This is a genomic window from Brevundimonas diminuta, from assembly GCF_022654015.1.
Classification (GTDB): Bacteria; Pseudomonadota; Alphaproteobacteria; order Caulobacterales; family Caulobacteraceae; genus Brevundimonas; species Brevundimonas diminuta_C.
This window is the reverse complement of sequence record NZ_CP073063.1, coordinates 2,291,668-2,344,875: the sequence shown is the minus strand read 5'-3', so window position 1 is coordinate 2,344,875 and position 53,208 is coordinate 2,291,668. Positions and strand designations below refer to the sequence as shown.

64 protein-coding genes and 2 tRNA genes (2 of these 66 cut by a window edge) are annotated in these 53,208 nt (G+C 66.1%); 50 read left to right on the top strand and 16 right to left on the bottom strand.

The annotated features are described in order from the left end of the window. A protein-coding gene (gene metG / locus KAK88_RS11735) for a methionine--tRNA ligase (RefSeq protein ID WP_242076760.1) crosses the window boundary here: on the top strand, positions 1-360 show its 3' portion. 1,344 nt of this gene lie to the left of the window's left edge; 360 of the gene's 1,704 nt are visible here — the last part of the coding sequence; its start codon lies off the left edge, out of view; the stop codon is at positions 358-360. 17 nt (positions 361-377) lie between these two features. Continuing rightward, positions 378-1,091 (top strand): 2OG-Fe(II) oxygenase, encoded by a 714-nt coding sequence (locus KAK88_RS11730; RefSeq protein ID WP_242076759.1) that lies wholly within the window; start codon positions 378-380, stop codon positions 1,089-1,091. Here KAK88_RS11730 and KAK88_RS11725 read toward each other — a convergent pair whose 3' ends face one another. From KAK88_RS11725 to rlmB, 3 genes are read right to left on the bottom strand one after another with little or no spacing between them, the layout of a single operon-like run. Next, a complete protein-coding gene (locus tag KAK88_RS11725; protein WP_242076758.1) occupies positions 1,092-1,430 on the bottom strand; it encodes a rhodanese-like domain-containing protein in 339 nt (112 codons plus the stop codon). It lies immediately after the preceding gene. Then, positions 1,427-2,233, bottom strand: coding sequence for a TerC family protein (locus KAK88_RS11720; RefSeq protein WP_066551197.1), 807 nt, complete (start codon positions 2,231-2,233; stop codon positions 1,427-1,429). The genes KAK88_RS11725 and KAK88_RS11720 overlap by 4 nt, the downstream gene beginning before the upstream one ends. A gap of 31 nt (positions 2,234-2,264) precedes the next feature. Then, on the bottom strand, positions 2,265-3,149 hold the full coding sequence (gene rlmB / locus KAK88_RS11715; protein WP_242076757.1) for a 23S rRNA (guanosine(2251)-2'-O)-methyltransferase RlmB: 885 nt from the start codon (positions 3,147-3,149) through the stop codon (positions 2,265-2,267). A 149-nt stretch (positions 3,150-3,298) separates the two neighbouring features. On the opposite strand from rlmB, the gene KAK88_RS11710 reads away from it, so the two are divergent. The 4 genes from KAK88_RS11710 to KAK88_RS11695 all read left to right on the top strand — a co-directional run bounded on the left by KAK88_RS11710 (position 3,299) and on the right by KAK88_RS11695 (position 6,568). Continuing rightward, positions 3,299-3,382, top strand: a tRNA-Tyr gene (locus KAK88_RS11710). A gap of 81 nt (positions 3,383-3,463) precedes the next feature. Further along, positions 3,464-3,537: transfer RNA gene (locus tag KAK88_RS11705), tRNA-Gly, on the top strand. A gap of 64 nt (positions 3,538-3,601) precedes the next feature. Then, entirely contained in the window at positions 3,602-4,792 is a 1,191-nt protein-coding gene (gene tuf, locus KAK88_RS11700; RefSeq protein ID WP_017506879.1) for an elongation factor Tu, read from the top strand. A 180-nt stretch (positions 4,793-4,972) separates the two neighbouring features. Next, positions 4,973-6,568, top strand: coding sequence for a carboxylesterase/lipase family protein (locus KAK88_RS11695; RefSeq protein ID WP_242076756.1), 1,596 nt, complete (start codon positions 4,973-4,975; stop codon positions 6,566-6,568). Here the strand turns inward: KAK88_RS11695 and KAK88_RS11690 are convergent. After that, entirely contained in the window at positions 6,565-7,632 is a 1,068-nt protein-coding gene (locus tag KAK88_RS11690) for a L,D-transpeptidase family protein (RefSeq protein WP_242076755.1), read from the bottom strand. The two genes, KAK88_RS11695 and KAK88_RS11690, sit on opposite strands and share 4 nt — an antisense overlap. A gap of 38 nt (positions 7,633-7,670) precedes the next feature. Then, positions 7,671-7,832 carry a hypothetical protein gene (locus tag KAK88_RS11685; RefSeq protein ID WP_165117191.1) on the bottom strand — a complete coding sequence of 54 codons (162 nt, stop codon included), beginning with the start codon at positions 7,830-7,832 and terminating at the stop codon, positions 7,671-7,673. A gap of 149 nt (positions 7,833-7,981) precedes the next feature. Here KAK88_RS11685 and KAK88_RS11680 point away from each other — a divergent pair, with 149 nt between their 5' ends. The 3 genes from KAK88_RS11680 (at position 7,982) to KAK88_RS11670 (ending at position 11,052) form a co-directional block, all read left to right on the top strand. Continuing rightward, on the top strand, positions 7,982-9,142 hold the full coding sequence (locus KAK88_RS11680; protein WP_242076754.1) for a GNAT family N-acetyltransferase: 1,161 nt from the start codon (positions 7,982-7,984) through the stop codon (positions 9,140-9,142). 10 nt (positions 9,143-9,152) lie between these two features. Continuing rightward, positions 9,153-10,067 (top strand): transcriptional regulator, encoded by a 915-nt coding sequence (locus tag KAK88_RS11675; protein ID WP_066626704.1) that lies wholly within the window; start codon positions 9,153-9,155, stop codon positions 10,065-10,067. A gap of 97 nt (positions 10,068-10,164) precedes the next feature. Beyond that, positions 10,165-11,052 carry a GIN domain-containing protein gene (locus tag KAK88_RS11670; RefSeq protein WP_045811676.1) on the top strand — a complete coding sequence of 296 codons (888 nt, stop codon included), beginning with the start codon at positions 10,165-10,167 and terminating at the stop codon, positions 11,050-11,052. Between the two features lie 117 nt (positions 11,053-11,169). Here KAK88_RS11670 and KAK88_RS11665 read toward each other — a convergent pair whose 3' ends face one another. Beyond that, positions 11,170-11,922 (bottom strand): porin, encoded by a 753-nt coding sequence (locus KAK88_RS11665; RefSeq protein ID WP_242076753.1) that lies wholly within the window; start codon positions 11,920-11,922, stop codon positions 11,170-11,172. 589 nt (positions 11,923-12,511) lie between these two features. Between KAK88_RS11665 and rpsJ the strand changes: the two genes are divergently transcribed. The 30 genes from rpsJ to KAK88_RS11515 all read left to right on the top strand — a co-directional run bounded on the left by rpsJ (position 12,512) and on the right by KAK88_RS11515 (position 28,823). Further along, positions 12,512-12,817 (top strand): 30S ribosomal protein S10, encoded by a 306-nt coding sequence (gene rpsJ, locus KAK88_RS11660; RefSeq protein ID WP_003164367.1) that lies wholly within the window; start codon positions 12,512-12,514, stop codon positions 12,815-12,817. Positions 12,818-12,838: 21 nt separating this feature from the next. After that, complete coding sequence (rplC, locus tag KAK88_RS11655) at positions 12,839-13,588, top strand: 50S ribosomal protein L3 (RefSeq protein ID WP_242076752.1); 750 nt, start codon at positions 12,839-12,841, stop codon at positions 13,586-13,588. Further along, complete coding sequence (gene rplD / locus KAK88_RS11650; RefSeq protein ID WP_017506058.1) at positions 13,588-14,226, top strand: 50S ribosomal protein L4; 639 nt, start codon at positions 13,588-13,590, stop codon at positions 14,224-14,226. Before rplC ends, rplD begins: the two co-directional genes overlap by 1 nt. Beyond that, positions 14,226-14,528, top strand: coding sequence for a 50S ribosomal protein L23 (locus KAK88_RS11645; protein ID WP_017506057.1), 303 nt, complete (start codon positions 14,226-14,228; stop codon positions 14,526-14,528). Before rplD ends, KAK88_RS11645 begins: the two co-directional genes overlap by 1 nt. A 4-nt stretch (positions 14,529-14,532) precedes the next feature. Continuing rightward, positions 14,533-15,369 (top strand): 50S ribosomal protein L2, encoded by an 837-nt coding sequence (gene rplB, locus KAK88_RS11640; protein ID WP_087119317.1) that lies wholly within the window; start codon positions 14,533-14,535, stop codon positions 15,367-15,369. Positions 15,370-15,371: 2 nt separating this feature from the next. Beyond that, positions 15,372-15,650, top strand: coding sequence for a 30S ribosomal protein S19 (rpsS, locus tag KAK88_RS11635; protein WP_017506055.1), 279 nt, complete (start codon positions 15,372-15,374; stop codon positions 15,648-15,650). Between the two features lie 3 nt (positions 15,651-15,653). Continuing rightward, the gene (gene rplV, locus KAK88_RS11630; RefSeq protein ID WP_017506054.1) at positions 15,654-16,034 is read left to right on the top strand and encodes a 50S ribosomal protein L22; all 381 of its coding nucleotides are present in this window, start codon (positions 15,654-15,656) and stop codon (positions 16,032-16,034) included. After that, the gene (gene rpsC, locus KAK88_RS11625) at positions 16,034-16,789 is read left to right on the top strand and encodes a 30S ribosomal protein S3 (protein WP_017506053.1); all 756 of its coding nucleotides are present in this window, start codon (positions 16,034-16,036) and stop codon (positions 16,787-16,789) included. The genes rplV and rpsC overlap by 1 nt, the downstream gene beginning before the upstream one ends. Before the next feature lie 3 nt (positions 16,790-16,792). Beyond that, positions 16,793-17,233: a 50S ribosomal protein L16 gene (gene rplP / locus KAK88_RS11620; RefSeq protein WP_017506052.1), complete on the top strand. Its 441-nt coding sequence runs from the start codon at positions 16,793-16,795 to the stop codon at positions 17,231-17,233. Next, positions 17,233-17,430, top strand: a complete 198-nt coding sequence (gene rpmC / locus KAK88_RS11615) for a 50S ribosomal protein L29 (RefSeq protein WP_008263673.1) — start codon at positions 17,233-17,235, stop codon at positions 17,428-17,430. Before rplP ends, rpmC begins: the two co-directional genes overlap by 1 nt. A 10-nt stretch (positions 17,431-17,440) precedes the next feature. Further along, positions 17,441-17,683: a 30S ribosomal protein S17 gene (gene rpsQ / locus KAK88_RS11610; RefSeq protein WP_017506051.1), complete on the top strand. Its 243-nt coding sequence runs from the start codon at positions 17,441-17,443 to the stop codon at positions 17,681-17,683. 18 nt (positions 17,684-17,701) lie between these two features. Further along, a complete protein-coding gene (rplN, locus tag KAK88_RS11605) occupies positions 17,702-18,070 on the top strand; it encodes a 50S ribosomal protein L14 (protein WP_003164378.1) in 369 nt (122 codons plus the stop codon). 1 nt (position 18,071) lies between these two features. Then, the gene (rplX, locus tag KAK88_RS11600) at positions 18,072-18,380 is read left to right on the top strand and encodes a 50S ribosomal protein L24 (protein ID WP_039248554.1); all 309 of its coding nucleotides are present in this window, start codon (positions 18,072-18,074) and stop codon (positions 18,378-18,380) included. Continuing rightward, a complete protein-coding gene (rplE, locus tag KAK88_RS11595) occupies positions 18,380-18,940 on the top strand; it encodes a 50S ribosomal protein L5 (RefSeq protein WP_017506049.1) in 561 nt (186 codons plus the stop codon). Before rplX ends, rplE begins: the two co-directional genes overlap by 1 nt. A gap of 19 nt (positions 18,941-18,959) precedes the next feature. Next, a complete protein-coding gene (gene rpsN / locus KAK88_RS11590) occupies positions 18,960-19,265 on the top strand; it encodes a 30S ribosomal protein S14 (protein ID WP_017506048.1) in 306 nt (101 codons plus the stop codon). 15 nt (positions 19,266-19,280) lie between these two features. Continuing rightward, the gene (gene rpsH, locus KAK88_RS11585) at positions 19,281-19,679 is read left to right on the top strand and encodes a 30S ribosomal protein S8 (RefSeq protein WP_008262310.1); all 399 of its coding nucleotides are present in this window, start codon (positions 19,281-19,283) and stop codon (positions 19,677-19,679) included. Position 19,680: 1 nt separating this feature from the next. Continuing rightward, a complete protein-coding gene (rplF, locus tag KAK88_RS11580; protein ID WP_055753394.1) occupies positions 19,681-20,214 on the top strand; it encodes a 50S ribosomal protein L6 in 534 nt (177 codons plus the stop codon). 3 nt (positions 20,215-20,217) lie between these two features. After that, positions 20,218-20,574 carry a 50S ribosomal protein L18 gene (gene rplR, locus KAK88_RS11575; RefSeq protein WP_008259637.1) on the top strand — a complete coding sequence of 119 codons (357 nt, stop codon included), beginning with the start codon at positions 20,218-20,220 and terminating at the stop codon, positions 20,572-20,574. A 12-nt stretch (positions 20,575-20,586) separates the two neighbouring features. Next, complete coding sequence (gene rpsE / locus KAK88_RS11570; RefSeq protein ID WP_055753395.1) at positions 20,587-21,195, top strand: 30S ribosomal protein S5; 609 nt, start codon at positions 20,587-20,589, stop codon at positions 21,193-21,195. A gap of 3 nt (positions 21,196-21,198) precedes the next feature. Then, on the top strand, positions 21,199-21,387 hold the full coding sequence (rpmD, locus tag KAK88_RS11565; RefSeq protein WP_184277823.1) for a 50S ribosomal protein L30: 189 nt from the start codon (positions 21,199-21,201) through the stop codon (positions 21,385-21,387). 142 nt (positions 21,388-21,529) lie between these two features. After that, on the top strand, positions 21,530-22,123 hold the full coding sequence (rplO, locus tag KAK88_RS11560; protein WP_017506044.1) for a 50S ribosomal protein L15: 594 nt from the start codon (positions 21,530-21,532) through the stop codon (positions 22,121-22,123). Between the two features lie 128 nt (positions 22,124-22,251). Further along, positions 22,252-23,631 (top strand): preprotein translocase subunit SecY, encoded by a 1,380-nt coding sequence (gene secY, locus KAK88_RS11555; RefSeq protein WP_017506043.1) that lies wholly within the window; start codon positions 22,252-22,254, stop codon positions 23,629-23,631. Positions 23,632-23,668: 37 nt separating this feature from the next. Beyond that, entirely contained in the window at positions 23,669-24,229 is a 561-nt protein-coding gene (locus KAK88_RS11550) for an adenylate kinase (RefSeq protein WP_017506042.1), read from the top strand. A 27-nt stretch (positions 24,230-24,256) separates the two neighbouring features. Further along, on the top strand, positions 24,257-24,994 hold the full coding sequence (locus KAK88_RS11545) for an energy transducer TonB (RefSeq protein WP_242076751.1): 738 nt from the start codon (positions 24,257-24,259) through the stop codon (positions 24,992-24,994). A 45-nt stretch (positions 24,995-25,039) separates the two neighbouring features. Continuing rightward, positions 25,040-25,762, top strand: coding sequence for a hypothetical protein (locus KAK88_RS11540; RefSeq protein ID WP_242076750.1), 723 nt, complete (start codon positions 25,040-25,042; stop codon positions 25,760-25,762). Between the two features lie 110 nt (positions 25,763-25,872). Further along, a complete protein-coding gene (gene rpsM / locus KAK88_RS11535) occupies positions 25,873-26,241 on the top strand; it encodes a 30S ribosomal protein S13 (RefSeq protein ID WP_026108555.1) in 369 nt (122 codons plus the stop codon). A gap of 9 nt (positions 26,242-26,250) precedes the next feature. Then, complete coding sequence (gene rpsK / locus KAK88_RS11530; RefSeq protein WP_013268944.1) at positions 26,251-26,640, top strand: 30S ribosomal protein S11; 390 nt, start codon at positions 26,251-26,253, stop codon at positions 26,638-26,640. Positions 26,641-26,731: 91 nt separating this feature from the next. Then, entirely contained in the window at positions 26,732-27,751 is a 1,020-nt protein-coding gene (locus KAK88_RS11525; protein WP_039248576.1) for a DNA-directed RNA polymerase subunit alpha, read from the top strand. A gap of 104 nt (positions 27,752-27,855) precedes the next feature. Beyond that, positions 27,856-28,275: a 50S ribosomal protein L17 gene (gene rplQ / locus KAK88_RS11520; RefSeq protein WP_017506039.1), complete on the top strand. Its 420-nt coding sequence runs from the start codon at positions 27,856-27,858 to the stop codon at positions 28,273-28,275. A gap of 89 nt (positions 28,276-28,364) precedes the next feature. After that, complete coding sequence (locus tag KAK88_RS11515; protein ID WP_242076749.1) at positions 28,365-28,823, top strand: GNAT family N-acetyltransferase; 459 nt, start codon at positions 28,365-28,367, stop codon at positions 28,821-28,823. A gap of 72 nt (positions 28,824-28,895) precedes the next feature. On the opposite strand, the gene KAK88_RS11510 is transcribed toward KAK88_RS11515, so the two are convergent. Beyond that, positions 28,896-29,753, bottom strand: coding sequence for an ABC transporter permease (locus KAK88_RS11510; protein WP_242076748.1), 858 nt, complete (start codon positions 29,751-29,753; stop codon positions 28,896-28,898). Then, complete coding sequence (locus tag KAK88_RS11505) at positions 29,743-30,654, bottom strand: ABC transporter ATP-binding protein (protein WP_242076747.1); 912 nt, start codon at positions 30,652-30,654, stop codon at positions 29,743-29,745. Before KAK88_RS11505 ends, KAK88_RS11510 begins: the two co-directional genes overlap by 11 nt. A gap of 99 nt (positions 30,655-30,753) precedes the next feature. On the opposite strand from KAK88_RS11505, the gene KAK88_RS11500 reads away from it, so the two are divergent. Together KAK88_RS11500 and KAK88_RS11495 are read left to right on the top strand one after the other, a co-directional pair. Then, complete coding sequence (locus KAK88_RS11500) at positions 30,754-31,998, top strand: ectonucleotide pyrophosphatase/phosphodiesterase (protein ID WP_242076746.1); 1,245 nt, start codon at positions 30,754-30,756, stop codon at positions 31,996-31,998. A 61-nt stretch (positions 31,999-32,059) separates the two neighbouring features. Further along, positions 32,060-33,781, top strand: a complete 1,722-nt coding sequence (locus tag KAK88_RS11495) for a hypothetical protein (protein WP_242076745.1) — start codon at positions 32,060-32,062, stop codon at positions 33,779-33,781. Between the two features lie 155 nt (positions 33,782-33,936). On the opposite strand, the gene KAK88_RS11490 is transcribed toward KAK88_RS11495, so the two are convergent. Genes KAK88_RS11490 through KAK88_RS11480 form a run of 3 tightly spaced genes read right to left on the bottom strand, consistent with a single transcriptional unit; the run spans position 33,937 to position 38,917 of the window. Next, the gene (locus KAK88_RS11490) at positions 33,937-34,716 is read right to left on the bottom strand and encodes a thioredoxin domain-containing protein (protein WP_242076744.1); all 780 of its coding nucleotides are present in this window, start codon (positions 34,714-34,716) and stop codon (positions 33,937-33,939) included. Positions 34,717-34,742: 26 nt separating this feature from the next. Then, positions 34,743-36,143 (bottom strand): M48 family metalloprotease, encoded by a 1,401-nt coding sequence (locus KAK88_RS11485; protein ID WP_242076743.1) that lies wholly within the window; start codon positions 36,141-36,143, stop codon positions 34,743-34,745. 59 nt (positions 36,144-36,202) lie between these two features. Then, complete coding sequence (locus tag KAK88_RS11480; RefSeq protein WP_242076742.1) at positions 36,203-38,917, bottom strand: Rne/Rng family ribonuclease; 2,715 nt, start codon at positions 38,915-38,917, stop codon at positions 36,203-36,205. Between the two features lie 481 nt (positions 38,918-39,398). Between KAK88_RS11480 and KAK88_RS11475 the strand changes: the two genes are divergently transcribed. Next, the gene (locus tag KAK88_RS11475; protein WP_242076741.1) at positions 39,399-40,601 is read left to right on the top strand and encodes an N-acetylmuramoyl-L-alanine amidase family protein; all 1,203 of its coding nucleotides are present in this window, start codon (positions 39,399-39,401) and stop codon (positions 40,599-40,601) included. A 39-nt stretch (positions 40,602-40,640) separates the two neighbouring features. Then, positions 40,641-41,318, top strand: coding sequence for an SDR family oxidoreductase (locus KAK88_RS11470; protein ID WP_242076740.1), 678 nt, complete (start codon positions 40,641-40,643; stop codon positions 41,316-41,318). A 4-nt stretch (positions 41,319-41,322) separates the two neighbouring features. On the opposite strand, the gene KAK88_RS11465 is transcribed toward KAK88_RS11470, so the two are convergent. Beyond that, on the bottom strand, positions 41,323-41,991 hold the full coding sequence (locus KAK88_RS11465; RefSeq protein ID WP_039247646.1) for a J domain-containing protein: 669 nt from the start codon (positions 41,989-41,991) through the stop codon (positions 41,323-41,325). A gap of 45 nt (positions 41,992-42,036) precedes the next feature. On the opposite strand from KAK88_RS11465, the gene KAK88_RS11460 reads away from it, so the two are divergent. The 7 genes from KAK88_RS11460 (at position 42,037) to KAK88_RS11430 (ending at position 50,619) form a co-directional block, all read left to right on the top strand. Then, complete coding sequence (locus KAK88_RS11460) at positions 42,037-42,333, top strand: BolA family protein (protein ID WP_039247647.1); 297 nt, start codon at positions 42,037-42,039, stop codon at positions 42,331-42,333. 80 nt (positions 42,334-42,413) lie between these two features. Continuing rightward, positions 42,414-44,231 (top strand): response regulator, encoded by a 1,818-nt coding sequence (locus KAK88_RS11455; RefSeq protein WP_242076739.1) that lies wholly within the window; start codon positions 42,414-42,416, stop codon positions 44,229-44,231. Between the two features lie 124 nt (positions 44,232-44,355). Further along, positions 44,356-44,850 carry an RcnB family protein gene (locus KAK88_RS11450; RefSeq protein WP_199061338.1) on the top strand — a complete coding sequence of 165 codons (495 nt, stop codon included), beginning with the start codon at positions 44,356-44,358 and terminating at the stop codon, positions 44,848-44,850. A 98-nt stretch (positions 44,851-44,948) separates the two neighbouring features. After that, the gene (locus KAK88_RS11445) at positions 44,949-46,637 is read left to right on the top strand and encodes a cisplatin damage response ATP-dependent DNA ligase (RefSeq protein WP_242076738.1); all 1,689 of its coding nucleotides are present in this window, start codon (positions 44,949-44,951) and stop codon (positions 46,635-46,637) included. A gap of 51 nt (positions 46,638-46,688) precedes the next feature. Next, on the top strand, positions 46,689-47,642 hold the full coding sequence (locus KAK88_RS11440) for a mechanosensitive ion channel family protein (protein ID WP_242076737.1): 954 nt from the start codon (positions 46,689-46,691) through the stop codon (positions 47,640-47,642). Then, positions 47,642-48,658, top strand: coding sequence for a threonine aldolase family protein (locus tag KAK88_RS11435; RefSeq protein ID WP_242076736.1), 1,017 nt, complete (start codon positions 47,642-47,644; stop codon positions 48,656-48,658). Before KAK88_RS11440 ends, KAK88_RS11435 begins: the two co-directional genes overlap by 1 nt. A gap of 74 nt (positions 48,659-48,732) precedes the next feature. Next, complete coding sequence (locus KAK88_RS11430) at positions 48,733-50,619, top strand: ABCB family ABC transporter ATP-binding protein/permease (protein ID WP_242078596.1); 1,887 nt, start codon at positions 48,733-48,735, stop codon at positions 50,617-50,619. On the opposite strand, the gene KAK88_RS11425 is transcribed toward KAK88_RS11430, so the two are convergent. From KAK88_RS11425 to KAK88_RS11410, 4 genes are all read right to left on the bottom strand, one after another. Next, entirely contained in the window at positions 50,604-51,083 is a 480-nt protein-coding gene (locus KAK88_RS11425; RefSeq protein WP_242076735.1) for a chemotaxis protein CheE, read from the bottom strand. The two genes, KAK88_RS11430 and KAK88_RS11425, sit on opposite strands and share 16 nt — an antisense overlap. Further along, positions 51,080-51,631, bottom strand: a complete 552-nt coding sequence (locus tag KAK88_RS11420) for a response regulator (RefSeq protein WP_039247653.1) — start codon at positions 51,629-51,631, stop codon at positions 51,080-51,082. The genes KAK88_RS11425 and KAK88_RS11420 overlap by 4 nt, the downstream gene beginning before the upstream one ends. A gap of 135 nt (positions 51,632-51,766) precedes the next feature. Further along, complete coding sequence (locus KAK88_RS11415) at positions 51,767-52,714, bottom strand: acetyl-CoA carboxylase carboxyltransferase subunit alpha (RefSeq protein ID WP_242076734.1); 948 nt, start codon at positions 52,712-52,714, stop codon at positions 51,767-51,769. Positions 52,715-52,804: 90 nt separating this feature from the next. Then, on the bottom strand, positions 52,805-53,208 hold the final stretch of the coding sequence (locus KAK88_RS11410) for a site-specific tyrosine recombinase XerD (RefSeq protein WP_242076733.1). It continues 499 nt past the right edge of the window; only the last 404 of its 903 coding nucleotides appear in the window; its start codon lies off the right edge, out of view — the gene reads right to left on this strand; its stop codon occupies positions 52,805-52,807.

Below are 53,208 nucleotides of genomic sequence, written 5' to 3'. Positions count from 1 at the left end.
TTCAGAAAGGCCGCCGTCGCCATCCGCGCCGCCTGGGTCCTGGGCAACGAATATCTTCAGGTCGCCGCGCCCTGGACGGCGCTGAAGACCGATCGCGACCGCGCGGCGGTGGGGGTGCGCACGGGGCTGAACCTGGTGGCCCTGTTTGCGCGTCTTGCTGCGCCGATCCTGCCCTTCACTGCGCCCAAGATCGCGGCGTCGGTTGGGGTGGAGGACCTGAGCTGGCCTGGCGCCGACGAGGATTTGCTGAACAGTCTGCCTGTGGGCGGCAAGGTGGAAGCTCAGGGCGTATTGTTCGCCAAGATCGAGGACGCCCAGGTCGCCGAATGGTCCGAACGCTTCGGCGGCGCGGACGCCTGATCCGAAGGGGATAAGCGATGACGCCGACCCTGACGCCCCTGACCGAGGCAGCGCGCGCCGCCATTCGCGAACGGTTGGCGCACACGGGGCGGGCGCAGATCGACGGCGTCCTGGCCCCGGCGGACGCGCAGGCGCTCTACGACGCGGCGACGCGCGCCGACTACAATGTCGTGACGCGACGCGGGACCGGTCATGTCGATCTGCCCGCCGCCTGGCTGGCTTCTCTGACGCCGGATCAGAAACAGGCGCTGGGTCAGGCGGTGCAGGTCTCGGCCCAGACCGACTTCCAGTATCTGTATGACAATCACCCGATCTACGATCTGGTCCAGGCGGGGCAGGCGGCGCCGATATGGTCCGATCTGTCGGCCTTCCTGAACGGCGAGGCGTTCCTGGGTCTGATGCGGGACGTGACCGGCGAGCCTCGGCTCGCCTTGGCCGATGCGCAACTGACCCGCTATCGCGCCGGCCATTTTCTGACTGAGCATGACGATCACGCCGAGGGCAAGAATCGCTTCTTCGCCTATGTGCTGAACCTGACGCCGGCCTGGCGAATCGAGTGGGGCGGCCTGCTGGCCTTCCATGGCGCCGACGGCAATGTGGCGGAGGCCTTCACGCCGCGCTTCAACACCCTGAATCTGCTGAAGGTGCCGACGCCCCATTCGGTGACGCAGGTCGCCCTGTCGGCGGCGGCGGACCGGATTTCGGTCACCGGTTGGCTGCGCGGTCGCTGATCAGTCCTGCTCGGCGAACACGACGGGAAGCCCCGCCGCATTCCAGGCCTGGATGCCGCCGGTCAGGTTGAACAGCGGCTGGCCCTGAGGACCCGTCGGGCCGACGAAGGCGCAGACCTGATGGCTGCGGCCGCCCTTCAGGCATTGGACGATGATCTTCTTGTCTGCCGGAAGGTCCAGCGCCTCCCAGGCGGCGGGCATCTGGCTGAGCGGCGCCAGGATCGCGCCGTCGATGCGGGCGGCGGCGAATTCGTCCGGCTCGCGCACATCGATCAGCACCGCTTCGCCGGCCTGCAGCCAGGCGGCGGCCTCTTCGACGGTGACCGTGGCGACGGTCATGGCGCGACCGTCGGTTCGGCGGGCGCCGGCGTCGGGCTGTCCTCGGTGCGCTTCTGGCCCAGGTGCTTTGCCGCTTCCTCGGGACCGATCTCAAGGAAGGCCGGGGCCGAGGCGTTGAACTCGTCCATATGGCCGGTGCGGACCACCACCTGACGGGCGCCGTCCCAGATCATATGCAGGGCGACATATAGAACGACGACCAGGCCGATATAGCCGATCCAGCTGAAGCGGTGCAGCAGCTTGGCGATATAGGTGGCGGCGACGCCCATCAGGGCGATCGACAGCACCAGGCCGAAGACCATGATCCAAGGGTGTTCGTGCGCGGCGCCGGCGACGGCCAGCACATTGTCCAGCGACATGGTGATGTCGGCGACCATGATCTGAATCAGGGCGGCGCCGAAGCTCTTGCGCTTGATGCCCAGTTCCTCGGGCGACGGACCAGAGCCGTGCTCGATGCTCATGGCCAGTTCGAGTTCCTTTTCGGCCTCGGCCTGGTCGTGCGTCGCCTGCTCGCGCAGTTCACGCCACATCTTCCAGCACACCCAAAGCAGCAGCAGGCCGCCGGCCAGCAGCAGGCCGACCAGGGCCAGCAGTTGCACGGTGATCAGCGCAAAGCCGATTCGCATGACGACGGCGGCGGCCAGGCCGATCAGAATGGCCTTCTTGCGCTGGTCCTGGGGCAGGGCGGCGGCGGCCAAGCCCACGGCGACGGCGTTGTCGCCGGCCAGGACCAGATCCATCAGCAGGACCTGGCCCAGAGCCGTGGCCTGGCTGGCGAGTTCGGGAGACGAGAGGAATTCCATTTCCGCTCCTTAGCCTCGGTGCGGCGTTCTGTCAGCCGCGTTGCGCGCGCGCCGCTTCATAAAGCGCGACCGCCGCCGCATTGGACACGTTCAGGCTCTCGAATCCGCCCGGCATGGGGATCTTGGCCAGGACGTCGCAATGTTCGGCGACCAGGCGACGGATGCCATCGCCTTCGGACCCCATGACCAGAACGGTCGGCTGATGATCAAGCGCCTCCTCCAGCGTCTGTTCGCCCGTTCCGTCCAGGCCGACCGCGCGCCAGCCCAGATCGGCCAGCCGCTCCAGCGCACGGGACAGATTCGTGACGCGCGCATGGGGCAGGCGTTCGGTGGCGCCGACGGCCGCCTTGGCCAGGGCGCCGGCGAGGGCCGGAGCGTGACGGTCCTGAACGATGATGCCCCGCGCGCCGAACGCCAGGGCCGATCGGAAGATGGCGCCGACGTTCTGCGGGTCGGTCAGCTGATCCAGCATGACGATGACGCCCTCAGCCGGCTCGGCCAGCTCTTCCAGCGACACGCCTTCCAGCGGCTGGACCTTGAAGGCCAGTCCCTGATGCACGGCGCCGGGGGGCAGCATACGGGTCAGGGCCTGGATTTCGACCACCTCGATCCTGTGGCCGTTTGCGAGAGCATTGTTCTCGATCTCGGCGGCGCGCTCGGCCGTGGCCAGCAGACGACCCATGCCGCGACGGGCGGGATTCGCCAGAGCGGCCAGAACCGGGTGGCGCCCCCACAGAAAATTATCGGCGTCCGACTTGCCCCGATCGGGCGAACGGGGCTGACGAGGGGTTTCCTCGCGCCGGCCAAACCCTTGCGCAGCGGGCCTTTGGCCCTTGTCGCGGGGGCCGTCGGGACGGTTTCCGAAGACCGGTTTTTTACCGCTTTTACGGTCGTTGCGTTCTGATTTCGACGACACTATAAGACGCCCTCCGATTTGGAGCCCCAAGGGCTTTCGGGTCTGGGCGCCTCCTCTATCCTAGAGGAGGCGACAAGCCGAAGGCTTTTGTTTCGTCCCGCTTCTTTATGGGCGGAAACGAGGGGTCCGACGGTTCGACAAGGCGCGCTGGGGGAATGTCCCGAGTGGCAAAGGGGGGGGACTGTAAATCCCCTGCGTAAGCTTCGAAGGTTCGAGTCCTTCTTCCCCCACCACGCGCCTTGACGGATACGACGGATCAGGACGACGGAGAGGAACCGGCTGCGGCGTTCCGAAAGAACTTCCGCAGTCTCCGCGCGGGTATAGCACAATGGTAGTGCAGCAGCCTTCCAAGCTGAGGATGTCGGTTCGATCCCGTCTACCCGCTCCAGGTTTTTAAAAAGATCAGCATCGCGCCCCTCCGCTGACGGACCCGGGCCATCAGGAGTTTGGCCATGGCCAAGGAAAAGTTCGAACGGACGAAGCCGCACTGCAACATCGGCACGATTGGTCACGTTGACCACGGCAAGACGACGTTGACGGCTGCGATCACGATGACGCTGGCGAAGGCCGGCGGCGCGAAGGCGATGAACTACGCCGACATCGACGCTGCGCCGGAAGAGAAGGCGCGCGGCATCACGATCAACACCGCGCACGTGGAATATGAGACGGCCAACCGTCACTACGCCCACGTCGACTGCCCCGGCCACGCCGACTATGTGAAGAACATGATCACCGGCGCCGCGCAGATGGACGGCGCGATCCTGGTGGTGTCGGCCGCTGACGGCCCGATGCCGCAGACCCGCGAGCACATCCTGCTGGCCCGTCAGGTCGGCGTGCCGGCCCTGGTGGTCTTCATGAACAAGGTCGACCTGGTCGACGACGAAGAACTGCTGGAACTGGTCGAGATGGAAGTGCGCGAGCTGCTGAGCAGCTACCAGTTCCCCGGCGACGACATTCCGATCACCAAGGGTTCGGCCAAGGCCGCGACCGACGGCGTGAACCCGGAAATCGGCGAACAGCGCGTTCTGGCCCTGATGGAAACCGTCGACGCCTACATCCCGCAGCCGGAGCGTCCGGTCGACCTGCCGTTCCTGATGCCGGTCGAAGACGTGTTCTCGATCTCGGGCCGCGGCACCGTGGTCACGGGCCGCGTCGAGAAGGGCATCATCAAGGTCGGTGAGGAAGTCGAGATCGTCGGCATCCGTCCGGTCCAGAAGACGACCTGCACGGGCGTGGAAATGTTCCGCAAGCTGCTGGACCAAGGTCAAGCGGGCGACAACGTCGGCGTGCTGCTGCGCGGCACCAAGCGTGAAGACGTCGAGCGCGGCCAGGTGCTGTGCAAGCCGGGCTCCATCACCCCGCACACCAAGTTCCTGGCCGAAGCCTACATCCTGACCAAGGAAGAAGGCGGTCGTCACACCCCGTTCTTCACGAACTATCGCCCGCAGTTCTACTTCCGCACGACGGACGTGACCGGCATCGTTCAGCTGAAGGAAGGCGTCGAGATGATCATGCCGGGCGACAACGCCGAGCTGAACGTCGAACTGATCACCCCGATCGCGATGGACCAGGGCCTGCGCTTCGCCATCCGTGAAGGCGGCCGCACCGTCGGCGCCGGCGTCGTGGCCAAGATCATCGCCTAAGCTAAACGGCCTCAAGCCGCGCGCCTCCGCGAGGCGCGCATAGGCCAAAGACAAAGTAGCGTAACAGAACGGCCCCCGGAGCAATCCGGGGGCCGTTTTGCTGTTTGGGAAACCATACACGCCCGCAACGGGCCGGACGCTCGGGCGTTGAGATCGTCTGCCCAACAGCCAAGGTTCACGATGCGTCTGATCTCGTTGCTTGCGTGCCTTGTCGCCCTGTCGGCCTGCGCCACCCATCCCGGCAAGGTCGATCAGGTCCGGTTCGCCAAGGACGCCGAACCCGTGTTGGCGGTGACCGAAGCCGGGACGGTGCGTGGCGTCGAGGGGGCGGGGACGCGAGCGTTTCTGGGCGTGCCGTTCGCGGCGCCGCCGGTCGGCGAGCGGCGCTGGCGCGCGCCGCAGCCGGTTCAGGCCTGGCAGGGCGTGCGGGATGCGACGCGGATCGGTGCGGACTGCACCCAGGCGATCGGGCGTCGTTCGATCCTGGGCGGCGGCGGCGGGATCGTCGTCGGGTCAGAGGACTGTCTGTATCTGAACATCTATGCGCCGGGCGGAGACGCGGCCGAGGCGCGGCCGGTGATGGTCTATATTCCGGGCGGCGCCTTCACCGTGGGGGCGGGCGCCAACTACGATCCGTCGAAACTGGCGCGCGAGCAGGGGCGGGTGGTCGTGACGATGAACTATCGGCTCGGCGCGCTGGGCTGGCTGGCGCATCCGGGGTTTCAGGCGACTGGCGAAGGCTTCGGCGGCAACTTCGGCCTGAGGGATCAGCAGGCGGCGCTAAAGTGGGTGCATCGAAACATTGCGGCCTTCGGCGGCGATCCGGGCGACGTCACCCTTTTTGCCGAGAGCGCGGGCGCGTGGACGGCTTGTTACCTGATGGCGTCGCCGCAGTCGGAAGGCCTGTATCAGAGGGTCATCATGCAGAGCGGCGGATGTCTTGAGCCGTCGTCCCTGGTCCGGGCGCAGGACGCGGCCCAGTCTGGGCCGATGTTCGCCGAAAGGCTGGGCTGCACCGCCGAGGATCAGATCGCTTGCCTGAAGGCCCTGTCGGCCTGGCGGCTGTCGCGGGCGGCGTCATTGAGGGCGGGCATCAACGGGCCGGGGTCATGGGGACCGGTGCACACGGACGCCACTGTGCCGGAGAACCCGGCCGTCGCGATCCGCGAAGGGCGGTTCACGCGCGTGCCCGTCCTCGTCGGGACGAACCTCGATGAGGGGCGGCTGTTCGCCAACGAGGTGCAGGACATGGATCGCTATCAGAAGGAGACGATCTGGATGTATGGCGACCAGGGCGAGCGAGTGTTGGCGCGCTATCCGGTGGGTGAGGACGGGCCCGCCTATGCCATCGCTGCCAACTTCACGGACCAGAGGTTCGCCTGTCCTTCACAGGCCTTGCGACGCCTTTTGGCCCAGCATGTGCCGGTGTGGGGCTATGAGTTCGCGGATCGCGGGGCGCCGTTCGTGCTGCCCGACTGGATCGTCGGTCTGGACCTGGGCGCCTATCACGCCAGCGAACTGGCCTATGTGTTCGGAACGCGCTGGGTGTTCGCAGATCCCAAACGGTTCACGCCTGAGCAGAAGGCGCTGTCGGAGCGGATGCAAAGGCTGTGGGCGACGTTCGGCCGTTCGGCCTTCGCCGCCGAATGGCCCCGCGTCGAGGGTGCGGGGCCGGTGCGGGTTTTCAAGCCGGAGGGCGATGTCATGGACGACGGCTTCTTTGAGCGTCACCACTGCGACTTCTGGGATGGGACGCCGTTCGGCGCCGTCCACTAGATAAAGCGGACGGTGACGCCCGGCTTGACCTTGTCGGCCAGCATCCAGGCGTCCCAGTTGGTCAGGCGCACGCAGCCGTGCGAGGCCGTCTTGCCGACCAGATGCGGATCCGGCGTGCCGTGGATGCCGTAGCTGGGTTTGTTCAGATCGATCCAAACGACCCCCACCGGATTGTTCGGGCCGGGTTTGACGACGACCTTCTTCTTGCCGTCGCCATAGCTGAGTTTCGACGGGTCGTAGGTGTAGTCCGGATTTCGCGCCACGCCGTTGACCTTGACCGTGCCGGTCGGGGTGGGATTGTCGCCGCTGCCGATGGTGGCGGGGAAGTAGGCGATCAGCTTGCCGTCGGCGTCGAACGCCTTGACCGAGCCTTCGCTCTTGTCGACGTCGATGTGGTCCACGTCGGCGGGCAGGGGGGCGGTGTTGACGGCGGGGACAAGCAGGCCCTGGCCGACGCGATTGAAGTCGGCGCCGGGGTTCATGGCGCGCAGCAAGGCCTCGGTGACGTGGAAGCGCTCGGCCAAAGCCTCGACGATATTGGCGTAGCCCATGTGGGCCGCCTGACCCTGAGCTTCCAACTCTGTGGGAACGACGCCGAGGTAAGGTCCGGCCATGTCCTGCTGGGTGATGGTGTAGGTGGTGGTCACCGCGCCTGGTCCGGCGGCGGCGCGCAGTCGGCCCATCACGTCGGCGTTCAACTCGCCATTCACCGTCATGCCGTTGGCCTCCTGAAATGCCGAGATCGCCTGACGCATGTTCGACCCCGCCAGGCCGTCGATCGCGCCGGGTGAGAAGCGGGCGCGCTCCAGAAGAACCTGGGCGCGGATCAGGGCAGGCTGCGGCTGCTGCTGGGCGGCATTCGGGGCGGCGGGCTGGCCCTCTTGCGCGCTAGGCGGCGGCGCATAGGCGGTGTTTTCGATGGCGTCTCGAGAGAGCGGGCCGGTCTGGCCCACTTGCGCGGCCTCGGCCGTCTGCGCCGCTGGGGCGGCTGTTTTGTCTTCCTTCGGCGAACAGGCGCCCAGAGTGAGAACAGCGAGTGCGGCGAGGTAGGCGGGACGGTTCATAAGAGACTTTCGAGACGGTGAGTGCAGGCGGTCGTTATTCAGTTGGGTTCGCCGGTCGCGGGGTCGGTTTCGGTTTCGCCGGAGTTGGACGAATCCTTCGAACCCTTGGGCTCGGTCGCCGGGCGCGGCGGCTGGCCGTCAGCGTCCGGCCGCAGGTTTTCGTTTTCGACGGCTTTGCTGTCAGGGCGTTGATCGGTCATGGTCTTCTCCTTGGGTCATTCAAACGCGCCAGGACGACCGCGGCTCCGTCAACGCGCGTTCACCATGCCGGTGAACCCTGATGAAACGCGCATGGGGCAGGGTGCGGTCTGGAATGGACCTTGCTGCGCAGGGCCCTAAGAGGATGCGTATGGCCGGAATGCTGCAGGTCGAGATCATGGACGCGGCGGCGATGGACGCCGCCGCCGTCGCCCTGTGGCGTGCGTGGACCGCTGGCAATCCCCACCTGGCCAGCCCTTATTTCCGCTGGGATTATGCCGAGATCGCCTCGCGGGTCTGCCCCGGCGCGGCGATCGCCGTCTTCCGGCGAGATGACAAGATCGTCGGCTTCTTCCCGCATCAGCGACGCGGCGGAGCGGTGCAGCCGCTGGGCGCGCCCATGAACGACTATCATGGCGTCATCGCCCCGGCGGACGAGACGATCACGCTGGAAGATGTGGCGCGGCTGTTGAAAGCCAAGCGGCTGAACGTGCCCGGCTGGATCGGCGCGGGCGAGACGGGGCAGCCGCGCGAGACGGTGCAGGTCGCGATGCCCGAGACCGGCTATGACGACTGGTATGCCGAGCGGCGCAAGACCTTCGCCAAATACTTCAAGGACAAGGAGCGGGCGCGCCGCAGCCTGGAGGCCGAACTGGGGCCGATCCGGGTGGAGCGGGGTCTCAGAGATCCTGCGCTGCTGGATCATCTGATCGCCCTGAAGGCGGCGCAGTATCGCCGCTCGGGCCTGCACGACATCTTCGCCTGCGGCTGGACGCGGGATCTGCTGCACGCGCTGATGAGCGAGCCGCGAGAAGGCTTCGGCGCCTCGATGGCGGCCATGCACGCGGGCGACAAGCTGGTGGCGATCGAGTTCTCGCTGCACGCCGGGCGGCATTACCATTTCTGGTTCCCGGCCTATGAGCCGACGCTGGCGCGGTGCTCGCCGGGCATCCTGCTGAGCATGGATACGATGCGGCTGGCGGCGGCCGAGGGCTTCCGGGTGTTCGACTTCGGCTTCGAGGGCGAGACCTATAAGAAGTATTTCGTCAACGCGCGCCAGACGGTGCGCGAGGCCGTGGTGATGCAGCCGGGCGTGACCCAGGCGCTGGGCGACATCACGGTGGCGGCGTTGAACAGGGCGGGCGGACGTGGCGAGGCGGTGCGGGCGTCCCTGCGTCGGCGCTGGGCCACCATCGAAGCCTGCGAGGCGACGCCGGTCGGGCGGCTGAGGGGCGCGGCGGTCGCCGCACGGTCGGCTGTCCAGAAAGCGACCGCCAAGAAGAAGACGCCGGCGCGCGTCGCCCACGTTTGAGGATATCGGCATGACCCAACGTCGCACACGCTATCCGGGCCCGATCGCCGAGGCCAAGACCCATGCCCACACCCTGATCGAGCAAGGGTTCGCCGAGGATGCGGCGCTGGCCGCGGTGCTGGATCGCTATCCGGCTGAACTGTTCGACATCAACCTGTATGACTACGACGATGAGGGTCAGGTGTCGTTGCGCACCGGCGCACGTGGGCGGCTGTCAGGCGAGGAACTGCTTGAGGCGATCAAACAGGGTCGGCTTTGGGTCAATCTGCGTGGTGTCGAGACGGGTTGGCCCGAGCTGTGGGCGGCGGCGATGAAGGATTTCGCCGCAATCCAGGCGACCTATCCGGGAATGCGGGCAGTGCGGAACGCGGGGCAACTGATCCTGTCATCGCCCAAGGCGCGCGTGCCCTATCATTTCGACGCGGCAGGCGTGGTGCTGTTTCACCTGCGTGGGCGCAAGCGGCTGTTCGTCTATCCCGGCGACGAGGGGCATCTGCCCGAGCGGAACATGGAACAGGTGGTCGCGCGTCAGACGACCGAGGAACTGCCTTACACGCTGGCGTTCGAACAGGACGCGCAGGTCATGGATCTGGAGCCGGGTCGCGCCCTGACCTGGCCGCTCTATGCACCGCACCGGGTGGAGAATCTGGATCGCTTCTGCGTCAGCCTGTCGATGGATTTCCAGACCTGGCCGTCGCGGTTCCGCAACGGGGCGCTGTTCACCAATGCGGTGATCCGCAGCCGGGGAGGGCGGCCGCGCTTCACGGACGGCATGACGACGCCGGAGCTGGCGGCGCGCTGGGCCGCGTCGCTGGCGCTGAAGAAGGCGGGCGCGATGAAGAGCAAGATCGCGAACTTCGAGCGCGACTTCGAGCCGGAGATCGGCGCGGCGGACGGCGCGGGCGCGCTCAACGCGACGTCGTAAGCTCTGGGCGTTAATTCGAGTTCATGACCTCGAGTTAAAATGACTTGGGCGCGGGCGGCGCGCACCTTCTGCTCACATTCGGGAAGGGAACACCGCTATGAAAACCGCACTGATCGCCGCCGCCGCCGTCGCCACCCTGACCGGGTTCGTCGCCGCGCCCGCTTCGGCCGCCGAGGTCGAGATCCGCAACGCCGTCGCCCGCGTGGTGGTCATCGTCGAGGATCGTCAGGATATCGGCGTCGAGGTCACGCAAGGCCAGACGCGCTTGCCGGCCATCCAGGTCCGCCGCGACGGCAATGACGTCAAGATCGACGGCGGCCTGCGCCGTAACGGCATGTGGGGCGGCAACAGCGCCATTCGTGGCTGCAACTCCGGTCGCAGCGATGCGAGCCAGCCGGGGCAGGGCGCGACGGTCGAGGTGCGCGACCTGGGCCGCATCCGTCTGGAAGACGCGCCCTTGATCGTCGTGCGCACGCCGCGCGCGGTGGATGTCAGCGCCAGCGGCGCGGTCTTCGGCTCGGTCGGACGCGGCGCGCGATCGGTCGAGTTGGACAACGGCGGCTGCGGCAACTGGAACGTGGCCAATGTGGACGGCGATCTGGAACTGGGACTCGGCGGCTCGGGCGCGATCCGCGCGGGCACGTCGCGATCGCTGAACGCCAGCGTCGGCGGATCGGGCTCCATCTCGGCCGGAGCGACCGGAGCCCTGAAGGCGGCCGTCGGTGGATCGGGCAATGTCGAGGTGGCCAGCGCCGGCGGACGCAGCGAACTGTCCATCGGCGGCTCGGGCGGTGTGAACGTGCGGCAGGGCCGAATGGACAAGCTGTCGGTCGCCATCGGCGGCTCGGGCGATGTTCGCTACGGCGGCGCCACGCGCGACCTTGACGTGGCGATCGCCGGATCGGGCAGCGTCCGCGTCGCCTCGGCCACGGGATCGGTCTCTCGCTCCGTCGTCGGATCGGGAACCCTGCAGATCGGGCGATAAGACCCGAGCGACGAGAAGGCCCCCGGTCGTGGAACCCCGGGGGTCTTTTCCGGCCAAACAAAAAGCCCCGGCGGATCGCTCCGCCGGGGCTCTTCGCATGGATCAGGTCCGAGACGCTTAGAAGACGCTCAGGACGCTGGAGATGGCCGAGACGCCCAGGTTGGCGCCAGCGCGGTCACGCGCTTGCAGACCGCCGCCGAACGAATAGCGCAGGCCGACCGACCAGGTGTCGACGTCCAGCGAATCGATGTCGGCGCGGGTGTAGGCGGCGCCCACCGAGAACGGGGTGTTCTCGAACTCGTATTCGGCGCCCACGCCGTAGGTCCAGGCGTCGGTGTCGCCGCCCGAGAAGTCGACGTTGTTGTAGGCGACGCCGGCGTTCAGGCGCAGGTTCGGCATGACGTAGAAGGCGGCGTCGGCGCCGACGGTCCAGATGTCGGCGTCCACGTTGTCGGCGGTCGTGTAGGCGACTTGGCCGGTCAGGGTGGCGTTCGACAGATACTTCTGCGCTTCGGCGCCGACGGTCCAGATCGGCTCGTTGCCGCTGCCGATGCCGTTGGCGGCGACGAAGGCGCCGGCGCGGACGTCGGAGGACCACATCTTGGTCAGGTGAGCGGCGGCGGCGCCAGTGACGTCTTCTTCGCCAAAGGCCTTGGTGTAGTCGATCGCGCCGTTCAGGGTCACGGTCCAGTCCTGGGCCGGCAGGGCGACCGAACCGTCAACGGTCCAGACGTCGGCGTCGACGTCGTCGCCGGCGACTTCGATCGACGGATTGGAATAGGTCACGCCGACCGAACCGATGGCGTCTTGGGCGAAGGCCGGGGCGGCGAACAGGGCGGCGGCGGCCGTGGCGAGGAGGATCGTCTTCATTTTTCTTTTGTCCTTAGCAGTCTGCACCCGGATGGGGGTCCGGGGATGGGCGCTGCTATCAGGCTAAGACGAAGCGGAGCAATAAACCGACGTTCGATTGGCCTAGTATGGCAAGGTTGTTGCGCAGCAGCCACGCGTTGCGGCCAGAATGTGTCACGACTTGGCGATCTGTGGGGCAAGTCGTTAACCGCGCGCCGCAGTCGCGCTCATCTATTATAAAGAGGCGTCCAACGCCGCCGACGTCGCCGCCGAATGTATCGTCGCGCCGTGGAGAGCCCTCGACGGAGACCGCGTCGAAATCCTGTGTCAGCCCGGGTTTGCGCGCTTGACGAAATCAGAATCGATAGGCATAAGCCACCACTCTTGTTGGACCGGCTGTGCAGTTCGCTGCAAACGCGGTTCGCAAGAACGACCTAAGTCACTGTTCTTTGCAGCTTCTTGGGATATCAACGGCCTTCGCGGGCAACTGCGTGGGCCGATCGTTTTTGCGGATTTGCGTTCCCTGAGGGCTTTTTGCCCGAAGGCCTTCGGTCTTTGAAATGGTTCACAGGGACGCGGTCCTCCGACCGCATTGGAAGTAAGCACCGATATGGATCAAAGCATCCGCATCAGGCTCAAGGCCTTTGATCACCGCGTCCTCGATTTTTCGACGCGCGAGATCGTTAATACCGCCAAGCGCACCGGCGCGACCGTTCGCGGTCCGATTCCGCTGCCGACCCTGATCGAGAAGTTCACCGTGAACCGCTCTCCGCACGTCGATAAGAAGTCGCGTGAGCAGTTTGAAATCCGCACGCACAAACGCGTGCTCGACATCGTCGACCCCACCCCGCAGACCGTGGACGCGCTCATGAAGCTCGACCTGTCCGCCGGCGTGGACGTCGAGATCAAGATTTAAAGTAGAAAGAGGCGGGATCCGATGCGCACGGGCGTGATCGCCAAGAAGCTGGGCATGACCCGCGTGTTCGCCGATGACGGCGCGCACGTACCGGTCACTGTGCTGCAGCTCGACGGCTGCCAAGTCGTCGGCCAACGTACCCAGGAGCGTGACGGCTACGTCGCTCTCCAGCTGGGCGCTGGCACGAAGAAGGCTAAGAACACCAACAAGGCTCAACGCGAGACCTTCGCCAAGGCGGAAGTCGAACCGAAAGCCTATGTGACCGAGTTCCGCGTCGATGCGGACGGTCTGCTGGACGTGGGCGCCGAACTGTCGGCCGAACACTTCCTGGTGGGCCAGAAGGTCGACATCCAGGGCGAGACCATCGGTAAGGGTTTCGCCGGCGCCATGAAACGCTGGAACTTCGGCGGCCTTCGCGCCACCCACGGCGTTTCGGTCTCGCACCGTTCGCACGGTTCGACGGGTAACCGTCAGGACCCGGGTCGCACGTTCCCCGGCAAGAAGATGGCCGGCCACTACGGCGCCGAAACCGTCACCACCCAGAACCTGACCGTCGTCCGCGTGGACGCCGAGCGTGGCCTGATCCTGATCAAGGGCGCTGTCCCCGGTCACGACGGCAGCTACGTCAAGGTTCGCGACGCCATCAAGAAGGCTCGCCCGGCCGACGCTCCGTTCCCCGGCGCGCTGAAGTCGAGCAAGTCTGCTGCTCAATCCGCCTCGACCTCGGCTGAAGAAGCCCCCGTCGAAGCGACCGAAGGCGGTGAAGCGTAATGAAACTCTCTGTCATCCAACTCGACGGCAAGGCTGCTGGCGACGTGGAACTGTCGGACGCCGTCTTCGGCATCTCCGACATCCGCGGCGACATCCTGGCCCGCACCGTCAACTGGCAACTGGCCAAGCGCCGCGCCGGTACGCACAAGGTTCAAACCCGCAACGAGAACTCTCGTACGGGTAAGAAGATGTACAAGCAAAAGGGCACCGGCGGCGCTCGTCACGGTTCGCGCCGTGCACCGCAGTTCGTCGGCGGTTCGCGCGCCTTCGGTCCGATCGTTCGCGATCACGGCTTCTCGCTGCCGAAGAAGATCCGCGCGCTGGCTCTGCGTCACGCCCTGTCCTCCAAGGCCAAGTCGGGCGACCTGATCGTGGTCGACACCGTCTCGGTCAAGGAAGCCAAGACCGCTTCGCTGCGCGAAACGCTCGGCAAGCTGGGCTGGACCAAGGCGCTCATCATCGCGGGTCCCGAAGTCGACACGAACTTCGGCCTGGCCGCACGCAACATCCCGCACATCGACGTGCTGCCGAACGCCGGCCTGAACGTCTATGACATCCTGCGGGCTGACAAGCTGGTGCTGACGAAGGCCGCCATCGAGGCCATCGAAGCCCGCTTCAGCGATAAGGAAGCCGCGTAATGGCCGCTCAACCTACCGCCAAGCACTACGACACCATCCTGGCCCCGGTGATCACCGAAAAGGCCACGATCCTGTCCGAGCAGAACAAGGTCGTCTTCCGCGTCGCCGACACGGCGTCCAAGGACGAGATCGCCGCTGCGGTCGAAAGCCTGTTCAAAGTCAACGTCGTCAAGGTCAACACCCTGGTTCAAAAGGGCAAGACCAAGCGCTTCCGGGGCATCCTGGGTCGTCGCGTCGACATCAAAAAAGCGATCGTGACGCTGGCCGACGGCCAGTCGATCGACGTCACCACGGGGCTCTGATCAGATGGCCTTGAAAACCTACAATCCGACTTCGCCGGGCCGTCGCGCCCTCGTGCTGGTCGACCGTTCGGAACTCCACAAGGGCCGTCCGGAAAAGTCGCTGACCGAAGGCCTGACCAAGTCGGGCGGACGCGGGCAGGGCGGTCGCATCGCGGTCCGCTTCCGTGGCGGCGGCGCCAAGACCCTGTACCGCAAGATCGACTTCAAGCGTCGCAAGTGGGACATGGTCGGCACGGTCGAGCGTCTGGAATACGATCCGAACCGCACGGCCTTCATCGCTCTCGTGACCTACGAGGACGGCGAGAAGACCTACATCATCGCGCCGCAACGCCTTAAGGCGGGCGACACGATCGTCGCGGGCGAAAAGACCGACGTGAAGCCGGGCAACGCCATGCCGCTTCGTTCGATGCCGGTGGGTACGATCATCCACAACATCGAAATGAAGCCGGGCAAGGGCGCCCAGCTGGCCCGTTCGGCCGGCGCCTACGCCCAGCTGGTCGGTCGCGATCAGGGCTACGCCCAGATCCGTCTCGGCTCGGGCGAACTGCGCATGGTCCTGGACGGCTGCATCGCCACGGTGGGCGCGGTTTCGAACCCCGACCACATGAACCAGAACCTGGGCAAGGCCGGTCGTAAGCGTCACATGGGCTGGCGTCCGCACGTTCGCGGCGTCGCCATGAACCCGATCGACCACCCGCATGGTGGTGGTGAAGGCCGGACCTCTGGTGGTCGTACCCCCGTCACGCCGTGGGGTAAGGACACCAAGGGCACTCGTACCCGCAAGAACAAGGCTACGGACAAGTACATCATCCGTACCCGCCACGTTAAGAAGGCTCGCTAAGAATGGCCCGCTCCTCCTGGAAAGGCCCGTTTGTCGACGGGTATCTGCTCAAGAAGGCCGACGCCGTTCAATCGTCGGGCCGCAAGGACGTGATCAAGACCTGGTCGCGCCGCTCCACCATCCTGCCGCAGTTCGTCGGTCTGACGTTCGGCGTCCATAACGGTCAGAAGCACGTGCCCGTGTCGGTCTCGGAAGAGATGGTCGGCATGAAGCTCGGCGAGTTCGCCCCGACCCGGAACTTCCCGGGTCACGCGGCGGACAAGAAGGCCAAAAGGAAGTAACCGATGGCCCAGACAAAAAACGAGCGTCGGGTCGCCCCGACCGAGGCCCGCGCCAAGCTGGTCAACGTGCGCATCAGCCCGCAAAAGCTGAACCTGGTCGCCGCTTCGATCCGCGGCATGCCGGTCCAGAAGGCGCTGAACGAGCTGGAATTCAGCCGTAAGCGCATCGCCGGCGACGTCCGCAAGGTCCTGTATTCGGCGATCTCGAACGCCGAGAACAACCACAACCTCGACATCGACAATCTGGTCGTCGCCGAGGCCTTCGTGGGCAAGAACCTGGTGATGAAGCGTTTCGCGAGCCGTGCTCGCGGTCGTTCGTCGCGCATCCTGAAACCGTTCAGCGAGATCACCATCGTGGTCCGTGAAGCCGGCGAGGCCGCCTGATGGGACAGAAAATCAATCCGGTCGGTCTGCGCCTCGGCGTGAACCGCACGTGGGACAGCCGCTGGTTCGCCGCCGGCGCCGACTATTCCCGCCTGCTGCACCAGGACCTGAAGCTGCGCGAGTGGCTGCGGGAACGCCTGGCCGCCGCCGGCGTGTCGCGCATCATCATCGAGCGCCCGCACAAGAAGTGCCGCATCACCATCTACGCCGCCCGTCCGGGCGTCGTGATCGGCAAGAAGGGCGCTGACATCGAGAAGCTCCGCAAGGATATCTCGGCGCGCACCGAGGGTGAAGTTCACCTGAACATCATCGAAGTCCGCAAGCCGGAAACCGATGCGCAGCTGATCGCCGAGAACATCGCGCAGCAGCTGGAGCGCCGCGTGGCCTTCCGTCGCGCCATGAAGCGTTCGATGCAGTCGGCCATGCGTCTGGGCGCCAAGGGCATTCGTATGAATGTCTCGGGTCGTCTGGGCGGCGCGGAAATCGCACGTATGGAATGGTACCGCGAAGGTCGCGTGCCGCTTCACACGCTGCGCGCCGACATCGACTATGGCTTCTACGAAGCCAAGACGACCTACGGCATCATCGGCGTGAAGGTCTGGGTCTTTAAGGGTGAAGTGCTGGAGCACGATCCCATGGCGCAGGACAAGCGTTGGGCCCAGGAAGCGTCGGGTCCTTCCTCGAACGAAGGCCGCGAACGCGGCGGCCCCCGTGGCGACCGCGGTCCGCGTCGCGACCGGGGACGTGAGAACTAAGTCATGTTGCAACCGAAGAAGACCAAATACCGCAAGGCCTTCAAGGGCCGGATCCATGGCTCGGCCAAGGGCGGTTTCTCGCTGAACTTCGGGTCGTATGGCCTGAAGACGCTGGAGCCGGAACGCATCACCGCGCGTCAGATCGAAGCGGCTCGCCGCGCGATCACTCGTCAGATGAAGCGTCAGGGCCGCGTCTGGATCCGCGTCTTCCCCGACCTGCCTGTCACGGGCAAGCCAGCCGAAGTCCGGATGGGTAAGGGCAAGGGCGCCGTGGACCACTGGGCCGCGCGTTGCCACCCTGGCCGCATCCTGTTTGAAATCGACGGCGTGCCGGACGATGTCGCCCGCGAAGCACTCCGTCTCGGCGCCGCCAAGCTGCCGGTCCGCACCAAGGTCGTGACCCGTATCGACGCCGGCGTCGCGCATGTGGAGGCTGCCGCCTAATGACCAAGATCGCCGATCTGCGGTCGCAAACGACCGACCAACTGTCCGACGAGCTGCTGAAGCTCAAGAAGGAACAGTTCAACCTGCGCTTCCAGGCGGCCACCGGCCAAATGGAAAAGACTCACCGCGTCGGTGAAGTCCGCAAAGACATCGCTCGCATCTCGACGCTTCTGCGCGAGAAGCGTGCGGCCTCGTAAGGAAACGAATATGCCCAAGCGAATTCTTGAAGGCGTGGTCGTGTCCGACAAGGGCGAGAAGACTGTCGTTGTGAAGGTGGAGCGCACCCTGCTTCACCCGCTTCTGAAGAAGACCGTCCGGTCGTCCAAGAAGTACCACGCGCACGACGAAGCCAACGCGCTCAAGGTCGGCGACATCGCTCGCATCGTCGAGTGCGCCCCCAAGTCCAAACTGAAGCGCTGGGAAGTTCTTTCCAACGCCTCCGCCTCGTAATCAGAAGGATCTGATCTTATGATCCAGATGCAAACTAACCTGGAAGTGGCCGATAATTCGGGCGCCCGCCGGGTCATGTGCATCAAGGTGTTGGGCGGCTCCAAGCGCCGCTACGCCTCGATCGGCGACACAATCGTCGCCTCCGTGAAGGAAGCCATTCCGCGCGGCCGTGTGAAGAAGGGCGACGTCGTTCGCGCCATCGTCGTGCGCACCGCCAAGGACATCCAACGCAAGGACGGCTCGGTCATCCGCTTTGACAAGTCGGCCGCCGTCATCGTCAACAAGCAGAACGAGCCTGTCGGCACGCGGATCTTCGGCCCGGTTCCTCGCGAACTGCGCGCCAAGAACCACATGAAGATCATCTCGCTGGCTCCGGAGGTCCTGTAACATGGCCGCCAAGATCAAGAAGGGCGACCGCGTCGTCGTCCTCACCGGCAAGGACAAGGGCCGCACGGGAAACGTGCTGAAGGTCCTGCCCACCGAAAACCGCGTCCTCGTCGAAGGCGTCAACATGGTTCAGCGCCACACGCGCCCGAGCCAGGCTGACCCGCAGGGCGGCATCAAGAACAAGGAAGCCTCGCTTCACCTGTCGAACGTCGCGATCGCCGACGCCAACGGCAAGGCGACCCGCGTCGGCTTCAAGATCGATGGGGACAAGAAGGTCCGCATCGCCAAGACGACGGGAGACGTCATCTGATGGCTACCGAGAAGTACACCCCGCGCCTCAAGGACGAGTATCACGCTCGCATCCGCCAGGTGATGAAGGAAAAGTTCGGCTACACGAACGAAATGCAGGTGCCCAAGCTGGACAAGATCGTCCTGAACATGGGCATCGGCGAAGCCGTCGCGGACTCCAAGAAGGCGAACACCGCCCTCAAGGATCTGACCGCCATCGCCGGTCAGAAGGCCGTCGCCACCAAGGCCCGTAACTCCATCGCCGGCTTCAAGCTGCGCGAAGGCATGGTTATCGGCGGCAAGGTCACCCTGCGCGGCGACCAGATGTACGAGTTCCTGGACCGGTTCATCACGATCGCGCTGCCGCGCGTGAAAGATTTCCGTGGTCTGAAGGGCACGTCCTTCGATGGTCGCGGCAACTACGCCACGGGTCTGAAGGAGCACATCGTGTTCCCGGAGATCAACTACGACCAGATCGATCAGATGTGGGGCATGGACATTGTCGTCTGCACCACGGCCAAGACCGATGAGGAAGCCAAGGCTCTCCTCACCGAGTTCAAGTTCCCGTTCGTGAAGAACTGAGCGGGAAGGGAAGAGCACAATGGCTAAGAAAAGCGCCGTAAACCGCAACGAAGCCGTAAAGGCCCTGGTTGCGAAGTATGCCGCGAAGCGGGCCGCCCTGAAGGCGACCGCCAACGACGAAAACCTGCCGCTGGAGGAGCGCTTCGAGGCGCGCCTGCAACTGGCCGCCCTGCCGCGCAACTCCGCGCCGAGCCGCATTCGCAACCGCTGCGAAGTGACGGGTCGTCCGCGGGCGTTCTACCGCAAGCTCAAGATGAGCCGGATTGCGCTGCGTGAACTGGGCAACCTGGGCCAGATTCCCGGCCTGACGAAGTCGAGCTGGTAAGGGGAGCGAACAGACATGATGATCAACGATCCCCTGAGCGACATGATCGCTCGCATCAAGAACGCGGCGACCCGCAAGCGTTCCAAGGTGCTGACCCCGGCCTCGCGTCTGCGCCAGCGCGTCCTCGACGTGCTGCAGGACGAAGGCTACATCCGCGGCTACAACCTGGTTCAGAACCCGGGTGAGTTTCCGCAGTTCGAGATCGAGCTGAAGTACTTCGACGGTCAGCCCGTCATCGCCGAGATCGCGCGCGTGTCCAAGCCGGGCCGCCGCGTCTATTCGGCGATCGGCGATCTGAAGCCCGTCAAGAACGGCCTCGGCATCTCGATCCTCTCGACTTCGAAGGGCGTCATGTCTGACGCTTCCGCCCGCGACGCTAACGTCGGCGGCGAAGTCCTCTGCAGGGTCTACTGATATGTCCCGTATTGGCAAGAAAACCATCGCCGTGCCGAAGGGCGTGACTGTCACGCTCGACGGCCAGAACGTCACCGTCAAGGGACCCAAGGGCGAGAGCGCCTGGACCGTCGCCGACGAGATCGAAGTTAAGCAGGAAGGCGACGAACTGTCGCTGACGCCGCGTTCGGACACGCCTCGCGCTCGCGCGATGTGGGGTCTGTCGCGCACCCTGGTCGACAACATGGTCGTCGGCGTCACCACGGGCTTTGAAAAGTCGCTGGAGCTGGTCGGCGTGGGTTACCGCGCCGCGATGAAGGGCGACGCCCTTTCGCTGCAACTCGGCTTCTCGCACGAAGTCGATATCGCTCCGCCGGCCGGCGTCAGCTTCGCTGTGCCGAAGCAGACCGAGATCAAGATCTCGGGCGCTGACAAGCAAGCCGTCGGTCAGATCGCCTCGGTCATCCGCAAGCTGCGTCCGCCGGAGCCCTATAAGGGCAAGGGCGTCCGTTACGCGGGCGAGAAGGTCCGTCGCAAGGAAGGCAAGAAGAAGTAAGTCATGGCTCTTTCTCTTCGACAACAAGCCAAGCGTCGCTCGGAGCGCACGCGTCGCCGCCTGAAGGCTGTCGCCAACGGTCGTCTGCGTCTGTCGGTCTACCGTTCGGACAAGAACATCTCGGCCCAGATCATCGACGACGCCCAGGGCGTGACGGTCGTGGCTGCCTCGTCGCTGGAAGGCGGCAAGGGCAAGCGCGGTTCGGACACGGCTGCGGCCGCCGCGATCGGCAAGCTGATCGCCGAACGCGCCATCGAGAAGGGCGTCAAGGACGTCGTCTTCGACCGTGGCGAGTACATCTATCATGGACGGGTGAAGGCGCTGGCGGAAGCCGCGCGTGAAGCCGGCCTGAACTTCTAAGGGACGCGACAGATGGCGCAACAACCCCAACGCGGCGGCGGCGGCAACGATCGCAACCGTCGTGACAACCGCAACGGTCCCGCTGCTGATGGTCCGGATTCCGACATCGTCGAGAAGCTGGTGCACATCAACCGCGTCGCCGCCACCGTCAAAGGCGGCCGTCGCTTCAGCTTTGCAGCCCTGATGGTCGTCGGCGACGGCAAGGGTCGCGTCGGCTTCGGTCACGGCAAGGCGCGAGAAGTGCCGGAAGCCATCCGCAAGGCGACTGAAGAAGCCAAGAAGACGATGATCCGCGTTCCGCTGCGCGAGAACCGCACCCTGCACCACGACGGCAACGGCCGTTGGGGCGCCGGCAAGATCATGATGCGCGCCGCCCCTCCCGGGACCGGCGTCATCGCGGGCGGTCCGATGCGCGCCGTGCTCGAAACCCTCGGCGTCCAGGACGTCGTGGGCAAGTCGACCGGTTCGTCGAACCCCTACAACATGATCCGCGCGACGTTCGAAGCGCTGAAGGTCCAGTCCTCGCCCCGTCAAGTCGCGTCCAAGCGCGGCAAGAAGGTCGCGGATCTGATGGGCCGCCGCAACGACGGCGCCTCGGCGCCCGAAGCCGTGGAGTCCTAAGTCATGGCTGAGAAGAAAACCGTCACCGTCAAGCAGACCGGTTCGCCGATCCGCCGCAAGAACGACCAGCGCGCCACCCTGGTGGGCCTGGGTCTGAACCGCCTGGGTCGTGAATCCACTCTGGAAGACACGCCTTCGGTTCGCGGGATGATCGCCAAGGTCGCCCACCTGACCGAGATCGTCGAAAAGTAAGCCGTTTCGCCCTCTCCCGCACCCGGGGGAGGGCGTTTCTGCACTTGCGAATACCCAGAGGGTCGCCTATCAGCGGCCCTTCATTTTTTCCAAGCCGAGTCCGGATGATGTCCGGGCGCTAGCACCCGAAAGGATCAGGCACATGAAACTGAACGAAATCCGCGACAACGAAGGCGCCCACAAGAAGCGCATGCGCGTCGGCCGTGGCCCCGGTTCGGGCAAAGGCAAGACCGCTGGTCGTGGTGTCAAGGGTCAGAAGTCGCGTTCGGGCGTCGCCATCGGCGGCTTCGAAGGCGGCCAAATGCCCCTGTACATGCGTATGCCCAAGCGCGGGTTCAACAACGCCAATGCTCTGAAGCTGGCTGAAGTGAACCTGTGGCGCCTCCAGGACGCCGTGGACGCCGGCAAGCTGGACGCCAAGTCCGAACTGAAGGGCGACGCCCTAGTCGCCGCCGGCGTGATCCGTCGCGTCAAGGATGGCGTGCGTCTGCTGGGCACCGGTGAGCTGAAGCAAGCGCTGAATCTGGTCGTCTGGTCGGCCACCGCCGGCGCCAAGAAGGCCATCGAAGCCGCTGGCGGCTCGGTCGTCGAGCAACGCATCGAAGCGGAAGCCAAGGCCGCCGCGCGCGTCGAGAAGCGCAACGCCGCCAAGGGCAAGGCTCCGGCCGCCAAGGCGCCGCGCGGCGACGAGAACAAGATCTCGGCCCGCACCAAGCGCACCGCCGCCAAAGCCTAAGTCACGCGTCGTCGCGGCGATTAGGTCGTGACCTGATTACATCTGCGACGACGAAAGAACGGAAGCGGCCCTCGCATGAGGGCCGCTTTCCGCCTATCTGACGACTCAATCAGTCGTGGGGACGCATAATGGCTTCGGCCGCAGAACAACTCGCCGCCAATATGAACATGGGCTCGTTCGCGAAAGCGACCGAGCTGCATAAACGCCTGCTGTTCACGCTGGGCGCGCTTCTGGTCTATCGCATCGGCACCTATGTGCCGATCCCGGGCATCAACTCGCAGGCCTTCCTGCAGTTCTTCCAGAACCCGGACGGTCAGCGCGGCATCCTGGACATGTTCAACATGTTCTCGGGCGGCGCGGTCGAGCGTATGGCCATCTTCGCGCTGAACGTGATGCCCTACATCTCGGCCTCGATCATCGTGCAGCTGATGGGCACGGTGTATCCGCCCTGGGAGAAGCTGAAGAAGGAAGGCGGCGAAAGCGGCCGCAAGCAGCTGAACCAATACACCCGTTATCTGACGGTGTTCCTGGCGTTGGCGCAGTCCTTCGGCATCGCGGCGGGCTTGAACAGCACGGCCGGCCTGGTCGACAACCCCGGCATCTTCTTCATCATCTCGACAGTCGTGACCCTGACCGGCGGCACCATGTTCCTGATGTGGCTGGGCGAGCAGGTGACGGCGCGCGGCGTCGGCAACGGCATCTCGCTGATCATCTTCGCCGGCATCGTGGCGGTCTTGCCGTCCACCATCGCCCGCCTGCTGGGCCTGGCCCAGCAGGGCCAGATGTCGGCCTTCGCCCTGCTGTTCATCGCCATCCTGGCCGTGGCCACCGTGGTCTTCATCGTCTTCATGGAGCGCGCCCAGCGCCGTCTTCTGATCCAGTATCCGAAGCGCCAGGAAGGCAACCGCATGGCTGGCGGCGAGCGTTCGTTCCTGCCGCTGAAGGTCAACACCGCCGGCGTGATCCCGCCGATCTTCGCCTCTTCGCTGCTGATGCTGCCGACGACGGTTGCGACCATGACGGCCAACGCCGACCTGCCCAGCTGGATGAGCTGGCTGCCGCTGGTGACGGCGCAGCTGACGCACGGCCAGCCGCTGTTCATGGCGCTGTATGCCGCCCTGATCGTCTTCTTCTGCTTCTTCTACACCTCGATCACCTTCAATCCCGAGGACACAGCCGAGAACCTGCGCAAATATGGCGGCTTCCTGCCGGGCATCCGTCCGGGCAAGCGCACGGCGGAATATCTGGACTATGTCCTGACCCGCCTGACCGTGATCGGCGCCGCCTACATCACTGCGGTCTGCCTGCTGCCCGAGTTTATCGTCAGCCAGTTCGGCAACAGCCTGTACTTTGGCGGAACGTCTATCTTGATCGTCGTCTCGGTCACCATGGACACTGTGGCCCAGATCCAGTCCCAACTGCTGGCGCACCAGTACGAAGGCCTGATCAAGAAGGCCAAGCTGCGTGGTCGTGGCGGTCGCGGCGCTCCCACGCCGGTTCGCCGCTAAGTCTTAGGTTGTCAGACGCCCAGGGGAGGGCTGAAGCATGAACTTGATCCTGTTCGGACCGCCGGCGGCGGGCAAGGGCACCCAGGCCAAGCGGCTGGTGGAAGAGAAGGGCATGGTCCAGCTCTCCACCGGCGACATGCTTCGCGCCGCGATCGCCTCGGGGTCGGAGCTGGGACTGAAGGTCAAGGATGTGCTGGCGCGCGGCGATCTGGTCACCGACGAGATCGTCATCGCTCTGATCGAGGATCGCCTGACGGAGGCCGAGGCCGCCGGCGGCGCCATCTTCGACGGCTTCCCCCGCACCGTGGCCCAGGCCGAGGCGCTGGACGAGATGCTGGCCAAGCGCGGTGTTCAGATCGACGCCGTCGTCCGCCTGAAGGTTGACGACGCCGCCCTGACCGAACGGATCGCCAAGCGCTTCGCCGAACAGGGCCGTCCGGACGACAATCCGGAATCGTTTAAGGTCCGGCTCGAGGCCTACAACCGCAACACCGCGCCTCTGCTTCCCTACTACGAAGCCCAGGGCAAGTTGACCGAGGCCGACGGCATGGGCTCGATCGAATCCGTCGCCAAGGCGATCGACGAGGCCTTGGCCTGATTTGCGTTTTCGGGCGTTGATCGCCTGATGACTGAGTTGGATGATCCCAAGCCCCAGAAGACCCGCCTGCGTCGCTGGCGCATGGCGGGCATATTCGTCGCCGTTGCGGTCGCCGAGATCGGCCTGTTCCTGTTTCTGGGGCAGGTGAGGGGACCGTCCCCGACGCCTGTGTTAGAGCCGCCGCCGTTCGAGGTCGTGCTCTACGATCCGCCGCCGCTCATTTCCAACGAACCACCGGCGCCCGAGACCGGCGGCGGCGCGCCCGCTGCGCCATCCGTCATTCACACGCCGCCGCCTCCGCCCAAGGAACGCCCGCGCGAAGTTCCGGCGCCGCCCGTCAAGGCGCCGGAACCCGCCCCCGTCGTCGGGGTCGCGCCGGCGCCGTCGCCGCAACCCGGCTTTGGCCAGGGCGGGCAGGGGACAGGCAGCGGATCCGGCGTCGGCTCTGGATCCGGCCCCGGTAGCGGCTCGACCGGACCGCGTCTGGTCAACGGGCCCACCATCGGCCAGATTCGCGCCAACCACCCGCCCGGCGCCCGCAGCCGTTACGGTCGTGTCGAACTGTCCTGCGTCATTCGTTTGGACAGCCGGCTGGACGGTTGCCGCGTCGTTCAAGAGACGCCCCCCGGTCTGGGCTTCGGCGCGGCCGGCTTGCAGGTGTCCGGCTATTTCCGCTTCCAGCCGCCGACCGAAGACGGTCGACCGGTCGAGGGCCAGCGGGTCACCGTCGGCGTCGATTTCGGCCGCCCGCCGAACAGAGGTTGACGGCCGCAACTGTGGATTTCATGTTGGTGACCTGGAGGGAAGGTCATGTTCGTCACGCCGTCTGTGTTCCAAGCTCGGCGCAGCCGGCGGATGGCGATCGTCCTGGTGACGGCAGTGCACATTGCCGCTTTGTGGTTGTTGGCGCTGACGAGGACTGAAGTCAGCATCCCGGTCGCGCCTCCCATCTTTGACGTCGTTCTGTCGCCGCGTGTCGATCTCGGCAGCCAGCCAGAAGTTGCCAAGACGGGCGGCGCTGCGGCGGCGCCGTCTCGCACGCACAAGCCGCCAATCCCGCGCAAAGTTGAGCAAGAGCTGGAACAGCCTCGTATCCAAGCCGACGAGCGACCGCATGTGATCGGTTTGGCCGATATTGAAAGCGAGCAGCCGGGGCTGGGTCAGGGCGGAACCGGTAATGGCAGAGGCGCAGGTGACGGTGACGGCGGCGGAGGCCGCACCGCTCCAATCTTGATCCAAGGCCCCGCCAACGCTGCGATATCGGAGGCTGTATCGCGAGCATCGCTTTACGACTCGACCGGGGCTCATGTGGTGCTACGCTGCCAGCTAAGGCTGACGGAGAGATTAGAGCGGTGCCGCGTCGTGGGGGAGCACCCCCGTCCATCCGGCTATCGACGTGAGGCGTTAGCGCGGGCGCGCGAGTTCCGGATCAAGCCTCCCACGAGCAGAGGGCGCGCCTTGGATCGACAAGCAATGACGATCGCCTTGGCTTTCCCCGCGCCGCCAAAGGACGCCGATAAGCCCTCTGGTTGACGCCCGGTGAATCATCTGTATAAGGGCGCCTTCCCGCGAAGGGCGCCACGCTCCTGGTTTGTTAACCGGAGCGTTTGTTGCGTCTGACTAACGCGTATCTGGAGAATTTCGTGGCCCGTATTGCTGGCGTCAACATCCCGACCAACAAGCGCGTAGAGATCGCGCTTCAGTATATCCATGGCATCGGCCCGGCCGCCGCCAAGGACATCACCGAGAAGGTGGGCATCGAGCCCGCCCGCCGGGTGAACCAGCTGACGGACGCCGAAGTCCTGTCGATCCGCGAAACGATCGACAAGGATCACACCGTCGAGGGCGACCTGCGCCGCGAGACGTCGATGAACATCAAGCGTCTGATGGATCTGGCCTGCTACCGCGGCCTGCGTCACCGCAAGGGCCTGCCGGTCCGCGGTCAGCGCACCCACACGAACGCCCGCACCCGCAAGGGTCCCGCCAAGCCGATCGCCGGCAAGAAGAAGTAAGACAGACACATGGCCAAGGAACCGGGTCGCGTAAAGAAGCGCGAGCGCAAGAACATCACCTCGGGCGTCGCCCACGTGAATGCTTCGTTCAACAACACCATGATCACGATCACCGATGCCCAGGGCAACGCGATCTCGTGGTCGTCGGCGGGTCACATGGGCTTCAAGGGTTCGCGTAAGTCGACCCCTTACGCCGCTCAGATGGCTGCGGAAGACGCCGGCAAGAAGGCCCAGGAACACGGCGTGAAGACGCTGGAAGTGAACGTCTCGGGTCCGGGTTCCGGCCGTGAATCGGCCCTGCGCGCGCTGCAGTCGGTCGGTCTGACGATCACGACGATCCGCGACGTCACCCCGATGCCGCACAACGGTTGCCGTCCGCCCAAGCGTCGTCGCGTCTAAGCGACACCGCCCAAAGCACCCCCATCTCCGTCCGCTCCATCATGGCCTCGTCGACAAGGCCGGAGCAGGCGAAACCCGTTCGAGGGACAAAATGATCGAAAGAAACTGGCAAGAGCTGATCCGTCCCGAGAAGCCTCAGATCGAGACCGGTTCCGATGCCCAGCGCAAGGCGCGCCTGGTCGCCGAACCCCTCGAGCGTGGCTTCGGCGTGACGCTCGGCAACGCGCTTCGTCGCGTTCTGCTGTCTTCGCTGCAAGGCGCGGCCGTCACGGCCATCCAGATCGACGGCGTCGTCCATGAGTTCTCGTCGCTGGAAGGCGTGCGCGAAGACGTGGTCGATATCGTCCTGAACATTAAGCAACTGGCGCTGCGCATGCATGCCGAAGGCCCCAAGCGCATGACGCTACGCGCCACGGGTCCTGGCCCGGTGACGGCCGGCCAGATCGACGTGCCGGCGGACATCGAGGTTCTGAACCCCGACCACGTCATCTGCACGCTGGACGACGGCGCATCGGTGCGCATGGAACTGACCGTCCAGAACGGCAAGGGCTATGTCGCCGCCGAGCTGAACCGTCCGGAAGACGCGCCGATCGGCTTGATCGCCGTCGACGCCCTGTATTCGCCGGTCAAGAAGGTGGCTTACCGCGTCGAGCCGACCCGTCAGGGTCAGTCGCTGGACTACGACAAGCTGCTGCTGGAAGTCGAAACCAACGGCGCGGTGACGCCTGTGGACGCCGTGGCCTACGCCGCGCGCATCCTGCAGGATCAGCTCCAGATCTTCATCACCTTCGAAGAGCCCAAGAAGGCTGTCGAGCAGTCGGACGGCAAGCCCGACCTGCCCTTCAACCCGGCGCTGCTGAAGAAGGTGGACGAGCTGGAACTGTCGGTTCGTTCGGCCAACTGCCTGAAGAATGACAACATCGTCTACATCGGCGACCTGATCCAGAAGACCGAGGGCGAAATGCTTCGCACCCCGAACTTCGGCCGCAAGTCGTTGAACGAGATCAAGGAAGTTCTCACGACGATGGGCCTCAGCCTCGGCATGGACGTGCCGAACTGGCCGCCCGAAAACATCGAAGATCTGGCCAAGAAGTTCGACGACCAGATCTAAGTTCAACCCTCCGCCCGTCTCCTTCGGGAGAATGTCGGGGCGGTTAGAAGATTACGGGTCCAGGTCCCTGTTGGGATACCGGTTCCGGAGTAGGAGAGACCCAGATGCGCCACGGCGCCGCCCATCGTAAACTCGGTCGCACGACCAGCCACCGCACCGCCATGTTCGCCAACATGGCCGCCTCGCTGATCAAGCACGAGCAGATCACCACGACCCTGCCCAAGGCGAAGGAACTGCGTCCCTTCGTCGAGAAGCTGGTCACCCTCGCCAAGAAGGGCGACCTGCACGCGCGTCGTCAGGCCATCAGTCAGGTTCGCGACGTGCCGCAAGTCGGCAAGCTGTTCGAAACGCTGGGCCCGCGCTACAGCGAGCGTAACGGCGGCTATATCCGCATCATGAAGGCCGGCTTCCGCCACGGCGACAACGCCCCGATGGCCGTCATTGAGTTCGTCGATCGCGACGTCGAAGCCAAGGGCAAGGACTCCGGTCCGGTCCTGGCCTTCGAAGGCAACGACGAAGACTAAGATTTGGTCGTTTGACCAAACGCCGGAAGGGCGGTCGGAGCGATCCGACCGCCCTTTTGCTTTGCGTGCAAACCAGTCATGACGGTTGAATGACCGTCGCCATCGTCGATTTCCGTCCCGATCACGCCGCCGCCTGGGCGCAGTTGAACACTGCCTGGCTGATCGAGGGCGGCTTCGCCATCGAAGCGAAGGATCGGCTGGCGATCGATGATCCGCAGGGCGTGTTCCTGGACATGGGCGGGCGCATCTTCATCGCGCAGAGGGATGGGGAGGCCGTGGGCTGCTGCGCCATGGTCCCGATCGATGACGGGGTGGAGGTCTGCAAGATGACGGTCACGCCCGCCGCGCGCGGCCTGGGGCTGGCGCGACGCCTGCTGGAGGCCTGTGAAGCGGCGGCGCGGCAAGCGGGCTCTGACCTTCTCTATCTGGAAACGAACAGCGCCCTGAAGCCCGCGATCGCCTTGTATGAAAGCGCCGGTTTCTTTCACCTGCCGCCACGTCCCACGCCCTATGTGCGCGCGGACGTCTTCATGGAGAAACGGCTTTAGCCGCCCAGGATGCGGCGGTGAACGCCTTCCGCGACTGGCTGGTTGCGGAAGGCGCGCGTAGTCCGTCGCCGCCTATTCCTTCGACAGGTCCTGGCGGTTGAACCAGGCGACGGCGGCGGCGAAGGGAACGCCGATCCACAGGGCCAGGCTGAGGACGCCTTTCAGCACGGCATGATCAGGCAGTTGCGCCGCCGAAGCGCCGCCCGCGATGGCGGCCTTCAGCAGGTCGGTGGCCATGCCGGGCGACAGCAGAGGCAGAAGCCAGCCGTCCGGCGCCACGCCCATCGGCAGCAGCAGTTGCGGCAGGAAGAACTGGGCCACGCCGATCACCAGCGGCGCGAACAGGGCCGCCAGCAGCGAGCGCGTCACCACGGCGGCCAGGAGGCCGAGCATGGTGAACTGCAGGATGCGCGCCCAGGAGGTCAGGGTCAGCAGGCCGAAGTCCGCCGCCGCTGCGCCGGTCATCGAGAAGGTGAGGGGGCGGCCGAACACCGCCGCCTGGATCACACTGGCGATCACGTCGGAGATCAGGGCGGCGAAAGTCGCCAGCACGATCACCAGACCCACGACCGCGACCTTGCCGGTCAGCAGGTTCGGCCGGGTGTTGCGCGCGCTGATCAGGCGCCAGGTCTCCCAGCGATAGTCGCCGGCGTAGATGGTCGCCGCGCCGATCAGGACGAACATCAGGATCGCGGGATTGGCGAAGTCGCCCGCGCTCTTGACCAGGGTCATCCCCAGATCGAGCGGGCCGCCCTTCATCATGTCCGGCGGCAGCTTGCCCGCCAGTTTGGCCTCATTGGCCTTGGCGACCACGAAGCCCAGGGTGGCCAGGATCACGCCCATGATCGGGATGAACAGCACGCTCCAGAACAGGGCGGTGAGGTTCTTGGACAGGCGGTAGGTTTCGGAACGGATCGCGTCAGCCAGCACGGTTTTGCTCCTGCACGCCGGTCCAGCCGGTTTCGCTCATGAAGACGTCTTCCAGGTCCGCGCCGATCCAGCGCGCCTCTTCGATATCGACGCCGCCCTCGATCAGAGCCTTGATGGCGGCGGCGGCTTCGCTACGCGGCACGGCGGCCACCACCGCGTCGCCCTCAAGCGTCGCGCGGTCGCCCAGAACGGACATGGCCTTGGCCAGAGGCGTGACCGACAGGCGCAAACGCTCGCCCGAGGCGGTCAGGTCGGAGACCCGGCCCTCGGTGATGACCTTGCCCTTGTTGAAGATGGCGACGCGGTCGCAGACGCGCTGGACCTCCTGAAGCTGGTGGCTGGCCAGGATGACGGTGACGCCGTCGTGGTCGGCCAGGCTGCGGATCAGGGCGCGCATCTCCTGGATGCCGGGCGGATCCATGCCGCTGGTCGGTTCATCCAGAATGACCAGGTCCGGCTTGGTCATCAGGGCGGCGGCGACACCCAGGCGTTGCAGCATGCCGACCGAAAAGCCCTTCACGCGGCGATTGGCGGCCTCGGTCAGGCCGACGCGTTGCAGCCAATTGTCGATCTCGGCCGACGACACGCCGCCATGGGCGCGGGCCAGCCATTCCAGCACCTGGCGGGCCGTCATGAAGGGCGGAAAGCGCGGCGTCTCGATCATCGAGCCCATGCGACGCATCGAGGCCGGATCGCCGATCCGACCGCCCATCACCACAGCCTCGCCCTCGGTCGGCCGAATCAGACCCAGCAGGGTGCGAAACAGCGTCGATTTGCCCGCCCCATTGGGACCCAGAATGCCGTAGACCCCGCCGCGCGGGATCGACAAGGTCAGGCCGTCCAAGGCCTTTACCGTCCCGTAGGTCTTGGTCAGGCCGCGAATGTCGATGACGGTTTCCATACGCCAAGCTTGGCGAGTGAACGCCGGTCGCACAAGCCGTCGCGTGGCTGTCGTCCATTAAGTTTAGGCAATGGTTCAGTGTCGCCTTGGAGTAAGTTCATGTCTCGTTTCGTCGCCGCCAGCCTGGCCGTGGCCGCCGCCTTCGCCGTCGCGTCGTGCGCCGGGGCCCCGCAATCCGCCCGTACATCGCCGGTTGTCGAGCAGGCCGCGCAGACGACCCGTCCCGATCTGGTCATCCTGGTGTCGATCGACGGCTTCTCGCCGGATTATCTGGGCAAGGGGCAGACGCCTGTGCTGGATGGACTGATCGCCGGCGGCGCGTTCGGACCGATGCGGCCGTCGTTCCCCAGCGTGACCTTCCCCAATCACTATACGCTGGTCACGGGGCTGCACCCGGACCACCACGGCGTGGTCGGCAACCGGTTCACCGACGCGCAACTGGGCGCCTTCACCATGTCCAGCAAGGAAAGCGGCTTCTGGGACCAGGGCGAGCCGATCTGGGTCACGGCCGAAAAGGCGGGCGTGCGCACCGGCACCATGTTCTGGCCGGGATCGGAGGTCGAGATCCACGGCGTGCGGCCCAGCCAGTGGGCGCCGTTCGACCAGGGAATGCCGGGCGATGCGCGCGTGGATCGTCTGCTGTCGTGGCTGGACCTGCCGGTGGATCAGCGACCGAAGCTGGAGACGCTGTACTTCGACATCGTCGACACCGCCGGTCATCGCAACGGCCCCGATGCGCCCGAAACACGCGCCGCCGCCGCGTCGGTCGACGCCTCGATGGGACGGTTGATCGAGGGGCTGAAGGCGAGGGGGCTTTATGATCGCACGATGCTGGTTGTGGTCTCGGATCACGGCATGGCCGCGACTTCGCCGGACCGGGTCGTATGGATCGACGACATCATCGATCCGGCGGCGCTGAAGATCGGCTATGGCGGGGCGGTCCTGACCGCCGATCCGGCGCCGGGTCGCGAGGCCGAGGTACAGGCCAAGCTGGTCGGGCGCCATCCCCATATGGAATGCTGGAACAAGGCCGACGTGCCGGCGCGGCTGGTCTATGGATCCAACCCGCGCGTGGCGCAGTTCGTTTGTCTGGTCGAAACCGGCTGGCTGACGGCGACGCGGGATCGGCCGGTGACGCGCGCGGGCGGCGCCCACGGTTATGATAACCAGGCGCCGGAGATGGCGGCGATCTTCATCGCCCATGGGCCGGGCGTGGTCGCCGGGCGTCGTCTGATCGATCTGGACAGTGTCGACGTGCAGCCCTTCCTGGCGCGGATGCTCGGGATCACGGCGCCGGCCGGCGACGGGCGGGCGCAAGACACCTTGTCCGTCACCATGCCCTGACCGGGTGATTGGCGAGCCGACGATTTGGGCGCACACTGGTCGCCAGAGGCGGGAGGCGAAGATGCGCAAGAGTCTGTGGGTCGCGACGGTTTCAGTCGCCTGTCTGATTGCGCCCGTGGCGGTCGCTGACGCCACTGCGACGGCGGCGACCCTGGCCCTGATCACCAATCCGCAGGTCTGCGGCCGGGTCGGGGCCGTCGGCGATGTCCAGCCGACACGCGACATGGTCATGGCTCCGGGCTTCGGCGACGAGGGTTTCGCGGTCGATACGAAGAACCCCGAGGCCCAGGCCTGGTTCGACCACGGGGTGCGGTTGCGCTGGGCGTTCGAGCATTCGGAATCGGTGCGGGCGTTCAGGAAGGCGAGGCAGTTGGACCCGTCGTGCGGCATGTGCGCCTGGGGCGAGGCCTGGGCAATCGGGCCGAACCTGAATGGCGGCGGCGGCGATCCCGAATCGATCGCTACCGGCCTGCGCGTTGCACGCGATGCACGGCGTCTGGCCCGCGACGCCACGCCGATGCAGCGCCAGATGATCGACGCCCTGATCCAGCGCTATTCCGGCAAGGAGAAGACCCGCGCCCTGCGTTACGCCCGCGCCATGGACCGGATCGCCAAACGTCATGCCGACGATGTATCGGTCGCCTCGATCACCGCCGACGCGTGGATGCTCCAGCCCGAGGGCGAATGGTGGGACAAGGACGGCAAGGCGACCGATCCGGCTGTCACCCGCGCCATGGCGATCCTGGAGCACGCCTTGACGATCAAGCCGAACGATCCGGGCGCCATTCACCTGTACATTCATCTGACCGAATGGTCGGACGATCCACATCGGGCGCTGGCCTATGGCGAGCGGCTGGCCCTGCTGGCGCCGGGCGCCAGCCATCTGGTGCATATGCCGTCGCACACCTTCTATCGGGTCGGGCGCTACAAGGACGCGATGATGTCCAACGTCAACGCCGTGGCGCTGGACAAGAGTTACGACCAGCTGGTCGGACCGCCCGGCGGCATTCGCGGCATGCGGCTGCATGCCCACAACATCCATTTCGGCATGGGCGGCGCCCTGATGGCGGGCGGGGCCGAGCGGGGGCTGGAACTGGCCGACTGGTATATGGCGACCTATCCGCAGCTGGCGGGACCGCCCGAGGCCGGAGAGGACGGGTATGTCGTCTATCGCCAGGTGATGGCGGCCGACGCCTATGCGCTTTACGGCCGGTTCGGATCGGACGCCCAGGTCGCAGCCCTGGCCGAGCCGGACGTAGGCCGTCCGCTGATGCGGGTCGGCTGGCGCTATGCGCGGGGTGAGGTGGCGGCGCGGCGCGGCGATGCGGCGGCGGTTCGGATCGAGGCCCAGGCCATCGCCGCCCTGCTGGCGGACCAGGCGTTCAAGGGCCCGATGGCGGATCGTCAGACCGGTTTCGCCGAACTGTTCCAGAAGGTGCTGGAAGGCCGTGCGGCCATGATTGATCAGGACTATCCCGCCGCCATCGCCGCCTATGGCCGGGCGGCGGCGATCCAGGCCATGGCGCCCGAGGGCGGCGATCCGCCCATGATCTGGTATCCGACGCGCCGCAGCCTGGCCGCCGCCCTGCTGGCGTCCGGCGATGCGGCGGGGGCCAAGGTCAAGATCGGCGAACTGCTGAAGGATTGGCCGAACGATCCCTACAGCTACTACGTCCTCTACCGCGCCGAACAGGCGCTGGGCGACGAGACGGCGGCCAATGACGCCCTGCGCCATGCCGGCGTCGAATGGATCGGCGGACAGATGACGCTGGGTGAGGCTTAATATCTTTCCTTCTCCCGTTGGGAGAAGGTGGCCCGGAGGGCCGGATGAGGGTCGGCCGGTGGGCCAGTTCGCACACCCGACCCTCACCCTTTCGCGCCAGAACGACGGCTATCGCCGCCGTGCGCTCAGGCCCTCTCCCAATGGGAGAGGGATGCCTATTTCTTCGCCGCTTCGATCAGTTTGCCGATTTCGGCGGGGTCGATGCCGGGGCTGGCCTTGCCGTTGACGAAGAAGGTCGGCGTGCCGCGCAGACGCAGGGCGGCTGCCGTGGTGTGGATGTCGGCGATGTGGCGGGTGGTTTCGGGCGCGGCGATGGCGGCCTTGGCGCGGGCCATGTCCACGCCATGCGCCGCCAGGATGGCGTCGATCGCTTCGATCGACAGCGCCCGCTCGGTCATCAGCGCGTCATATACCTCCAGATACTTGCCCTGCTGGTGCGCGGCCAAGGCGGCGCGGGCGGCGTATTGCGAGGTGATGTCGTCGCCGCGGTCCAGGATGGGCCAGTCCTTGAAGACGAAGCGGACCTCCGGATGGGCGGCCATCACGGCGCGATAGTCGTGGGCCACGGCCTTGCAGCCGGGGCAGCGGAAGTCGAAGAATTCGATCACCGTGACCTTGGCGTTCGCCGGACCGAAGGCCGGATCGCGGGCGTCGGGCGCCAGGAGGCCGGCGTTGGCGGCGGCGGCCTGGTTCGTCTCCTCGACGGCGGCCTCTGCGTCCTTGGTCTGGAGCGCCATCTGCGCCTCCTGCAAGACCTCGGGATGCTCCAGCAGATAGGCGCGCACGTTCGATCCGCCGGTCAGATAGGGCGCCGCTGAAAAGCCCAGCGCGATGACTGACAGGCCCAGGGCCAGATAGCCGGCGCGGCCGCCGCTGAGCCATCCCGGCTTGGCGGTCTTGGGTTCGGGCGCAGGCGTGGGTGCGTCGTCGGTCATTCAGGCTCGCAGTCGGCAGTGAGGGATCAGTTGAGGGTGGCGGGCCGGCGCGCGGCGTCGCGGCGGTCCAGGTCGTTCAGATCGTCAGGCGTGGCGCCCGAGGCCAGGACGATATCGACGGCGCGGCGCCATTCGATCGAGCCGGGATTCAGCATGGAGCGGGCGCGCAGGGCGAACTGGGTGGCCTGCTTCTCATCCCCGCCGGCGAAATAGTATTCCGCCGAGGCCAGTCGCGCCTCGCCCTCCTTGCCCTGGGAGGCATAGGCCTGGGCCAGAAGGCGCCATGCCATGGTGTTGTCCTTCTCGGCGACGACGGCGTGTTTCAGCTGGTCTATGGCCTCGTCCAGCTTGGCCTTGTCGTTGGTCTCGATCAGGGCATGGGCCAGGTTGACGCGCAGGAGGGGGGCGTCGGGCTTCAGGCGGACCGCCTCGCGGTGGGCGGCGACGGCCTCGGACGGGCGGCCTTCCTCGAACAGGATCTGGCCCTTCAGTTCCTGGAAATAGGGGTTGTTCATGTCGCCGGCGATCAGCGCGTCCACCGCCGTCAGCGCCTTGTCCGTCTGGCCGTCGCGATACCAGGCGATGGCCCGCGCATAGCGGCCGGGCAGGGAGGTGTCGGTCGATGGATAGTCGCGCAGGGTGGCGTTCGGCGCATCCATGAAGGCGTGAATCTTGGCCAGAATCAGCGCGTGCTGCGCCATACGTTCGGGGCTGTCGCGATGGTCGTAGTGCGGCTGTTCCTGCACGTAGCGGCGCAGGCTCTCGATTCGGTTCGACGACAGGGGGTGGCTGCGGAAATAGGGATAGCGGCGGGCGTCGGAGAAGACCTCCTGCGAGCGGAAGTTCTCGAAGAAGGACACCAGTCCGGCGCCCGATTCGCCGGCGGCCTCCAGCGCCCGCGCCCCCGAGATGTCGGCCTCGCCTTCCTGGCTCTGCATATAATGCAGCGCGCCAAGAGCGCCGAAATACTGGCTGGAGCCCAGCAGGGCCACGCCTGCGTCCGGCGCGCCGGCGGCGATCGCCAGGGCGCCCAGCGCCATCGTCATGAACATCGGCTGTTTGCCGGCGTTCTCGGCCCCGTCTCGCAGGGTGTGCCGGTTCTTGATGTGGCCCGCCTCGTGCGCCATCACGCCCAGCAGCTCGCCAGGCGTCTTGGTGCGCAGGATCAGGCCGGTGTTGACGCCCATGATCCGCCCACGGGTCGCAAAGGCGTTCAGGTCGTTGTCGTTGACCAGCAGGACTTCGATGTCGTTCGGGTTCAGCCCCATGGCCACGAAGACCGGGTCGGCCCATTCGCGCACGATGCCCTCGACCTCGGTGTCGCGGATCAGGCTTTGCGCGGAGGCCTGGCCGGCGACGGAAACAGCCATCAAGGCCGTCGCCGCCGCCGCCAGAACGCGGGATGCAGATCGGGGAAGCCATCTCATGGCTATACTCCAACAACGACCGGCCCCCGCCTGTATCCAGACAGTCTAATCGTGACCGATCAGCGGCGCCACCACCCGCGCTTGGGCTTTTCGGGCGGTGCGACGATCTGGTTCGGGTCTTCGGCGATGATGGCCTGAACGTCGATCTCCGGCGTGGGAGCCACGAACGGCTCGGCCAGCACGGCCTCGGTCACCGGAACCGCCGTCGGGGCGGCGACCGGGGCGACCTCGGCCGGTTCGGCGGCCAGCGCCTCGTGCGGGGTCACGTCCAACTCGACCGGCGCGCCTTGGACCGTGGCCTCGTTCGGCTCGATGGCGGTGTCGGGATGCGGTTCGGTCGCGATCTCGACGTTGGCGCTAGCCGACTTGCGGCGCACGCGACGACGCTGAGGCTCAGGCGCGATGGCAGGGGCAGCCATTTCGACGGCCTCGGTCGGCTCGACCATGACGGCCATCGGCGTCTCGGGCGAGCCGTCGGGCGGCATGCCTTCGTTGGTGGCGCGGTTCTCGACCTTGATCTCGTGGCTGACGGGACCGTCGCCACGACCGCGACCCCGACGACGGCGACGGCGCGAACGGCCGCCTTCCTCGACGGAGCCTTCACCGGCCCCATTAATGGCGACCACATCCAGGCCTTCGACCTCGGACTGAGCGGCAACGGGGCGTTCAGACCGCTCATGGCGCTCGCCGCGTTCCGGGCGACCTTCCGAGCGGCCGGGGTTCAGCGGGTCGAACCAGACATAGGGGTCGTCCAGCGACGGCGTGCGGCCACGAACCCAGGTGTAGACGTCGCGCTCGCCATCCTCGCGGACGCGGCGACCGCCGCGGCGACCACGGCGACGGCGGCGGCCGTTTTCGTCTTCCTCATCGTCCGAGGCGTCGTCGGCGTTGACCGTATCGACGGCCTCGACGTCGGAGGTTTCCTCGTCGCGACGACCGCCGCGACGGCGACGGTTGCGCCCACGACCCCGATCGCGACCGCCTTCGTGACGCTCCGAGCGTTCGCGCGGTTCGTCGTCGTCGCTGTCTTCGCGATCCAAGGATTCGACCGTGTCGTCATCGTCGTCGGCGATGATCTCCTCGTCGTCGTCCTCATCCTCGTCTTCGTACAGCGAGGCGTCGAAGTCGTCGTCGAGGTTGGGCATCTCGATCTCGGGCGCGACGAAGTCCTCGTTGGTCTCGGTGCGCTCGATCGTGTGTTCGCCTTGACCCAGGCTGTCGTCGATCTGGACGATGACGTTCAGGCCGCGACGTTCCAGCAGCGACTGCAGATAGGCGCGCTTGTGGTTCAGGATATACAGGCCGACGGCGGTGCAGACCTTCAGCACCACGACGCCCGCGCCGTTCTTGCCGGCCTCGATGTCGACCGCGCGCAGGGTCATCAGGGCGGCGGATTCGGCCGAGCGGATGCGGCCGGTGCCCTGGCAGTGGGGGCAGGCTTCGGTCGCGCCCTCGATCACGCCCAGGCGGCGACGCTGGCGGCTGATCTCCATCAGGCCGAAGGGCGAGATGCGGCCCATCTGGATGCGAGCGCGGTCGGAGGACAGGGCCTCCTTCAGCACGCGCTCGACGGCGCGGTTGTTCTTGCCTTCATCCATGTCGATGAAGTCGATGACGACCAGGCCGGCGAGGTCGCGCAGGCGCAGCTGGCGCGCGGCTTCCTCGGCCGCTTCCATATTGGTCTTGAACGCTGTCTGCTCGACGTTGCGTTCCTTGGTGGCGCGGCCCGAGTTGACGTCGATGGCCACCAATGCCTCGGTCTGGTTGATGACCAGATAGCCGCCGGATTTCAGCGGCACGACCGGCTGGTGGATCTGCGTCAGCAGCTCTTCGATGCCGTTGGCCGCGAACAGGGGACGCGAGCCGCGATACAGGTGAACCTTCTTGGCCTGGGCCGGCATCAGCACGCGCATGAAGTCGCGCGCTTCCTTGAAGCCCTCGACGCCCTCGACCTGAATGCCGTCGAAGTCCTTGTCGAACATGTCGCGCACGGCGCGGCGGACCAGGTTCTCTTCCTCGTAGATCACCGAGGGGGCGTGAGAGGCGAGGGTGGTCTCGCGGATCGTCTCCCACAGGCGCAGCAGATATTGATAGTCGCGCTTGATCTCGGCCTTGGTGCGCTTGGCGCCCGCCGTGCGGATGATCAGACCCATGCCCTTGGGCACTTCCAGGGCCGAGACGGCGCTCTTCAGGCGACGACGGTCCGAGGTGTTGGTGATCTTGCGCGAAATGCCGCCGCCCTTGCCGGTGTTGGGCATCAGGACGCAGTAGCGGCCGGCCAGCGACAGCCAGGTGGTCAGGGCCGCGCCCTTGGCGCCGCGCTCGTCCTTGACGACCTGAACCAGCAGGATCTGGCGGCGCTTGATGACGTCCTGGATCTTGTAGCGACGCATCAGGCGGCGCTTCAGACGCTCCTCGTCGGCCAGGGCCGATTCGGGATCGACGTCGTCGCCGGTCGATTCGCGGTCGAGATCGTCCTCGTCCTCGTCGTCGTGCGCCTCGGCCATGATAGCTTCGCGGTCAGCGACGGGGATCTGGTAGTAGTCGGGGTGGATTTCGTTGAAGGCCAGGAAGCCGTGGCGATTGCCGCCGTATTCGACGAAGGCGGCCTGCAGGCTGGGCTCTACGCGCGTGACTTTGGCGAGGTAGATGTTGCCGCGAAGCTGGCGCTTCGCACGGGATTCGAAATCGAATTCCTCAATCTGGCGTCCGTCCACGATGGCGACCCGGGTTTCCTCCGGGTGGGCCGCGTCGATCAGCATTGTCTTTGACATGGAGTATCTCTCTCTGGCGCGCACTGGCCGACCGGCCCGGAACACCGGGTCGGATCATGGCGGCTCGCCGAATGAAGCTAGGGGCCGGCGCGCGCGACATCCCCTCGCCGAAAACGGCGAAGCGGGCTTGATCAAGCCGTTGGGGTGCGCAGGCGTTAAGGCCCATGGAAGTCGTCGGTCCTGAACCGGGCGCGCCAATCCCTTGGGAAGGCCGCGTCTCTGGTCCGCTCTTCGAATCCTCGACGATGCCGGGAGATTCTAGGATTGGTGAAAGTCAGCGCCGCGAGGAGGGCGCGCCAGGCTTCGCAGGGGCGAAATCGGCGCGATCGGTTCGCGAGCGGTCACAGCATAGTCACGCAATTCGCGAATTAAAAGGCGTTGGCCTTAACCCCATGAATACGACCGTCTGGCATTCTGGCGTCGGAGTAGGCTTTCAGTAGGTTCGCCGGCGCACATGAGCGGTCGCGTTTTGACAGGTCTGATGCGCTGGGGCGCGAAGGAATGGGCGATGACCGCCCTGGCCTTCGTGGTCATCTGCATCGTCGGCCTGTTCGGCACGCGCGGTTTCGCCTGGGGCGCGCAGGGCGATGTCCTCAGCGTGCGCTTCGGCGCCGACGGCGATCGGACCCGCGTCGTCATCGATCTGGACAAGACGGCGCAGGGACGCGTCATCGACGCGGGCGGCGAAGGCCGGGTGGTGCTGGCTCTGAGCGGTGTTGCGCCAGGGCGCGGTCTGAACGGCGGCGGTTCGGGGCTGGTGCGCTCCTATGAGGTCACGTCTTCTGGCGGTTCGTCGCGGGTTCAGCTGGAACTGGCGCGCGGCAGCGAGATCGAACGGCGCTTCCTGCTGCCGCCCGGCGACGGCGTCAGCCATTATCGTTATGTCGTGGATCTGAAGGCGACGGGAGCCGCCGCGCGCGCCTCGACCACGCCGGCGCCGCGCGCCAGCGCGCCGCCACGTCGCGCCGAACGCCCCCTGATCGTCATCGACGCCGGCCATGGCGGCAATGATCCGGGGGCCAGCGGCGCAAGCGCCCAGGAAAAGCAGGTCACTTTGGCCGCCGCCCTGGCTTTGAAGGCCGAGCTCGAGAAGAACGGCCGTTATCGCGTGCGCCTGACACGGACCGACGACCGCTATGTCGACCTTTATCGCCGCGTCTCCATCGCGCGTCAGGCCGACGCCGATCTGTTCATTTCCTTGCACGCCGACGCCGGCGCCGATCCGGCGCTGCGCGGGGCCAGCGTCTACACCTTGTCGGAACAGGGGGCAGGCCGGGCGGTGCGCGAGTTCACGCGCGCCGACAACTGGCATCGTGAGCTGCATCTGCCGGGCCGCGACCCGTCGGTGGATCGCATCCTGCTCGACATGACCCAGCGCGCGACCCAGAACCGCTCCGCCCAGTTCGCGCGCGTCTTGCTGACGCATCTGGAAGGGTCGGACCATCCCCTTCTTCGCCGCAGTCATCGCGATGCGGGTCTGGCTGTTCTCCTGGCGCCCGACGTGCCGGCCGTGCTGCTGGAAATGGGCTTCATCACCAATCCCGAGGACGAGCGGCTTCTGACTGACGAGCGCGCGCGCCGTCGCCTGATGAAGTCGGTGGCGGACGGGATCGATCGCTATTTCCGCGAGCCGTCCACGCCTATGATGGCCTCCGCGGACAGCCAGGCCGCCGGTCAGCCCTGATCCGGCGCAACCAAGCTGGCCGTCGCCGGTTTCGGCACCATGAAAAAAGCAATTGTCACAGGCGGATCAGGCCTGATCGGAACGGGCGTCTGTAAGGCCCTGCTGGCCAACGGATGGAAAGTCGCCGCCTTCGACCTGAAGCCGGGCGATGGCGAGGCCCGTCATATCGACTGCGATCTGGGTGATGAGGACTCGGTCAAACAGGCGTTCGAGACCCTGGGCTGGTCGTCGCTGGACCTGCTGGTCAACAACGGGGGCATTGCCGATCCTGTGAACGGCCCGCTGGCTGAACTGTCGCTGGCGGACTGGCGCAAGACGATCGACAGCCATTTGACCGGCGCTTTTCTGATGAGCCGCGCCGCCATTCCGATGCTGAACGAGGGCGGCGCTATCGTGAACATGATCTCGACACGCGCCTTCATGTCCGAGCCGCACACCGAGGCCTATGCGGCGTCCAAGGGTGCGCTGTTCGCCCTGACCCACGCCCTGGCGATCAGCGAAGGCCCTCGAATCCGCGTCAACGCCATCGCGCCCGGCTGGATTTCGGACGGCGAGGATTTGCGTCCTGTCGATCACAAACAGCATCCGGTCGGCCGCGTCGGCCGCGCTGAGGATATCGCAGGGGCCGTACTCTATCTTGCCGAAGCGGGCTTCGTCACGGGCCAGGTGCTGACCGTGGACGGCGGCATGACGCGCAAGATGATCTACGCCGATTAGGCGGTCAGGCCAGGCCGGCCTTCTTTAGCGTCTTCCAGGCCTTGATCACGCGTTGCAGCTTGGCCTCGGCGCTGCGGTCGCCGCTGTTGGTGTCGGGGTGAAACCGCTTCAGCAGCTCGTGATACTGAGCCTTGATCTTCGCCTTGTCGGCACCCGGATCCAGATCGAGGTCGGCGAGGGCGGCGCGTTCCAGCTTGCCGATGCGGCGATCCTCTGTCGCGGACTGCGGCGCCTGATCGCCCTTGCGCCCGAACAGGCCGAAGCTGTCGCGCCATGAGCCGGCGCCGGTGGTGTTCGAGGTGCCCATCTTGGCGGCGAAGGCGGCGGCCTCGCGCGTGAACTTGCCGGCCTGCATCTCCCAGGTCGGGCGCCCGCCGGTCATGGCCTCGTTTTCCTGGGCGGCGCGAATCTCGCCCTCGGTCATGCCGGCGTAGAAGTTCCAGCCCTTGTTGTATTCGCCGGCGTGCGGCTGGCAGAATTCGTAGAAGTCGTTCAGCCGCTCGCGCGACTTGGGAGCCTTGGCCGCAGCGGCCCGGCGGCAGTCGGGCCACTGGCACGGCTTTTCTCCCGGCTTGAGGTGCAGGACGTCGGCCTTCGCCGCCTCTTCCTCGGGCTTGGGCGGCTTCACCCGAATGTCGGTGAAGCGCGGCTTGTATTGAAAGGAGGCGGACATCAGCCGAAGTGTAAGCCCGATTGGGACAGCATCAAGGAATCGATCATGTCTGAAGGCCCGGTGGCGACGATTATTCGTGCAAAACTGACGGCAGGGCTGTCGCCCCTGCGTCTGGAGGTCGAGGACGACAGCTGGCGCCACGCCGGTCATCATCATGAAGGCGGAATGGACGCCAAGCCTGGCGGCGAAAGCCACTTCAATCTGGTGATCGTGTCCGCCGCTTTCCAGGGGCAATCGCGGCTGGCGCGACAGCGCGCGGTCAACGCCCTGCTGAAGGACGAGATGGCCGGACCGGTCCACGCACTTTCGATCAAGGCGCTGACGCCGGAGGAGGCTGGCTGAGCGAAAGAACTGCGTTCACATCGTCTTAGAACCTTCGTCTTAGCGTCATCCGACCAAACAGAACGTGGGGATCTGGGCTTATGGTGGAATCAGACGGCGTCGCGAAGGCGCTCGAAGGCGAGCAACGCGCCGGAGACGCGGCCCAGGCGCTGACCGCCATCCTGCAGACGCAGTATCTCCGCTACATGATCATCGCCTCGTGGGGCGTGGGTCTTCTGGGCACCGTCGGCTTATGGCCCGCGCTTCTGTGGTTCGGCGGCACGCTGGCGGCCGGGTCGCTGCGGGGAATCGTCGAACATCGCCTGAGCCATCGCGTCGGCACCAACTGGGGCGTGATCTTCCCGATCGTGGCGACGGTGACGACCGGCGCCTGGGCCATCGCGCCTTTGATGGCCTGGTTCTCGCCCACCGATTTCGGACGGCCCCTGGCGCTCGCCCTGCTGATTTCCGGCTATGTTCTGGTCTTCGCCCAGCTTCGCAGCTCGCCGCGTCAGGCCCTGATCATCTCTTCGCCCTACGGCGCGGCCGCGACGATCATTCTGTTCAGCCTGTGGGGCACCAACGCCTTCTGGTCGATGCTGGCGGTCCTGCCGTTCACAGCGGCGGGTCTGTTCGTGCTGGTGACCATGACCCTGCTGCGCGAAGACCGCATTCGGGCCTTCCAGTCGCATCAGGCGCATTTGATCGAGGAACTGGAAGCGGCCCGCGACAAGGCCAACGCCGCCAATGACGCCAAGTCGAACTTCCTGGGCGTGATCTCGCACGAACTGCGCACGCCCATGAACGGCGTATTGGGCGCGGCCCAACTGCTTAGCGCGACGCGACTGGAGACGACGCAGCGAGAGTATCTGTCGATCATCCGCAACTCCGGCGACAATCTGTTGTCGTTGCTGAACGACATTCTCGATATGACCAAGATCGAGGCCGGCAAGATGAACTTCGAGGTCGTCGATATCGTCATCGACGGCCTGAACAAGCGCATCACGGGCCCCTTCGAAGCGCAGGCCGAAGCCAAGGGCCTGACGTTCGTTACGACCGTGGAGGGCGAGATTCCGACAGTGGTGCGCGGCGATCCGCTGCGCGTCTGTCAGGTGGTGCAGAATCTGTTGTCCAATGCGGTCAAGTTCACCGAGACCGGCGAAATCCACTATCTCGTGCGGGGGCACCGCATTTCGGATCAGCGCGTGCGGTTCGAATTCGTCGTCCAGGATAGCGGCGCAGGGATTGCAGCCGCCGATCTGGAGCGGCTGTTCATGCCCTTCACCCAGGTCGATACCTCGTCCACGCGGCGATTTGGCGGAACGGGTCTGGGCCTGACGATCGCACGGCGCATGGCCAACATCATGGGCGGCGACATTACCGTGACGTCCAAGCTCGCAGAGGGCTCGTGCTTCACCCTGGAAATCGAGGCCGAGGTCGTGGAATGGGCCAAGCCCGTCGCGGCGGCCGAGGTTCATGCCGAGATCGAAGGCGGCGAATCGCTGCGCGTCCTGGTGGTCGAGGATCATCCGGTGAACCGCATGATCCTGGAGGCCTGGATGAGCTCGGCCAGCCACGTCACTTCGACGGCCGAGAACGGTCAGGTCGCGGTCGATATCGCCAAGGATCAGCCGTTCGACCTGATCATCATGGACGTGAACATGCCGGTCATGGACGGACTGACCGCGACTCGCATCATCCGCGAAGGCGGCCAGAATGCGAATACGCCGATCGTGGTTCTCTCGGCCTCGGCGCGTCATGAGGATCACGAAGCCGGTCTTCAGGCGGGCGCCGACGCCTATCTGAACAAGCCGATCGATTTCGGCGCCCTGGCCGCCCTGATGGGACGTGTCAGCGGCGGTCGCGACGCGGTCGCGCAAATGGCGCTGCCGTCATCAGAGGCCTCCGTCGCCGCCTGATTGCGGCGATCCTGTGTTCCCGACATGAACCTAGCAAGGGGACGCCGGTTCAGGCGCGCCTCAGTCGCCGTGCTCCATAAGTGCACGCAAGCCGATGGTCTTCGGCGCAGATGGAGACACGATCATGAAAAAGATCCTGACCACCGCAATCGCTTCGGTCATGGCCGCCGGCGCGCTGGGCGCCGCTGGCGCAGCCTCGGCTCAGCCCGTACCGCCCCACGGTCCGCATGGTCCCGCCGCACGCCACGGTCCGGGTCCTGACCACTACGATCGTCGGGACTATCGCCAGGATCGCCGCGATTACCGCCGCGAGCTGCGCGAGGATCGTCGCGACTATCGCCAGCAGCAACGGGCCTATGAACGCTGGCAGCGTGCGGAACGTCGTTACAACGCCCCGCGCTATGTCCCGCCGCGCGGCTACGCGGTCCGGACCTGGAGCTATGGTCAACGGATGCCGTCCTACTACCGCACCAACGCCTATGTGGTGAACGACTATAACCGCTATGGCCTGCGCGCGCCGCCTCGTGGCTACCAATATGTCCGCAGCGGCAATGACGTGGTGCTCGCCGCCGTCGCCGGCGGCCTGATCACCGCCGTGATCGCCGGCCTGTTCAACTGATCCGTCAAGGATTTGAGATGCGCCCCGGAGGGAAACCTCCGGGGCGTTTTTCGTTTTGAAGAGGACGGCGACGCTTCCGGCGCCCAAGATGGATGACGATGCGCGCCTTCGCCGAGCTTCTGGATCGCCTGTCCCTGACGGCCTCGCGCAACGCAAAGCTGGTGCTGGTGCGCGACTATCTGAGGGCGACGCCTGATCCCGACAGGGGATGGGCGCTGGCGGCCCTGACCGGCGACCTGACGTTCGACGCGGCCAAGCCGGCCATGATCCGAAAGGCGGTCGAGGGCCGGGTCGACAGCGTGCTGTTCGGCTGGTCCTACGACTATGTGGGCGATCTGGCAGAGACCGTGGCTCTGATCTGGCCCGTGACGCCGGACCACCGGCCGAACCGCGAGCCCGAGCTGGCCGAGGTCGTCGAGGCGTTGAGAACCGCCACGCGGACGGAGGTGCGCGGTCTTCTGGAAGGCTGGCTGGATGCGTTGGAGCCGAAAGGGCGCTGGGCGCTGCTGAAGCTTATGACCGGGGCCTTGCGGGTGGGGCTGTCGGCGCGGCTGGCCAAGACGGCGGCGGCCATGATGCGCCCGGACGCGGTGATGGCGCCGCCTTCGCCGGAGGGCGACGAGGCGCAGATGACGCTGGAAGCCCTCGACGCCTCGGCCATCGAGGAAGTCTGGCACGCGGTCGAGCCGCCCTACGCCGATTTGTTCGCCTGGCTGGAGGGCAGGGCGGAGCGGCCCAGCCCGGATGCGCCCGGCCGGTTCCGGCCCGTCATGCTGGCCGTCGCCATCGATGAAGCGGTCGATCTGCCCAAACTGTCGCCAGCCGACTATGCGGCCGAATGGAAGTGGGACGGCATCCGGGTTCAGGCGGTGCTGGAGGGTGAGGTGCGCAAACTCTATTCCCGAACCGGCGACGAGATTTCGGCCGCCTTTCCCGATGTGATGGAGGCGCTGGCGTTCGAAGGCGCGATCGATGGCGAGCTGATCGTCTGGCGCGACGGGGCGGTGGCGCCGTTCGGGGATCTGCAGCAGCGGCTGAACCGCAAGTCGGTGGACGCCAAGGCGATGCAGGCCTTTCCAGCGGCGGTCGTCGCCTATGACCTGCTGGCCCAAGACGGCGAGGATCTGCGCGGCCTGCCGCTGCGCGAACGGCGGGCACGCCTGGAGGCCCTGGTCAATGATCATACCGGCGAGCGGCTTCACCTGTCGCCGGTGGTCGATTACGCCGATTGGGATCAGCTGGCGCGGTTGCGGACCGATCCGCCGGTCGGGGCGGCGGCCGAGGGACTGATGCTGAAACGCTGGGACAGTCCCTATCTGGCGGGGCGACCCAAAGGGCCGTGGTTCAAGTGGAAGCGCGACCCGCACGTCATCGACGCCGTCCTGATGTACGCCCAGCGCGGCCACGGCAAACGCTCCAGTTTCTATTCCGACTACACCTTCGGCGTCTGGACGCCTGAAGGGGCGCTGACGCCGGTGGGCAAGGCTTATTTCGGCTTCACCGACGAGGAGTTGAAACAGCTCGACAAGTTCGTGCGCGATCACACCATCGACCGGTTCGGGCCGGTGCGGTCGGTGCGGGCCGAGCGGGATTTCGGCCTGGTGCTGGAGATCGCTTTCGAGGGGCTGAATCGCTCGACGCGGCACAAGTCGGGCGTGGCCATGCGTTTCCCGCGCGTCAGCCGCATTCGCTGGGACAAGCCGGCGCGAGAGGCCAACACTATAGACGATGTGATGGACCTGCTGGACGCCATCGAAAGCGGCGGCGGACGGATCGCAAAGGCCTGAAATCCGGCTTTCGGGGGTTCCAATCGGCGCACCAGGCGTTAGACCCGACCCATGTCTTCGCCTCTTCCAACCGATGTCGCCCAAGCGGTCGCCGCAGGGCGCAAGGCCGTTTCGATCGACGCCGCCGTGATCGCCAAGCTGACCGACATGGCGGGTGATTTCGCGATCAATCTGACGATCGCCATCCTGATCTTCGTCCTGACGGTCTTTGCGGCGAAATGGGCGGCGCGGGCGGCGCGCAATACCCTGTCGCGGGTCAAGGGATTCCGCCACGATCCGACGGTCCTGAGCTTTGCGGTTCAGGTCGTGCGGGTGGTGGTGTTCATCATCGGCATGATCGCCGTGCTTCAACGCCTGGGCGTTCAGACCACTTCGATCATCGCCGTGCTGGGTGCGGCGTCCTTGGCGGTGGGCCTGGCTTTGCAGGGCACGTTGTCGAACGTGGCGTCGGGGATAATGCTGCTGGTGCTGCGACCCTATCGCGTCGGCGACGTGGTCGATGTCGGCGGGATGAGCGGCACGGTCCAGCGGCTGGACCTGTTCACGACCCAACTGTCCAACGCCAACAACCACAAGATCGTCATTCCGAACTCCAAGGTCCTGAGCGACCCGCTGACCAATCTGACCGGGCAGCAGACCCGCCGGATCGAGATCAACTTCACGGTCGGCTATGGCGACGATCTGAACAAGGCGCGCTGCGTGCTGGCGGATATGGCCGCAGCACACGACAAAGTGCTGCACGATCCCCATCCCTGGACGGGGGTGACGGGCCTGCTGGACAGTTCGGTCCAAGTGACGCTGCACGCCTGGGTCAAGGTCGGCGACTGGTGGCAGACCCAGGCCGATCTGATGCAGGGCGGCAAGGAGGCGCTAGACGCCGCCGGGATCGAGATTCCGTTCCCGCATCAGGTCGCCGTGCCCTATGGCGATGAGGATGTGGTACCGGTCGTGCGCGTCCGCACGGTCGATGACGATACTGCCGATCTGAAGGCGACGAACCGTTGATGCGTTACGATTTCGGCTCCGACAACACCGCCGGCATGGCGCTGAGCGCCATCGAAGGCCTGGTGCGCGCCAACAAGGGATTCGCCCGCGCCTATGGCGCAGACGAGGTCACAGCCCGGGCCGCCGACCAGATTCGTCAGCGTCTGGATGCCGACGCCGAGGTGCGGTTTGTTTTCAGCGGGACGGCGGCCAATGCCATCGCCCTGTCGATGCTGGCCCAACCCTATGAGGCGGTGCTGGCTCACCATGCGGCGCACATCTGCACCGACGAGACGGGGGCGCCGGGCTTCTTCGGTCACGGCGTCGGCCTGATCGGGCTGCCGGGCTTCTCGGGCAAAATCGATCCATTGGCCCTGCAGGCGCAATTGGGCGAACCCGAAGTCGGGCATCGTCAGCCGCCCGCCGCCCTGTCGCTGACTCAGGCCACGGAGTACGGCTCGGTCTATACCGAGGAAGAACTGCGCCACCTGATCGAACCGGCCAAGGCGCTGGGCTACGGCGTTCACATGGACGGAGCGCGCCTGACCAATGCGGTCGCCGCCGGTTTCGACCTGAAGGACATTCCGCGCCTGGGCGTGGACGTATTGGTGTTCGGCGGGGCCAAGGCGGGCGCCAACTGCGCCGAGGCGATCGTGCTGTTCGAGAAGAGCCTGGCGCGGCGACTGGACAACCGTTTGAAACAGGCGGGCCAGACGTCGTCCAAGACGCGTCTGCTGTCGGGTCCGATGCTGGGCTTGCTGGAAAGCGGCGATTGGGAATCGGGCGGCGCCCACGCCAATCTGATGGCGCAGCGCTTGGCGGCCGGCATTGCGGGGCGGTCGCCCTTCGTCCTGGCCCACCCGGTGGAGGCGAACGCCGTCTTCGTGCGGATGCCGCCAGAGGCGCACGCCCGCCTGAACGAAATGGGCTGGGCCTGCTACGCCTTCGATGACGGTTCGGTGCGCTTCGTCTGTTCGTGGGCGACGCAGGAAGCGGCCGTGGACGAGTTGATCGAGGCGGTGGCCGGTCTGGGCTGAGCGACGAATCCCCGCTTGCGCGCCAGCGTGGCCTTTCCCCGGTCGCATTGGCTTTCCATATGCGGATCATGGCGATGCGAGGCGAACGCTCCGGCGGCAGGCGTGACCCGATGGTCAAGGCGCAGCAGGCAGGGAGCCCAGAGGACAAGACGGACGGCCCTCCGACGCTGACGGCGCTGGCGGACCTTGCGCGGCTGGTGGCCCGATCGGGCGCGCCGCACCTGAAACTGCGGCTGATTTCGGCCATCCTGCTGACGCTGGCGGGCAAGGGGCTGGGCGTTCTGGCGCCGCTGGTGCTGGGCGCGGCGGTCAATCGGCTGGCGGCGGGGCAGGGTGCGGCGGCGGCCGTCGGCTGGGGATTCGCCGCCTTTGCCATCGGGTGGACGATCGTGCGGTTCCTGTCGGCGGCGTCGCCCCTGGTCTCCGACGTCGTCTTCGCGCCGGTGCGCGCCGCCGCCCAGCGCGCGACGGCGGCCGAGGCCTTCGCCCATGCGCTGAGCCTGTCGCTGGACTTCCATCAGACCAAACGCTCGGGCGCCCTGTCGCGGACGATGGACCGGGGATCGCGCGCGGTGGACTTCCTGCTGCGCATCCTGGCCTTCAACCTGGTTCCGACGGGGGTGGAGCTGGTGCTGGCGGCCGGGGTGCTGGGGGCCAAATACGACTGGCGTTTCGCCGCCGTCGCGGTGGTCGTGGTCGTCATCTACACCACCGCCACCTTCGCCATGTCCAACTGGCGGCTGGAGCATCGCCGGATCATGAATGCGGCCGATTCCGAGGCCGCCGGCGTCTCGGTCGACGCCTTGCTGAACTATGAGACGGTCAAGTCGTTCGGGGCCGAGACGCGCGCGGCCCAGACCTATGACCGGGCGCTGGGTGACTATGCCGAGGCGTCGCTGAAGGCCAACAGTTCGCTGAACATGCTGAACGGGATGCAGGCCCTGGTGATGAACCTGGGCCTGGGCGTCATGGCGGTGATGGCCGGGTTCGAGGCGGCGGCCGGTCGGATGGGGCCGGGCGACGTGACGGCCGCGGTGCTGATCATGATCTCGCTTTACGCGCCGCTGAACATCCTGGGCTTCGCCTATCGGGAAATCCGTCAGTCCTTCATCGACATGGAGGAGATGCTGAAGGTGACGCGACAGACGCCGCAGGTCGCCGATGCGCCGAACGCCGTCGCCCTGCCGCGGCCGGTTGATGCGCGCGGGGCGTCGGTGGCGTTCGAGGGCGTCGGGTTCCGCCACGACGCGCGGGCCAATGGGCTGGAGGACGTCAGCTTTTACGCCGCGCCGGGCACGACGACGGCGCTGGTCGGGCCCTCCGGCGCGGGCAAGTCCACCATCGTCAAACTGGCGCTGCGTCTGCTTGATCCACAGGAGGGGCGCGTGCTGATCGACGGCCATGATGCGCGCGAAGTGACCCAGGCCTCGCTGCGTTCGGCGGTGGCGCTGGTGCCTCAGGATGTGGCGCTGTTCAACGATACCCTGGCCGCCAATATCGCCTTCGCCCGGCCCGAGGCGGATGAGGCGCAGGTGTGGGCGGCGGCCGAGGCGGCGGAACTGGCCGACTTCATTCGCGGCTTGCCGGATGGGATGCAGACCAAGGTCGGCGAACGGGGGCTGAAACTGTCGGGCGGCGAACGTCAGCGGGTGGGCATCGCCCGCGCTCTGCTGGCCGATCCGTGCATCCTGATCCTGGACGAGGCGACCAGCGCGCTGGACAGCCGCACCGAGGCCGCGATCCAGAAGACGCTGCGCAAGGCCAGGACCGGCCGCACGACCCTGGTGGTCGCACACCGGCTGTCGACCGTTGCGGATGCGGACCAGATTCTGGTGCTGAAGGCCGGGCGGATCGTCGAACGCGGCGGGCACCACGAACTGGTGGCCCGACAGGGCGGGGAATATGCGGCGCTGTGGCGCAAACAGACGCGTGGCGGCAAGACGCCTCAGATGGCCGACTGATCGGGGGTCGGCAGCTTCTTTCTCAGAACCTCATGCAGGTTCGTCAGGATGGCGGTCCGCGCGGCCTGCTCTTGCGGCGGCAGCGCCAGCAACAGCTTCATCGCCTGGGCGTGGACCGTGGCGATGCGCCAGTCGAAACCGCCCTGACGCGGCGCGGCGTCCAGCAGGTCGCACAGGCCCTTGGCCGCCGTGCACAGGTCGTCCATCTCGAACGGGCTGGCCGCATCGATGATCTGGCTGGAGGCGGAATAGGCCTGATCCAGCCGCATCGGCTCGATCAGGTTTGGATCGGGCTTGGCCAGCAGAGCCGCGATATTGTCGCCGATGATGGCGCGGGCCTGTTCCTGAAGTCCGTCCAGATTGGCGCGGGCCTGGGCCAGGGCGACCCCGACGCTGACGCCGCCGGGGCGATCCAGCATCTCTGCCAGACGCGACTTGCGCTGAGTGTGGGTGATGACGGTCATAGGGCCAGACTCTCCATCCCCTTCGCCTTGCGGATCATGTCGGCGCGACGTTCCACGCCTTCATAGCCGGTGTGCCGGAACCGGCGATCCGGCCCCAGGTAGTCGCCGACCTCCAAGAAGGGCCGGCTGTCGCGCGCCACCCAAAGGATGCGCTCCAGCAGAAGGGCCGGGCTGAAGGGCTTGGTGACGACGAAGTTGGCGCCGCAGTCCCGCGCCTCGGCGACGCGCCCGCGACGAATGTGGCTGGCGGTCATGATGACGGGGGTGAAGGCGTTGGGATTGGGGCCGGAGCGACGCAGCCAGCGCACCAGTTCGAACCCGTCGATGTCGGGCATGTCGGTATCGACGACCAGCAGATCGACGGGCTTGTCGGTCAGCAGCTTCTTGGCTTCCATGCCCGTGCCGCACGCATAGGTCGGCCGGATGCCGAAACCGGTCAGGGCGTTAGACGTCAGGGTCAGGGAGAAAGGCGAATCATCGACGATCATCGTGATCGCCCCGGCCAGGTTGAAGACGGCGCTTTCACGCAAGGACTCGCCGCCGCTCATGGCGCGAAGGCCCCGGTCTTTGCCGCCGCTGAACTCATGGCCGGTCGCAAACCCCGATGCCCCTGAACGAAGCGCCGAGCTTGGCAGACGAGGGTGGATGCTGCGTTAACGCTGGTCGGCCAGAGCGACCGGGCGTCAGAGGGCGCCGATGGCGTAGAATCGATCCGCGCGACGCTTCTTGATCTGCTGCGGCGTCAGGCCGTCGAAGCCCTTCAGCTCTTCGGCCAGCACGTCGCCGACATTGGCCATGGCCGTGTCGCGATCGGTATGGGCGCCGCCGACAGGCTCGTCGATCAGGCGGTCGACGATCTTCAGCTGCATCAGGTCCGGCCCGGTGATCTTCATCGCCATGGCCGCGTCCTTGGCCCGCGCGCCGTCGCGCCACAGGATGCCGGCGGCGCCCTCGGGCGAGATGACCGAATAGATCGAGTGCTCCAGCATCAGCACACGGCTGGCCGCGGCGATGGCGATGGCGCCGCCCGAACCGCCTTCGCCCGTAATGGTGGCGATGGAGGGCACGCCCAGGGTCAGGCAGCGCTCGGTCGAGCGGGCGATGGCCTCGGCCTGGCCGCGCTCCTCGGCGCCCAGGCCTGGATAGGCACCGGCGGTGTCGATGAAGCTGAGGACCGGCAGGCCGAACTGCTCGGCCATATCCATCAGGCGCACAGCCTTGCGATAGCCCTCGGGCCGCGCCATGCCGAAGTTGTGGGTGATGCGGGTCGCGGTGTCGTGACCCTTTTCGTGGCCCATGATGACGACGGGCCGGCCGCGGAACCGGGCCAGACCGCCCAGGATGGCCTGGTCGTCGCCGAACTGACGGTCACCGTGCAGCTCGTTCCAGTCGGTGAACAGGCTCTGGACGTAATCGATGAAGTGTGGGCGCTGCGGATGACGCGCGACCTGGGTCTTCATCCAGGGGTCGAGGCCGGCGTAGGTCTTCTTGCGCAGCTGTTCGGCCTTTTTGCGCAGGCCCTCGATCTCATGGTCGATGTCGCCCGAGGTGTCGGCCAGCAGCGACAGCTCCTCGATCTTGGCTTCCAGATCGGCGATCGGCTTTTCGAAGTCGAGATAGTGCGTGGCCATCAAGGCGTCCGGGAACTGTAAACGGGCGAAAGCGCCCTTGGGGAAGGCGCGCGAACCTAGAGAGGTCAACGCCGCCGGGCAAGCGGGGGTTCAGTCGTCGCGCGCCAAGGGGTGGTTTTGGTGGACGACCTGGGCCAGGCGATCGGTGGCGACGTGGGTGTAGATCTGGGTCGTGGCGATATCGACGTGGCCCAGCAGGGTCTGGACGACGCGCAGGTCCGCGCCGCCTTCCAGCAGGTGGGTGGCGAAGGCGTGGCGCAGGACGTGGGGGCTGACGCGGGCGGGGTCGATGCCGGCCGTGATCGCGGCCTCGTCCAGCAGCTGGGCGAAGCGGCGCGGGGTCAGGTGGCCGGTGCGGCCGGAGGAGGGGAAGAGCCAGGGACTGTCGGGCGCATCAGGCTTTCGCTTGGCGTCACGCGCGATGAGCCAGGCCTTGATCGCTTCGCGGGCGGCGGCATTGAGGGGGGCGAGCCGTTCCTTGCCGCCCTTGCCGC

Excerpts from the sequence above, each read along its gene's own strand:
- KAK88_RS11420 (WP_039247653.1), bottom strand. The coding sequence starts at position 51,631 with ATGAGCGGCGGCGAGTCCTTGCGTGAAAGCGCCGTCTTCAACCTGGCC.
- rpmD (WP_184277823.1), top strand. The coding sequence starts at position 21,199 with ATGGCTGAGAAGAAAACCGTCACCGTCAAGCAGACCGGTTCGCCGATC.
- rpsK (WP_013268944.1), top strand. The coding sequence starts at position 26,251 with ATGGCCAAGGAACCGGGTCGCGTAAAGAAGCGCGAGCGCAAGAACATC.
- KAK88_RS11440 (WP_242076737.1), top strand. The coding sequence starts at position 46,689 with ATGTCTTCGCCTCTTCCAACCGATGTCGCCCAAGCGGTCGCCGCAGGG.
- rpsJ (WP_003164367.1), top strand. The coding sequence starts at position 12,512 with ATGGATCAAAGCATCCGCATCAGGCTCAAGGCCTTTGATCACCGCGTC.
- KAK88_RS11445 (WP_242076738.1), top strand. The coding sequence starts at position 44,949 with ATGCGCGCCTTCGCCGAGCTTCTGGATCGCCTGTCCCTGACGGCCTCG.
- KAK88_RS11470 (WP_242076740.1), top strand. The coding sequence starts at position 40,641 with ATGAAAAAAGCAATTGTCACAGGCGGATCAGGCCTGATCGGAACGGGC.
- rpsQ (WP_017506051.1), top strand. The coding sequence starts at position 17,441 with ATGCCCAAGCGAATTCTTGAAGGCGTGGTCGTGTCCGACAAGGGCGAG.
- KAK88_RS11505 (WP_242076747.1), bottom strand. The coding sequence starts at position 30,654 with ATGGAAACCGTCATCGACATTCGCGGCCTGACCAAGACCTACGGGACG.
- rplE (WP_017506049.1), top strand. The coding sequence starts at position 18,380 with ATGGCTACCGAGAAGTACACCCCGCGCCTCAAGGACGAGTATCACGCT.
- KAK88_RS11490 (WP_242076744.1), bottom strand. The coding sequence starts at position 34,716 with ATGACCGACGACGCACCCACGCCTGCGCCCGAACCCAAGACCGCCAAG.
- KAK88_RS11645 (WP_017506057.1), top strand. The coding sequence starts at position 14,226 with ATGGCCGCTCAACCTACCGCCAAGCACTACGACACCATCCTGGCCCCG.
- KAK88_RS11550 (WP_017506042.1), top strand. The coding sequence starts at position 23,669 with ATGAACTTGATCCTGTTCGGACCGCCGGCGGCGGGCAAGGGCACCCAG.
- KAK88_RS11670 (WP_045811676.1), top strand. The coding sequence starts at position 10,165 with ATGAAAACCGCACTGATCGCCGCCGCCGCCGTCGCCACCCTGACCGGG.
- KAK88_RS11460 (WP_039247647.1), top strand. The coding sequence starts at position 42,037 with ATGTCTGAAGGCCCGGTGGCGACGATTATTCGTGCAAAACTGACGGCA.
- KAK88_RS11500 (WP_242076746.1), top strand. The coding sequence starts at position 30,754 with ATGTCTCGTTTCGTCGCCGCCAGCCTGGCCGTGGCCGCCGCCTTCGCC.
- rplV (WP_017506054.1), top strand. The coding sequence starts at position 15,654 with ATGGCCCAGACAAAAAACGAGCGTCGGGTCGCCCCGACCGAGGCCCGC.
- KAK88_RS11685 (WP_165117191.1), bottom strand. The coding sequence starts at position 7,832 with ATGACCGATCAACGCCCTGACAGCAAAGCCGTCGAAAACGAAAACCTG.
- rpsH (WP_008262310.1), top strand. The coding sequence starts at position 19,281 with ATGATGATCAACGATCCCCTGAGCGACATGATCGCTCGCATCAAGAAC.
- rpsN (WP_017506048.1), top strand. The coding sequence starts at position 18,960 with ATGGCTAAGAAAAGCGCCGTAAACCGCAACGAAGCCGTAAAGGCCCTG.
- KAK88_RS11725 (WP_242076758.1), bottom strand. The coding sequence starts at position 1,430 with ATGACCGTCGCCACGGTCACCGTCGAAGAGGCCGCCGCCTGGCTGCAG.
- rpsC (WP_017506053.1), top strand. The coding sequence starts at position 16,034 with ATGGGACAGAAAATCAATCCGGTCGGTCTGCGCCTCGGCGTGAACCGC.
- KAK88_RS11695 (WP_242076756.1), top strand. The coding sequence starts at position 4,973 with ATGCGTCTGATCTCGTTGCTTGCGTGCCTTGTCGCCCTGTCGGCCTGC.
- KAK88_RS11690 (WP_242076755.1), bottom strand. The coding sequence starts at position 7,632 with ATGAACCGTCCCGCCTACCTCGCCGCACTCGCTGTTCTCACTCTGGGC.
- rpsS (WP_017506055.1), top strand. The coding sequence starts at position 15,372 with ATGGCCCGCTCCTCCTGGAAAGGCCCGTTTGTCGACGGGTATCTGCTC.
- KAK88_RS11455 (WP_242076739.1), top strand. The coding sequence starts at position 42,414 with ATGGTGGAATCAGACGGCGTCGCGAAGGCGCTCGAAGGCGAGCAACGC.
- KAK88_RS11545 (WP_242076751.1), top strand. The coding sequence starts at position 24,257 with ATGACTGAGTTGGATGATCCCAAGCCCCAGAAGACCCGCCTGCGTCGC.
- rplX (WP_039248554.1), top strand. The coding sequence starts at position 18,072 with ATGGCCGCCAAGATCAAGAAGGGCGACCGCGTCGTCGTCCTCACCGGC.
- rpmC (WP_008263673.1), top strand. The coding sequence starts at position 17,233 with ATGACCAAGATCGCCGATCTGCGGTCGCAAACGACCGACCAACTGTCC.
- KAK88_RS11675 (WP_066626704.1), top strand. The coding sequence starts at position 9,153 with ATGACCCAACGTCGCACACGCTATCCGGGCCCGATCGCCGAGGCCAAG.
- rplO (WP_017506044.1), top strand. The coding sequence starts at position 21,530 with ATGAAACTGAACGAAATCCGCGACAACGAAGGCGCCCACAAGAAGCGC.
- KAK88_RS11425 (WP_242076735.1), bottom strand. The coding sequence starts at position 51,083 with ATGACCGTCATCACCCACACTCAGCGCAAGTCGCGTCTGGCAGAGATG.
- KAK88_RS11680 (WP_242076754.1), top strand. The coding sequence starts at position 7,982 with ATGGCCGGAATGCTGCAGGTCGAGATCATGGACGCGGCGGCGATGGAC.
- KAK88_RS11430 (WP_242078596.1), top strand. The coding sequence starts at position 48,733 with ATGCGAGGCGAACGCTCCGGCGGCAGGCGTGACCCGATGGTCAAGGCG.
- rplR (WP_008259637.1), top strand. The coding sequence starts at position 20,218 with ATGGCTCTTTCTCTTCGACAACAAGCCAAGCGTCGCTCGGAGCGCACG.
- KAK88_RS11480 (WP_242076742.1), bottom strand. The coding sequence starts at position 38,917 with ATGTCAAAGACAATGCTGATCGACGCGGCCCACCCGGAGGAAACCCGG.
- rplB (WP_087119317.1), top strand. The coding sequence starts at position 14,533 with ATGGCCTTGAAAACCTACAATCCGACTTCGCCGGGCCGTCGCGCCCTC.
- KAK88_RS11515 (WP_242076749.1), top strand. The coding sequence starts at position 28,365 with ATGACCGTCGCCATCGTCGATTTCCGTCCCGATCACGCCGCCGCCTGG.
- tuf (WP_017506879.1), top strand. The coding sequence starts at position 3,602 with ATGGCCAAGGAAAAGTTCGAACGGACGAAGCCGCACTGCAACATCGGC.
- secY (WP_017506043.1), top strand. The coding sequence starts at position 22,252 with ATGGCTTCGGCCGCAGAACAACTCGCCGCCAATATGAACATGGGCTCG.
- KAK88_RS11435 (WP_242076736.1), top strand. The coding sequence starts at position 47,642 with ATGCGTTACGATTTCGGCTCCGACAACACCGCCGGCATGGCGCTGAGC.
- KAK88_RS11525 (WP_039248576.1), top strand. The coding sequence starts at position 26,732 with ATGATCGAAAGAAACTGGCAAGAGCTGATCCGTCCCGAGAAGCCTCAG.
- KAK88_RS11465 (WP_039247646.1), bottom strand. The coding sequence starts at position 41,991 with ATGTCCGCCTCCTTTCAATACAAGCCGCGCTTCACCGACATTCGGGTG.
- rplQ (WP_017506039.1), top strand. The coding sequence starts at position 27,856 with ATGCGCCACGGCGCCGCCCATCGTAAACTCGGTCGCACGACCAGCCAC.
- rplD (WP_017506058.1), top strand. The coding sequence starts at position 13,588 with ATGAAACTCTCTGTCATCCAACTCGACGGCAAGGCTGCTGGCGACGTG.
- KAK88_RS11665 (WP_242076753.1), bottom strand. The coding sequence starts at position 11,922 with ATGAAGACGATCCTCCTCGCCACGGCCGCCGCCGCCCTGTTCGCCGCC.
- KAK88_RS11495 (WP_242076745.1), top strand. The coding sequence starts at position 32,060 with ATGCGCAAGAGTCTGTGGGTCGCGACGGTTTCAGTCGCCTGTCTGATT.
- rplN (WP_003164378.1), top strand. The coding sequence starts at position 17,702 with ATGATCCAGATGCAAACTAACCTGGAAGTGGCCGATAATTCGGGCGCC.
- rplF (WP_055753394.1), top strand. The coding sequence starts at position 19,681 with ATGTCCCGTATTGGCAAGAAAACCATCGCCGTGCCGAAGGGCGTGACT.
- KAK88_RS11730 (WP_242076759.1), top strand. The coding sequence starts at position 378 with ATGACGCCGACCCTGACGCCCCTGACCGAGGCAGCGCGCGCCGCCATT.
- KAK88_RS11540 (WP_242076750.1), top strand. The coding sequence starts at position 25,040 with ATGTTCGTCACGCCGTCTGTGTTCCAAGCTCGGCGCAGCCGGCGGATG.
- KAK88_RS11485 (WP_242076743.1), bottom strand. The coding sequence starts at position 36,143 with ATGAGATGGCTTCCCCGATCTGCATCCCGCGTTCTGGCGGCGGCGGCG.
- rplP (WP_017506052.1), top strand. The coding sequence starts at position 16,793 with ATGTTGCAACCGAAGAAGACCAAATACCGCAAGGCCTTCAAGGGCCGG.
- KAK88_RS11450 (WP_199061338.1), top strand. The coding sequence starts at position 44,356 with ATGAAAAAGATCCTGACCACCGCAATCGCTTCGGTCATGGCCGCCGGC.
- KAK88_RS11475 (WP_242076741.1), top strand. The coding sequence starts at position 39,399 with ATGCGCTGGGGCGCGAAGGAATGGGCGATGACCGCCCTGGCCTTCGTG.
- KAK88_RS11415 (WP_242076734.1), bottom strand. The coding sequence starts at position 52,714 with ATGGCCACGCACTATCTCGACTTCGAAAAGCCGATCGCCGATCTGGAA.
- rpsE (WP_055753395.1), top strand. The coding sequence starts at position 20,587 with ATGGCGCAACAACCCCAACGCGGCGGCGGCGGCAACGATCGCAACCGT.
- rplC (WP_242076752.1), top strand. The coding sequence starts at position 12,839 with ATGCGCACGGGCGTGATCGCCAAGAAGCTGGGCATGACCCGCGTGTTC.
- KAK88_RS11720 (WP_066551197.1), bottom strand. The coding sequence starts at position 2,233 with ATGGAATTCCTCTCGTCTCCCGAACTCGCCAGCCAGGCCACGGCTCTG.